The organism is Streptomyces poonensis (genome assembly GCF_014650915.1).
Lineage (GTDB): Bacteria > Actinomycetota > Actinomycetes > Streptomycetales > Streptomycetaceae > Streptomyces > Streptomyces poonensis.
The window spans coordinates 342,753-400,423 of sequence record NZ_BMVW01000002.1; the positions used below are offsets into that span (position 1 = coordinate 342,753).

A 57,671-nucleotide genomic window follows, 5' to 3' on the forward strand; every position below is an offset into this window, starting at 1 on the left:
GAGGAAGGGCAGCAGGACGACGAAGACGAGCCAGGCCGCCTTGGCCCAGCCGCTCAGGGCGTCGTCGCGGAAGATGTCGGCGACGATCCGGAAGAGCAGGAAGAACCACAGGACCCACAGGACGAGCCAGAGCATCGTCCAGAAGGCGCCCAACAGCGGGTAGTCGTAGGCGAGGTACAGCTGTGCGTCCACGTCTCTCCTCCGTTCCCGGACGTCCGCCGTTCCCGGACGTCCACCGTTGCCGCGTCCGCTCCTGGGCACCGGCCGTTCCCGGGCGTCCGCCGCCGGCCGTCTCCCCTTCAGCGTGTCCGCCGGGGCCGCCGGGTACCTCACCCGAGGCGGGTGAGCGTGTGCCGGACGGGACCGGCCGGGCCCGCCGCGGGCTCAGGTCACGGCGGAGGGACCGGCGACCCGGCCCGTGACCGTCTTGCGGAGCGCGGCCCGCACGACGAACGCCAGGACCAGCTCCACCAGGCCGAGCAGGATCAGCCACAGGCCGAGCAGCCGGGTCAGGGCCACGGCCGACTCGGCCGGCAGGACGAGCACCACGATCCCGGCGACGATGCCGAGGAGGGCCGTGCCGAGGGCGAAGCCGCGGTGGGGCAGGTCCCCGAGGGTGAGCGCCGCGTAGGCGGTCAGCATGCCGGACACGAGCCAGACGACGCCCACGATCAGCGACAGCGCGGCCACGGTCTGCAGGGGGTGGCGCAGGCAGAGCACCCCGGCCAGGACGAACACCACCGCGAGGAGCAGCCGCGCGGCCCGCTCGCCGCGCGCTCCTCCGGCGAACGCCGCGACGAACCGGAACACCCCGATCAGCAGCAGGTACAGCCCGACGACCACCGCCAGGACGTGCAGCGTGCCGTGCGGCCACAGCAGGATCACGATGCCGGGCAGCAACGTCACGAGCGCGGAACCCAGCGTCCAGCCCCAGGAGTCGCCCAGGAGCGCGAGCAGCTCGGCGGGGTCGCCGGCCGTCCCGTCGGACGTGCCCTGCGGGCCGGATCGCGATGCCGGCCGACGCGGTGCGGTCATGGCGTCCTCCTCGCGTGCTCGGCGCGTCCGGCGGGACGGTGTGCGTGCACCACCGCACCCACCGTCCCGCGTACCGGCGGCCGCCCGGATCACCCCCGGCGGGTGATCCGGGCCGGGCACCGCGCCGGTGTGGTGAGCACGGGACACCTTCACCGTCCCGCGGGCGACCCGAGGGAGAGGAGCGACACGTGCGGAAGGACTTGAACGGCCGGGCAGCCGCGCGGGGCACGCACGTTCCGGCGGCATCCGGAACGGGATCGGGGGCGAGGGCTGAGCCGGGGCAGGGACCGGGGCCTGAACAGGGACCGAAGCCGGGACCGGGTCAAGGGCATCGCGGACGTCCGCCGCTGCCGGGCCAGGGCTCCGCCCCCGCCCCAGGAGATCCGGTGACGACCATGCCCGGCGCTTCCCCCGCCGCCCTGCCCCCGGCGGAGCGCGCGGCGTACGGCAGGCACGCGCGCACACGGGCGTCGCGCTCGTGTCACGGCTGGTTCGAGCCCGCCGCGGGCCGGCCCGACCCCGTCGACGTGCTCGAGCGCCAGTCCGCCGCCCGGCTGCCGGAGCTGGTGCCGATCCGCTACGGGCGCATGCTCGAGTCGTCGTTCCGCTTCTACCGCGGCGCCGCGGCGATCATGGCGACGGACCTGGGCTCCCTGCCGCACACGGGACTGACGGTCCAGCTCTGCGGGGACGCCCATCTGCTCAACTTCCGGCTGCTGGCCTCACCGGAACGGCGCCTGGTCTTCGACATCAACGACTTCGACGAGACGCATCCCGGGCCGTTCGAGTGGGACGTGAAGCGGCTCGCGGCCAGCATCGTCATCGCCGGGCGGGCGAACGGCTTCACGCCCAAGGAGCAGAACACCGCGGTCCGCGCCTGTGTGAAGGCCTACCGGCGGCGGATGCGGGACCTGGCCGGCATGCGCGCCCTGGACGTCTGGTACGCGCTGGACGACGCCGATCACATACGGGCGATCCTGTCCACGGGCACGCACAGGGAAGAGGCCGTGCGGCGCGCCGGCCAGGCGGCCGCGCGGGCCCGCACCCGCACGCACCTGCAGGCCTTCGACAAACTCACCCGGGTGACGGCCGAGGGCAGGCGGATCACCCCGGACCCGCCGCTGATCACTCCGCTCCGGGACCTCCTGACCGACGCGGACGCCGGGCTCCGGCAGGAGCGGCAGCTGCAGAGCCTGGTGGAGGCGTACGCCCGCAGCCTCTCCTCCGAACGCCGGCATCTGCTGCGCCGCTACCGGCTGGTGGACATGGCCCGCAAGGTGGTCGGGGTCGGCAGCGTCGGCACCCGCTGCTGGATCCTGCTCCTGCTGGGCCGGGACGAGGGGGACCCGCTGCTGCTCCAGGCCAAGGAGGCCCAGCCGTCCGTGCTCGCCCCGTACACCGACGGCGAGCAGTACGACAACCAGGGCCGCCGGGTCGTCGCCGGGCAGCGCCTCATGCAGACCGCCGGCGACATCTTCCTCGGCTGGACGCGCGTGGTGGGGCTCGACGGGCACGGCCGGGACTTCTACGTCCGCCAGCTGTGGGACTGGAAGGGCATCGCGCGCCCCGACTCCATGGGCCCGGACCTGATGGCCCTCTTCGGCCGGCTGTGCGGTGCCTCGCTGGCCCGCGCCCACGCCCGCTCCGGCGACCCCGTGGCCATCGCCGCCTACCTCGGCGGCAGCGACCACTTCGACCGTGCGCTCGCCGAGTTCGCGCAGTCCTACGCCGACCAGAACGAGCGGGACTTCGCGGCCCTGACGGCGGCCGGGCAGTCGGGCCGGATCACCGCGCAGCCGATGTGACGGCGGACTGGACCGGACCGGCCGGCGCACGGGCACGGGGGCCGGGCCGCCGCCGGTTCACTCCGGCAGCCGGCGCATCTCCACCACCAGCAGCCCCAGCGACTGGAAGCGTGCCAGCAGCCCGTACAGGTGCGCCTCGTCGACGATCTGCCCGAACAGGAGGGTCTGATCCGGCGTGACCACGTGGTCCAGCTCCGGGAAGGCGCCCGCCAGCGTCTCGGACAGATGCCCGTCGATGCGGATCTCATAGCGCATGAACTGCCCCCCGCGGGTTGCCTCTGCGCGGCGCACGGTGCCGTACCCAGCGATCGTCCGTCGTACGCCGTCCCCCGGCCTCACCCGGCCGAGGTGAGCCGCGGCGCGACCCTCGCGGACCGGACGCCGGTGCTCGGGCGATGTCAGTGCCTGAGCGATGACAGTGCCTGAGCGATGTCAGTGCTTGAGCACCGTCTTCAGGGCGATGATCAGCAACCCGAGCAGAAGGTTGACCCCGCTCGTCAGCGCGACCATGCGCCAGGAGGCCCGGGCGCGCAGCGCCGCGGCCGCCGACCAGCACACCTGCCCGGCCACCGCGACCCCGAGGGCCAGCCAGCCCGTGGCCCGCAGGTCCAGGCCGAGGAGGGGGCTGACGGCCACGGCCGCGGCGGGCGGGAGGGACGCCTCGACGATCGGCCACTCCTCGCGGCACGCCCGCAGCACGGCCGTACGGTCCAGGCGCCGCCGCTGTGCCATGCGGGCGCCGAACAGCTGGGCGTGCACGTGCGCGACCCAGAACACCACGCCGGTGGCGAGCAGGAGCAGCGTCAGTTCGGCCCGGGGGAAGGCGCCGAGGGTGCCGGCGCCGACCACCACGGAGGCGGCCAGCAGGGAACCGTAGACACCGCCCGAGTAGTCGGTGTGGTCCCTGGAGCCGGTGTGGTCCCCGCGGTCGCGGACCCGGTCGGCGGGAGGCGGCATCACAGGAGCCGGAGCTCGCGCGCCCGGCGTACCGCGTCGCTGCGCCGGTTCACCCCGAGCTTGCGGAAGACGCTCTTCAGGTGGGTCTTCACCGTGTTCACGGACACGTACAGATCCGCGGCGATCTCGTCCGTCGACATCATCTGGGCGAGCCGTTGCAGGACGTCGCGCTCGCGTTCGCTCAACTGCTCGACGACGAGCGCCTGGTGCCGTACCGCCGTCCGGTTCCCGGGGGTCGGCGGCCCGGGCGGGCGGACGGCCAGCAGGTCCCAGGCCGGGGGCAGGCCCGCCCCGGTGCCGAGGACGCGGCGCAGCCACGGTCCGGCCTCCAGGAACGGCCGTCGCAGGCGTTCGCGCCGGGCGTCGAGCAGTGCCTGGGTGGCCAGCCGCCGCGCGGTGGTGAGGTCCCCGGCCTGGTCGGCGGCCTGCGCGCGCACCAGTGTGGCCCGTACGGTCAGCGCGGGACCGCCCCGGTCGGCGCCGGTCAGCGCGTCGAGGATGCCGAGCGCCTCGCCGCCGGCCCCGGCCGCGAGCCGGGCGTGCGCGGCGGCCACGGCACGGGCGGGCCGGCGGGCCGGTGTGTGCCCCAGGACCTCGACGGCCGCCTCGGGACGGCCCTCCGCGAGATGCCCGGCGGAGGCGACCAGGGCCGCGTGCTCCTCCACCCACGGCGAGACCACTTCCGCGGGGACGGATGTCCGCACCGTCCGCAGGGCGTCCCGTACCTGGCCCCGGGCGAGCAGCAGCCGCGAGGTCGCGACGATCCGCCCGGCCGCCTCGACCGGGTCCGGGGCGCCGCCGTGCGGGGCGGTCTCCTCCAGGAGGGCCTGCGCCTCGTCGAGTTCGTCGCGGTCGACGGCCACGGCGGCCAGCACCAGCCGGCCGATGCCGGTACGCAGGGGCGGGGGCAGGCCGAGCCGTTGCGCCTCGCCCATCGCCGTCAGGACCTTCTTCTCCGCCTGGCCGGGCCAGCCGTTCAGATAGTCGATCAGCGCGAGGTGGCCGAGGGCGTCCTGCCGGGGCAGCGTCGTCGAGGGGCTCCCGGAGCACCTGACCGCCCGGGACAGCGCGGACCGTGCCTCGTCGAAACGCCCGGCCCACACCAGGGCCGAGCCCAGGTGGGTGAGCAGGAGGGCGGTGAGTTCGGGGTGCCGGTCGAGCCGTTCGGCGGGGATCAGCCCCTGGAGCTCCCCGGCGGTCTTGGCCGCCTGCTCGGCCCGGAGCGGGGAGCCGGCCAGCCGGGCGGCGAGGACCTCCAGCAGGGCGCAGCTCAGCCGGGCCGGGGCGAGGCCGGGGTCGTCGGTGGTGTCGGCGTCCAGCTGCCGCTGGGCGTGCTGGAGGTGGGTGAGGCCGCGGCGCAGGTCCCGCCGGCACAGTTCGCGGGCGGCGAGGACGATGCTCGCGGCGGGGCCCGCGGTCTCGGGTGCCAGCCGGGCGAACGGCCGGCCCAGCGCCTCGGTGCGCAGCCCGCTGAGCAGCTGGCCGATCGCCAGGTCGTCGACGAGGGTACGGGCGGTGAACTCCCAGTCCCCCGCGGCCGCGCCGTGCGCGAGCGTCTCGGGCAGCGAGCCGCAGCGGCTCAGCCAGCGGGCCGCCCGGCGGTGGAGTTCGCGCTCCAGGCCGGGACGGCGCTCCCGCAGATGGGTGCGGAGTATCTCGGCGAACAGCGGGTGCAGCCGGTACCAGGAGCGCCCCAGGTGCTCCACGAACGCGTTCTCGCGGTGCAGCCGGGAGATGATCGGTTCGCCGTCGGTCCGGCCGGTGAGCGCGTCCGCCAGTCCGGGCCGGAACCGCTCCACGACGCTGACGCGCAGCAGCAGGTCCTGGGCCTGGGCCGGCTGCCGCTTCAGCACCTCGGCCAGCAGGAAGTCGGCGACGGTGGACTGCCCCGCCTCGAACTCCTTCAGATAGGTCTCCGGGTCGCTGCTCTGCTGCGCGGCCAGGGCGCACAGCCGCAGCCCCGCCGCCCATCCCCGGGTGCGTTCCACGAGGGCGCGCGCGGCGTCGCCGGTCAGGGACAGGCCGTGGGAGTCCAGCAGCGTCGCCGCCTCCCCGGGGGTGAAGGCCAGCTCCGCGCCGCGGATCTCGGCGATGCTGCCGGCCGCGCGGTAGCGGTGCAGCGGGAGCAGGGGTTCGGTGCGGGTGACGAGCACCAGACGCATGCCGCGGGCGGCGTGGTGCAGGACGAACTGCAGCTGCTCCGCGATCTCCGCGGACGGTACGCGTTCGAACTCGTCGACGACGAGGACGGCGGGCCGGGCCCGCCCGCCGAGATCGGCGGCGAGCCGGGCCAGCAGCGCGTGGTCCACGCTGCCGGGGTGCGCCGGGCGGCCGACGTCCTCCGACACGCGGATCCCGGCGGTCCGCAGGGCCTCCAGCACATACGCCCAGAACACCCCGGGGGCCTCGTCGGTGCCGTCCGCGGTGAGCCAGGCCACCGGCTGTCGCAGCCCGGCGGCCCAGTCGGCGGCGAGCAGGGTCTTGCCCGCGCCGGCCGACCCGTTGATCAGGGTCAGGGGCACCGAGAGCCCGCGGTCGAGATGCGCGACGAGGCGGTCGCGGCGCAGAAACGTGTCAGGTCGTGCGGGCAGCGAGAAACGAGTGCTCAGGAACGGGTCTCCCCGGGGGTCGGCGCTGGGGATCGACGCCTCGGGGCCGAACGATCGAGGATCGGCCATCGCGCTCACCACCGTCCGAAAGGCTCCGAAAGGCCTGGGGCAGCGCTCCCGGGGAAAGTATGCCAGTGGCAGCGGACACGAGCGCTCCCCTGGTACGACCCCTTTCCGCACGCCCATGCGCCCCACCGCGATCCTTGCTCTGGCGTGATCGCCGTACGTCCGGCACGCCCCCGGGACGCCTCCCACGGCACGCCGGGCGGCGCCGGCGGGAGGAGGGCTCTCCGCGTCAGCGGGCCCGGATCGGCGGACGGCGTCAAGCGGGCGGGCGGGAGAAGCGCGGCGGCGAGCAGGACCGGAGGGGCGAGCACCGCGGAAGGCCGCCCGACGGCCCGCCCGTGGGCCCGGCGTCCGCCGTACCGCACCCGCGCGGCCGGCTCGGCGGGTGAGCGCGCCGAAGACGTAGGGGCCTCCCCCCGCCGTCCGGGCCGGGCGGGCGCATCGGCGTAGCGGAAGCGTCACGGGGAAGCGTCCCGCCGCGCCGAGCGGGACGGCCTCCGGCGGGCGGCGAGCCGGCGGTGTCGGCCGACGGGACACGGGTCGTCGTCCGGTGCGTGTTCGCGTCGACGGGTACGGGGGAACGTCGTGCGGGTCGGCGGGCACGAGGGGCAGGGGGTCGCCTCGGCCGACGGGTACGGGAACACAGGGAACGGACACGGAGAGGCGGGCGCCGTACCGGGCGGGCGTACGCCCCCGGTCCACCGTGGAGGACGGACGGTACGCGCCCCCGCCCGGCGACCCACGAGCCGTACGGGACGGGGCGACCGGCCGGTGCCCGCACCGGCCGGTCGCCCCGCGCACCGCGTCGCGGACTCCGCTACAGCCCGGCGGCCAGCCGCCCCGCCAGGAGGCGGGTGAAGCGGGCGGGGTCGGCCAGTTCGCCGCCCTCGGCGAGCAGTGCCATGCCGTGCAGGAGCTCGGCGGTCTCGGTCACCGCCGGGTCGTCGGCGTTCCGCCCGTGGGCCTCGCGCAGCGCCGTGACCAGCGGGTGGGTGGGGTTGAGCTCCAGGATGCGCTTGATGCGCGGGATCTCCTGGCCCATCGCCCGGTACATCTTCTCCAGCGTCGGTGTCACATCGTGCTCGTCGCCGACGATGCACGCGGGGGACGTGGTGAGGCGGGTGGACAGCCGTGCCTCCTTGACGTCCTCCGACAGCGTGCCGGCCAGCCACGTCAGCAGCGGGCCGTAGTCCTTCTCCTGCTGCTCGCGTTCGGCGTCGCCCTCCTTGCCGTCCTCCTCGCCGTCCAGGTCGACCTGGCCCTTGGCGATGGACTGCAGCGGAGTGCCGTCGAACTCGCGTACGGACTCCACCCACACCTCGTCGACCGGGTCGGTGAGCAGCAGCACCTCCAGGCCCTTGGCGCGGAAGGCCTCCATGTGCGGGGAGTTCTCCAGGCGGGCGCGGGACTCCCCGGTGAGGTAGTAGATGTGCTCCTGGCCCTCCTTCATCCGGGACTTGTAGTCACGCAGGCTCGTGAGCTGCTCGTCGTCGTGCGTCGAGGCGAAGGAGCAGATGTCGAGGATCGTCTCGCGGTTCTCGAAGTCGCTGAGCAGCCCCTCCTTCACCGCCCGGCCGAACTGCTCCCAGAAGGTGCCGTAGCGCTCGGCGTCCTTGGTCCGCATCGACTTCACGGTGGACAGGATCTTCTTCACCAGCCGCCGGTGCATCAGCTGGATCTGCCGGTCCTGCTGGAGCGTCTCGCGCGAGACGTTCAGCGACAGGTCCTGCGCGTCGACCACGCCCTTGACGAAGCGCAGGTAGTCGGGCAGCAGCGACTCGCACTCGTCCATGATGAAGACGCGCTTGACGTACAGGTTGACGCCGCGTCGGGCGCCCTGCTGGAACAGGTCGAACGGCGCCCGGGACGGGATGAACAGCAGCGCCTGGTACTCGAAGGTGCCCTCCGCCCTGGTGTGGATGGTCTCCAGGGGGTCGTTCCAGTCGTGGCTGACGTGCTTGTAGAACTCCTTGTACTCGTCCTCGGTGATGTCGTCCTGCGGGCGGGCCCACAGCGCCTTCATCGAGTTGATCGTCTCGGTGGTCCGCTCGGTGCCGGACCCGTCCTCCCCGGTGCCGCCCTCCTTGGCGAGGCGCACGGGCCACGGGATGAAGTCCGAGTGCTGGCGGACGATGTCGCGGATCCGGTGCTCGGCCGTGTAGTCCCAGAGCCGGTCCTCGGTGTCCTCGGGCTTGAGGTGCAGGGTCACGGACGTGCCCTGCGGTGCGTCCGCCACCGTCTGGAGCGTGTAGGTGCCCTTGCCGTCGGACTCCCAGCGGGTGCCCTCGGTCTCGCCCGCCCTGCGGGTCACCAGGGTCACCTTGTCGGCGACCATGAAGCTGGAGTAGAAGCCGACGCCGAAGTTGCCGATCAGCGCGGCGGACCCCTCGGCGTCCTGGGCCTGCCTGGCCTCCTTCAGCTTGCGCGCGAACTCGGCGGTGCCGGACTTGGCGATGGTGCCGATCAGCTTGACGACCTCGTCGCGGGACATGCCGATGCCGTTGTCCCGCACGGTCAGGGTGCGCTGTTCAGGATCGGGCTCCAGCGCGATGTGGAGGTCGGTGGTGTCCGCTTCGAGCGCACTGTCGCGCAGCGACTCGAGGCGGAGCTTGTCCAGGGCGTCGGACGCGTTGGAGATCAGCTCCCGCAGGAAGATGTCCTTGTTGGAGTAGATCGAGTGCACCACCAGCTGCAGCAGCTGACGGGACTCCGCCTGGAACTCGTACGTCTCGGCCTGACTGGTCACAGCGTTTCTCCCCCGGAGAAGAACTCGGTGTTGTCCGTCGGTTGCGCGGGAGCCGCCCCGCCGGCCGCGCCCGCGTGAATGATCTTGCCTTGTGACAGGTCGTGATCGCCAACCGGGTGCACGCCGCGGTCACCCGGAATCGTGAACACGACGAGTCTCCCCGATGATCGGCGGCCCTGACGTGTGCGACATGATGTACGGGGCACTTGGTGCCCGTGCGGCTGCTTCAGGTCCTGTCCCAGCACGACGAGGCAGCCCGGCCGGCTTCGGGGCGCGCGGTCACGGCGACCGTGCGCCCCGGAACCGCCGGCCCGCGCTTCACCGACTCCTCCCGCCGGAACGCCCGCTGACGCGCAGTCCGCCGGATGCCTGTCCCCGATGGCGGCCCGGGGCCGCGCCGACGAGGCTGGTACGGCACCGCCGACAGCCCCGGAAAGAAGGAGTCCCCATGCGCAGACCGGCTTGTGTCCTGATCGCGGCCGTGGCCGCGTCCCTGCTGTCCGCCCTGCCCGCGCGGGCCGGGTCCGCACCGCCCGACGTCACCGTGCAGCAGTGCCACGAGGGCGGCGGCCTCGCCGTCGTCTCGATGCGCGGCAAAGGGGCGAACGCGACGTTCGCCAGATACTGCACGGGCGGAACCCACGACGGGCAGAACATCGTCTGAGCCGTCCACGGCTGCCGTGCCGCTGACGGGGTAGTCGTCGCCCCATGAGCGATGTCGTGGACTCCGACGAACTGCTGCGCCGTATCCAGCGGGCCCGGGACTGGGCCGAACGGGAGGAACGGCACTGGAAGGCGCGGTCCGGCACCTCTGCGCACGAGGACGACGACGGGGCACGTGGTGCGGAGGTGCTCTCCTTCGCCTACGAGGCGGTCCGCAAGGCCCTGGAGGAGATCGTCCGGCCGGGCACCCACGACGACGATCCGGCGGCGCCGCCCCCGCGCCAGGGCGCCTGACCAGGCCGGGGCGGCGGCTTGCCCGACGCCCCGGCTTCCGCCTACCCGGACACCGTCCTGCCGAGGTCCAGCCGTCCGACGTGCGCCAGGTTCTCCCGGTCCTCGGCGTCCTGGCCGGCCTCGGCGGCGAACCAGGCGTCGAGGATCTCCTGGAGCAGCGGCTGAGAGGTCAGCCGCAGACTGAGCGCCAGCACGTTGGCGTCGTTCCAGCGGCGCGCGCCGTCGGCCGTGTACGCGTCGGTGCACAGCGCCGCCCGTACGCCCGGCACCTTGTTCGCGGCGATCGACGCGCCCGTGCCGGTCCAGCAGCACACGACCGCCTGGTCCGCCGTCCCGTCGGCGACGTCGCGCGCCGCCGCCTCCGAGCACGGCGCCCACCGGCTGTCGTCCCCGGGGCGCAGCGCCCCGTGTGTCACCACCTCGTGGCCCCGGCTGCGCAACTGCTCCACCAGGAAGCGGGCCACGGGTTCGTCCATGTCCGAGGAGACGGAGATCCGCATGTCACGGAGACTACCCGAGGACGTCACCCCCTCACCCCCCATGGGAACTGGCAGCATCTTCCACTGAGACAGCCTGAGCGACAGAGAACATATTCCATGCCGGAATGCGCGACCGCCACTCTCGATCGTCGACCACTTTTACAATCCGGTCAGGAATGCGCCATTCCAAATCAGGTATTTCCTACTTCGCCTTCCCATTCCCCTCCGCCATGCTGAACTGGACAGTATTCCGCGGACCGGGGGCCGCCCGGGACTGCCGTCACTGTCCGGAAGAACGGGGGATCCGACGTGCCGCACGAAGAGATCGAGCAGCGGATTCTGGATGTCTTCAGCGCAGCCACAGCCCTCGCCCTCGAGCTCCGCTCAGCGGCCGCCGTCGATCAATTGGATAAAGCCGAGCGGGCGCTGCGCGACCGGTCCTTCACGCTCGTCGTGATGGGCGAGTTCAGTCGGGGAAAATCCTCGCTGCTCAACGCCTACCTGAAGGAGCCGGGGATCTTCCCCGTGCACTCCTACATCGCCACCCGGCTCGTCACGACCGCCCGCCACGCCCCCACCGAGTCCGTCGTCGTGAGCCTGGCGGAGCGGCCCGGACGTCCCGCGGAGGAGCGGCGGATCACGCGCGCCGAGATTCCCTCGTACGCCTGCGAGACCAGCCTGGCGGACGGCACGGCTTCCGCGGACGCGGACCGGGCCACCACCCTGTCCGTGGCGCTGCCCAACGAACGTCTGGCGCAGGGCCTCGTCGTGGTCGACACCCCAGGGATCGGAGGCGTCCACCGCGGCCACACTGCTGCCGCCGTCGGCGTCCTGTCCTCGGCGGATGTCGTGCTGTACGTCACGGACGCCCAGCTGCCCCTGTACGCCGCCGAAACGGCGTTCATCGAGGACGTGGCCCGGGCTCTGGACGCCCGCGCCTGCCCCGAGCGGCTCGTCTTCGCGGTGACCAAGGCCGACCGAGTGGCGGATCCGGCCGCTGCGGCCGAGCAGGTCCGCGACCGCCTCCGCGCGGTTCCCGGCCTCGATGTCGAGCGCACCGCGGTGGTGCCGGTCTCCGCCCGCCATCGTCTGCTGCACCTGGCGGAGGGCGACCCCGAGCGTGAGACGTTGTCGGGCTTCAGCGAGCTGGAGCGATGCCTGGAAGCGGCGGTCACCGGATCACGGGCCCGGCTGAAGTTCGGCGCCGCGCTCGCCCGGCTGGACCAGGTGGCCCGTGACCTGCTGGCCCCGGTGGAGGAGGCCCTCGCCGTCCTGGAGGCCGACGACGAGACGGAACGCAGCCGTCTCCGCGAAGCCGCTGAGCAGCGGCGTACGGAGGCGGCTCGTCAGGTGGAGGCCCGAGCCACCTGGGTCGAGGCGCTCCACACCGACCTGGGCCACCTGTCGGAGGAGCTCCAGCGGCAGGCGGCGGCCGACCTGGCCGCTGTCTGGCGGGAGGTTCGTGCGTCGTACCGGAAGGACGGAGAGTTGCTCGAAGATCCGCAGATGCTGCTGGACCAGCTGGCTCGCCGCCTCGCCATGCTCATCGCCGACCTGGGTGAGCGGGCCCGTACCGGAACGGCGGAGGCCGGGGCCCAGCTGGCCGAGCGGACCGGAGTCGACTGGAGGGCTCCCGCCGTCACAGCGGTGCCCCTGCCGCCACTGCCCGAGCCGGATGCCCTGCGCACATCGGTCGGCGTCGACGCGGCCGGCATCCTCGCCCAGGCGCTGAGTGCCGCCCTCGAAGGTGCACGGATGGGCGCGGCGGTCGGCGGGAAACTGGGGGAGATCGCGTGGAGCCAGAAGCTGAACCGCACTCTCCCACCGGGGAGGGAGGTGGTGACGACAGGGGGGCAACGGCTCCCGGACGTCGGTCCGGTCGCCGGAGGGCCGACGGCCGCCGGGCGGTCACTGGCCGTCCTGATCGGGGAGAGGATCGGTGCGGCGGTCGGCGCGACGGTCGCATTCGCCGGGCGCCTCGGCCTCGACCGCCGGCAGCAGACGGCGGACCGGATCACCGCACTGGACCAGCTGCTCGCCCCTTGGGAACAAGAACAGCTGGCCTTTCTGACGGAGACAGTGCGGGACGTCCTCGCGGTCTGCGGGAAGCGGGCCGCGGACGATCTGACCGCTCTGCTCGACCGCCGCCGCAGCGCGTGCGAGCGAGCCGCCGTCGACATCGAGTCCGCTCTGCACACGGTCGGTGACGAGTCGTCCGACCGGCGTCGGGAACTCATCGAACGCCGTACGGCCCTGCATGCCCTGCGCGCCTCGGTCACCGAGGCCGCCGAGGCGGTGGCCGCCCTCACCCGGTGAGCCGGACCGGACGGGAGGCGACCATGCCCGTGCGCCCTGTGGCCGAGGCGGTGGACCATGCGCTGCGGTCGCTGCCCGGTGGGCCGGCGGCCCAGCCGGTGCGGGACGGTCTGCTCCAGGCCCGCGAGGCACTCGGGGCCCCGTTGTGCGTCGCTGTGGTCGGTCAGCTGAGCTCCGGGAAGTCGACGCTGGTCAACGCGCTCATCGGCAAGAATCTGCTGGCCACGGGGACCACATCGGTGACTCCGGCCGTGTGGGTGCTGCGCCCGGCGGACACTCCGTCCGTCACGGTGCACTTCACCGACGGAAGGCCCCCGCTGGCGTGTGCTCCCGCGGAACTCCGCCGGTTCACCGCGCGTGGCGTCGACGGCTCGGTGAAGAGCACCGCCGTGGACCATGTGGAGATCCGCGGGCCGTATCCGTACCTCAGGACCTTCGACGTGATGGACACACCGGGGATCGGCTCGGGCCACGACGCGGATGCCGCTCGGCATATCCGGCGCGCGGACGCTGTGATCGCCGTGCTCAACACGGCCGTGGCGCAGCGGGACGCCGAGCTCCTGATCCGGTTCCGCGGGCGTCAGAAGGAATCGGTGTCCCTCACCCCGCTGACGGCGATCGGCGTACTGACCAAGGTCGAGCTGCTCTGGCCCGGCGAGATCGGCGCGGAGTGCGACGACGCCTTGGCCCTGGGGCGTGATCACGCCCGGCGGATCCTGGCGGATCCCGTGACCAAGTGGCTGTTCCACGACGTCGTCCCCGTGTGCAGCAAAGTGGCGGCCGGCACAGTCGCGTTGACCGACGCGGCCTTCGCGGATCTGAGGGCACTGTCCGCCGTTCCGGAGTCCCGGCTGCGAGTGCACCTGGACGACCTGCGGACCTTCGCCACCCAGCCCTGTGACGGCCTTCCGCTGCCACCGGCGCGACGGGCGGTCCTCGTGGCTCTCCTCAGCCCGTACGGCCTGTTCAGGTCCGCGCGTTTCATCCGCGAAGGCGTCGGCACGGTGGAGGAGCTGCGCCGGGTACTCGACGAGGCCCACGGCATGGCGACGTTACGGCACACGCTGTCGGAGCACTTCGGCCGGCGGAGCGACCTGATCAAGACCAGCCGTATCGTGGACTGGGCGCACGGTTGCGGGCACCGGCTCACCGGGGCCGACCCGCGCGTCCGTACCCGCGTCACGGACGCACTGCGGCCGATCACCGCGCTCGGCGAGTACGACCCCGCCTTCGCGGAACTCCGACTGCTGCGCCAGTGGTACGAGCGCGAGCTCGACATCTCCGACGAAGACGGCGCGGAGCTGGCTCGCGCGGCCGGCGAGCGGGGCACTTCCGCGGCCCGTCGGCTGGGGGCGGATGACACTGCCACGCTGCGGTGTCTCGAGGAAGCGGCGCTGGACCGGGTGGCCCACTGGCGCCGCCTGCAGGCGGTGGGCGGGCCGGATCGGCGCCACGTGGCTCTTGTGCTGGAACGCCGGTACACGCGACTCCACGACCAGGTCCGGCGGGCGCGCATTCTTCTGGGGGAAACGGACGGGTGAACGGCGACAGGGAACCGGACGGTGGCCGGCGCGAGGCCGTGCTGGTGGTCGACCTGGGTACCACCACGACCTCGGCGATGGTCCTCGCCCCGGACGGCAGCTGTCACCTGTTGCGGCACGAGAACGGCTGGGACGCGCAGACGTGGATGCCGACGGCGGTCTTCCTCGCGGAGGACGACTCCGGCTCAGCGGACGGCTTCCTCGTGGGCTGGCCGGCGTTCGAACGGCGCGCCGACGATCCGGCCCGCTACCGGGCCGAGTTCAAGCCGGACATCGGCAACGACGTTCCGGTGCCCTTCGGCCCGAAATCCTTCCCCGTGCGCGTGCTGGTGGCGTCCGTCCTGCGCCACCTGCGCGAGGCCGCCGACGTCTGCAAGCCGACGCCCCGACGGCTGCTGGTCACCGTGCCCGCGGTACCGGGTCCCGCCCGGCGCGAGACAATGATCGCGGCCGGCCTCGAGGCCGGATTCGAGGACGTCGAGCTGCTCGCGGAACCCCTTGCCGCCGCCCACGCCCCGGTCGTCGGCGGTCCCTGGCCCGTGGGCACGATCGTGCTCGTGTACGACTTCGGCGGCGGGTCCTTCGACACCGCTCTGGTCCGCATCGGCGAGGACGAGCACCAGCTCCTGGACCAGGACGGTCTTCCGACGCGCCACGGAGGACGGGACGTGGACGCCGCCCTGCGCCAGGACCTGACCCCCGCCGCCGACCGGTACCTGGCCGCCGATCCGGCCCGCGGCGGCCTGCGTGACCGCCTCGAGCGACGCGTCTCGGACGCGACGACGCGGCTGAAGCACCGGCTGAGCGCCCGGGAACACGCGAGCGTCGACATCACCCTCGGCATCGATCCCCAGCGGTCCTCCCGCCGGCGCCTCCGCGAGATCTCGGACCCGATCGTCGCCGGAACCGTCGACTGCTGCCGCGCACTCGTCGAGCGCCGGGGCATCGCACCGGCCGAGCTGGGCGGAGTACTCCTCACCGGGGGCAGCACCCGGCTGCCGGGAGTCGCGGCACATCTCCGGGAGGCCTTCGGCGTGGAGCCGCGGACGACCGAGGACCCCGTGCTGGCCGTGGTGCGGGGCGCCGCCCGCTGGGCCCTGCGCATTCCCGCACACGCCACGACCGGCGTCGCCCCCTCGGTGGTCGACGTGCCCCTCAAGTGGTCCTTTCCGCAGGAAGAGGCCGTACTGGTGCGCTGGCTGGTGGCACCCCGCGACGCGTTCCCCGCCGGTGCCGTCCTCGCACGGGTCCGGTTGGCGGACGGCTCTCTGCACGATCTGCGCGCCCCGGACGCAGGCCGGATCGTCCGGTTGCACGCCATCGACGGCGAGCGCGTCTACGGCGACGACTGGCTGGTCACGGTCACGAAGACGGTACTGCCGGGAGAGGAAGCCTCGTACAACATCGTGCCCTGGGCGACCCGGGCGGCGCCCGTCGCACGCGACCGCGGAGCGGGCCCGGCCGGCTCCGAGCATCTGCATGCACCACGTGAGGGAGGGAGCCGACCCGTATGAACACGACGGAACCCAGTACGGAACACCTCGTGGCGGACTGCCTCATGTTCGCCAGGTCCCTCGTCGAACGGCATGTCCAGGCAGCCGGGGAACGCGGCGGCCTGCTGACCCTGCTGGACGCCACAGCGCGCCGTATCGACGATCCCCGGCTCTGTGTCGCGGTGCTGGGTGAGTTCTCCAGCGGCAAGAGCACACTCCTCAACGCCCTGCTGCGCGCGGACCTGTTTCCGACGGGCGTGCGACCCGACACCGCCACGGCCGTACGCATCGAAAGGGCGCAGCACAGAACCGGTTACTCGTTCCGGCTGGGCGACTCGCCGCGCTACAGCGTCGCGTGGGACGAGCCCTCTCTCCCCGCCGCGGTGGTGTCGGCGCTTCAGGCGAGGGCACCGGGGGGCGAACCGCCCGGCACCAGTGCGGACCTGCTGCGCGCCCTGACCGGGCAGCCACCCTGGTGCGACCTGGTCGACGGTCTGCGGGTGCAGTGGCGGGCGCCGGTCCTGGACGAGGGCGTGGTCGTGATCGACACCCCCGGAAGCAACGTGGACATCACGGCCCACGTCGACGTGGCGACCCGGGTGGCGGCCGACGAGGCGGACGGCACGATCGTGCTGGTGTCGTCGCAGATCCAGCTCACCGACTCGCTGGCCCGGTTCCTGAGGAAGGCCGTGCCGCCGCCCGTGCTCCAGCGGTGCCTCTTCGTGGTGACCCGGATGGACAACCTGGACGTCTGGGAAGAGGACGGGGTGCTCGAGGAGGTACGCCGCCGTGCCGCCCATGTCCTCGGCATCAGGCACCCGCTCGTGCTGGGAGCGGCTCCCGCCACCGTGCTGAAGGAGCTGGCGGGCAAGCGGTTGCCGGTCTCGTCGGCCAGGTGGTGCCGCCGCTTCCCCGACCTGGAACGCGCCCTCGTCCGCTTCCTCGCCGAGGAACGCCCCGTCGCCGCGGTACTGCGCACCCTGCGCCTGCTGGACGCCGCCCTGACCGCTGTGGGCGGAAGACTCGCCGACCGCCGGCAAGAGCTCGAAGAGGCCGGGAGAGAACTCAGGGCCCAGCAGGTGAAGGGCCTCGACGTCTTCGTGGGGGAACAGCACGCGGCCGTCCGTGCGGTGGTGCGGCGGGCGGAGCGCGAGATGAGCCTTTCGGTACGGGTGGCGAGCCTCACCTCGTACGTGATGTGCCAGGCCGCGGTGCAGGAGCTGATCACCGGTTGCGCCACACGCACCGAGCTGAGCAATGCGCTGCGGAGTGGCGTCGCAGCGCATGTCCGGGATGCCCTCGACCGGTTGATCCGAAATGTCAGGCGCCGGGTGGCGGAGCAGGTCGACCGAGCGCAGGACGAGGTGACCGGCCTGCTGGAGAAAGCGTTCACCAGGCAGTACGCGCAGCTGACGAAGAAGACGGGACTGTCCGCCGGGGCGCGGCCATCGGCGTCACGGCGCCGGTTCCCCGTCCGGTCGGCGGCTGCGACGGAGTCCGCCCGGTTCGGTGCCACGGCTGAGACGCTCGGCAAGCGCATCACTCGAGTGGGCCCGGTCGGCTCCGCGGCGGCGGGCGCCGTCCTGGGCAATGCCGTCCTTCCGGGAGTCGGCACCGCCGTCGGGGCGGCGATGGGCGCACTCATCGGTCATGTCCGCCGACCGGGGCTGGCGGAGGCACGCCGAACGGCCGGTACCGACCTGAGGATCCGGTTGCGCGAGGTCTACGACGAGGTGGACGCGGCGGCGCGCATCTGGGTGGACACCACGGTCACCGCGCTGGAGGAGTACGGGACCGCCTGTCTCGCGGCCTGGCGTGAGAACTACGCGGAAGAGGTGGGTCGGCTCCTGACGGTCCAGGCCGCCCAGCAGGATCACCTGCACGCCGAACTCGCAGCGGTGGCCGAGGATCTGGCGACCGTGTACATGCGTCAGGCCACGATCGCCGGCGACCTGACGCGTTTCAGCCACAGCCCTCGCCTGACCGCGGGGCTCGACATCCCGTCGGCGGGCGCCGCACGGCCGGCCGACGACGTCTGACACACCCCTGGGGGTACCGATGACCGAACCGACGACACCACCGCACGACGGGCCTCGCGCGCCGCATGCGGAGGACACCGGCGCCGCTCTGGATGCCCTGGCCCGGCAGGTGGCCGACCTGCGCACGGCAACAGGGCCGGCGAACGTCGCTGCCGCCGGCGCCACCAATGCCGCGAAGTCCCCCGTCGACCGGACCGTGGCCGTCGTCGGCGAGGCACGGCGCGGACGCACCACCGTGGCCGGGTACCTGGCGTCGCTCGCGGCGAACGGCACGACCAAGCCTGGCGGCCCCCCGGGTGTGCGGGTTCTGGACGCGCCCCCGTGGGACGCCCCGGACGCCGTCCCGGATGCCGACCTGGTGGTCGTCACTGTCTCCGCCGCCTCACCGGTCGGGTCGCAGGAGCGGCGTCTGCTCGAAGCGGTCCCCGTCCGCACCGGGGGAGCCACCGTGATCGTCGCCGTCACCCGGCTGGACACCGTGGACGACGCGGAACGGCCGGAGGTGATGCGGTACATCGAGCAGCGGGTGCACACGTGTCTGCCCGGTGTCCGCGTCGTGGCGGTGGGACAGCGGCCCGAGGAGGCGGCGGCCCTGTGCGCACTGGTGGCCTCCTCGCTGCGGGGCACGACCGAGGCGGCCCGATCCCGGCGCCGGCTGCGGGTCCGGCTCGCCGCGGACCTGACCGCGCTCGGTGAGCGAGCCGCGCGGGAAGCCGGGACCCAGGCCGAGGAACGTGCGCTGCGCGCCGCCCGCGACGCGGCCCTGCGGAAGGACCTGACCGACGGTGAGGAGGCATGGGTCCGCCTGACGGAGGATCTCAACCGCCTGACCGACGAACAGACGGCGACAACGCGGAAGTACGCCAGGGGACGCCAGCAGGATCTGCATCGCGAACTGCTCCGCCTGCACCGGGAGAAAGCCCCCGAGACGGGGTTCGGGCAAGTCCTCGCGGAACTCTGGCAACAGGCGGCGGAACGGGTGGACCGCGAGGCGGCGGGTGACCGGGCGGAACTCGAACGGCGGATACGTCACCGGTTCGGGGACACCGTGGAGAAACCGGATCCGGTCCCCGGCCCCGCCCCGCCCGGCACCGGTCCCCTGGCTGCCGGCCGTGGCCCGCGCCTGGATCCTTCCACGCTCGTGGTGGCGATCGGGGCCGGCGTGATCACCGCGAAGAAGGCGCAGGAGGCGAAGTGGAACCAGGCCGCCGTCACCGCGTGCATCGCGCTGGCAGTCTTCGCGCAGGAGTGCCGGACGCAGACCAGGAACGCCGCCGAGCAGGTCCGCGAGCGGTCCGAGGAACTCGCGGCGGCCCTGGAGGAGACCACAGCCGAGTACACCCGCGGCGTCTACCGTTCCCTGAACGTCGCGGTGACGGCAGCGCATCACCGCTGGCGGCACCGGCAGCCCTCCCCGCGGTCCTCCGCCGAGCCGGAGGAGAAGCCGGACTGGGCCGCCGTCCGGGACCGGGTCACCGTGCTGCAGGGCCGGTTGCGAGAACTCGTGGCACAGGAATACGAAGCACATGACCACGAGGGGAGGCACTGACACCATGTTCAGCGACAGGGGACCCCAGGACCTGGGCGACCTCGCTCGGGAACGGGACAGGCTCATCGAGCTGCTCGGCCGGCTGTCCGCCGCTGTCGGCAGTCTGGAGGACGATGCCGTCGCCGTTCTGGACGCCATTTCCGCCCTGGAACGACGCGTGCGCGACCAGCGGTTCATCGTGATGGTCGTCGGCGACTTCAATCGCGGCAAGAGCACGTTGGTCAACGCCCTCCTCGGAGCCCGCGTCCTGCCGACGCTTCCTGTCCCCACCACCGCGGTCATCACGGAGGTGCACTACTCCGAACAGCCCTACGCGGAGCTGCACCCCCTGCCGGCCGACGGCCGCGCCGCGGAGCCGTTCCGGGTCGACGTCACCGATCTCAGGACCCACTTGACCGTCCGTCCCGATGCCCCCGACACGGCGAGTCCGTACAAGCGCGCCGTGGTGGGCTACCCCGTGGAGCTGTGCCGCAACGGCGTGGTCCTGGTCGACAGCCCCGGGCTGAACAACATCGAGGTGCACGACGACATCACGCTGACGTACCTGGAGAACGCGGATGCCGTGGTCATGGTGATGGACAGCACCGCGGCCCTCGGACAGAACGAACGTGAGCATCTGGAACACCGCATCCGCGAGACCAGCCGTCAGCACGCCCTGTACGTGTTCTTCGTGTTCACCAAGAGCGACATCATGGACGAGGACGAGCTGAGCATTGCGATCCCGGACATCAGGCGACGCATGGAGCCGCTGCTCCAGCCCCGTGAGGCCCTTTTCTTCGTCCGTGCGAAGCATGCGGTCGACGCCCGGAGCGCACACGACGACACCGCGTTGGCCACCTCGGGGATTCTGGAGTTCGAACAGTCCCTGTCGGTGTTCCTGGCGCACGAGCGGGGCCGCCGCGCGGCGTGGGCGGCGTCGCTGGAACTGGCCGGCCTGGTGGAGCTCGGCCGGACCACCGCCACCGGCAGCATGAAGCTCATGCTCATGGGCCAGGCGAAGCTGGAACGTCACCACGCCGAACTGGTGCCGAGGCTCCAAGCCCTGGAAGCACGGCGCGAGCGCCTGCTCGGACTCGCCAATGCCCAGATCGACCAGGTGCGTACGGACATCGAGGCACGGGCTCGTGAAATGCTGCGCCGCATCGGCGACCAATGCGTGGACTGGGCTGTCGAGGCCGAGATCGAGGCGAAGGTCGGGGCGAGCCTGCGCATCAGGACCAAGATGGAGGCGATGCTGGAGGAACTGGGTGCCGCGATCGCCGCCCGCGCCGAAGCCGAGGTGGAGGAGTGGCGTCAGGACACCCTGGTGCCGCTGCTGGAACAGCAGAGCACACTGCTGTCCGAGCTGATCGACCATGAGGTCGCGCAGTTCGAGGTCGACCTGACGGAGTTGCGTTCCGCCCTTTTCGACGATGACGACGCCGGTACCGATCCGGTGCCCGCACCGCGCGTCGGCGAACGCGTCGCCGCCGGACTGCTCGGTACGGTCGGCGGAGGCGTCGCCCTGGGCTATGCGGGATTCAGGTACGGCATGAAGGGGATGCTCCGACAGGCCGCGCCCATCATGAGCGGCCTGGCCTTGGCCACACTCTTCGGCGTCAGCACCGGGGGTCTCGCGCTGATTGCCGTGGGTATCTCGACAGCCCTCAACGCGCGCGCACTCTCCCGCCTGGACAAAAGTATCCGCACCCAGATCGGCAAGGAGATTCAGCAGAAGATCGCTGACGAGCGCAACGACAGCGCGGCCAGGACAGCCGCGGAGGCGGTCAAGGGACTGCGTGCCGCCACGAGCGCGTGCGTATCGGTCCTCCGCACCGAGATCGAGTCCATCGACAGCCAGGTGAAGGTCGCGTTGGAAGCCAGGACGGAGGGGGCTGAAAGGGTGGCGAAGCAGTTCGCGCTGTTGGACGGCGTCAGCAAGGACCTGGGCGACATCGGCGAGGAGGTGGGACGGCTCGTCGCAGAGCTCGAGCCCTCGGAAGAGGAGGCGTCGCGCCCCCCTTCCTGGTCGTGAGGTGTCCGATGTGCGGGGCGGGCATCTGACGGCGCGGGCCGCCGAACCGGCCGCCCCTGAGCCATGAGCAGGCACGGCGGCATGGCACAGACAGGGCTGCGCGCCGGGACGGGCCGTCCACCGGAGGACGAGCACGACGGCAGGCGTCCGACGCAGGGCAGAGGAGACGGAGATGTCCGACAGTCTTTCCCCCAGGCACCCCCGGGGGCTGGCCTATGCCCTGGCCCTGGCCAGGCAACAGATGGAAGGGCGCAGTGACGGCGTCGGGGAGCCGAGGGTGGAGCTGCTGATCGAGTCGGGGGCGGCCAATGTGCGGATCGGGGGACCTGACAACGTGTCCGTCAGGCACCGGCTGGCCGCCTTGACGGACTGGCTGCGGCATATCGATCGTTGGACCGCACCGAACGCGACCTTCTGCGACACCACGCTCCTGGTCACGGCACACGCTCTGACCCTCGGGACGGAATCCCACCACTATGTCAGCGCCCCCACACTGCTCGACCTGGCCGCGTTCGCTCGAGCAGTGGTGCTCTACGAGCATGTGATCACTATGCCCGGAGCGCTCCATGTCGCCCGGGAACTGAACGCCGCCCTGGAGGAAGACGTCATTCTTCCCCTGCCCGTCCCCCTGCAGGTGACGCCGGACGACCGGTTGGAGGGTGTCAGCGCCGTCGTGGCGAACGTCTTCGAATCGGCAATGGACGAACTGCACCTGGTCGCGTGGGCGGACCGAGGCGATCGTCGACGGGAGGACTTGGCGGCGATCGCCAAGGGGTGGAGCCTTCTGCTCGGCCACCGGGTGCCGACGCGGATGGTGCTGAACAGGTGGGAGGAACAGCACTGGGACAGCAACGGGGCCGGCCTGCTCCGCTCCCTGACCAATGCGCAGTCCCAGACCGCCAGCTATCAGGTCGGACTGGTTGAGGCCATCTCACGGCGGCTGTCCGAGAGCAACTCGGACTTCATCAGCGAATGTAATCACAGGAGTTACTTCAACCTGCGCCTCGCTCATTTACTGCAACTGCCCTACACCGGGAGCATCACTCGTATTCCCTTCAGGTCTCAGCTGTACCGGCATGCCGCCTTCGCGCATCAGCAGTTGCTGCTCCAGCAGGAGATCGAAGCGTCTCTCTACAGGGTGACGAAACGGCCGGATGTGGCACTGCCGGCCTACGCGACCATCGCATTGCACCGTGCTGCGGACACCCGAGATGTGATCACTCAGATAGCCGAGCTGCGTTCCCGCGCGAAGTCTCTGCGCCGTCGTCGCTCGGCCTACGACAGGGCCCTGCGGGAGCGAGACACACGGACGGTGACTCGATTACGCACGGCCATCGAGTCCGAGTCGGCATCGCATGTCGGCGACATAGTCGGCCCTGTTTCGATGTCCGCTTCGTCGGCCCTGGCCGCTGCCGCTTCGAACACCACGGAACTCATGGTCGGTCTCATAGCGGCCCTGGCGCTGATCGGATCGGCGGCAACGGTGAGTCCGGAGCGGCGTGCGGCGCTGTCCCGGCGTCTGTTGCGGCCCGCTGAGTGGTTCCTCACCAGCACGTCCGACGAGGCCCGGAACATCGCTTCGGTCCACCACGACATCGGTCAACTGTGGTCCATGAGCGACGACGACGTCCGTCATCTCACCCGACGGCTCAAGGCCCTGTCCGCCCTGGGGCCGGCCTGATCGCAGGGAGGACGGGACCATCGCCCCCGTTGATGCGGATGCCGACGTACTGCCCGCCCGTCGTACGGCCCCGGTCGCGGCCGTCACCGCACGGCCGCCGGCAGGTGTTTCTCCACGGCCTGTTCCACCTGGGGCAGGAACCGGTGGCCGAGCACGGCGAACACGATCGCCGCGGCGACGCCGGCCCAGGCGAGCGGGCCGAGCGGTGTGCAGCCGAAGAGCTGGCTGAGGCCGGGGGTCTCGACCAGGGCGACGAGTGCCGCGGCGGAGCCGAGCGACGTCACCTGGACCAGCCGGCTGTGCCGCCGGTCGGCCAGCGTCTGGGCCAGTTGGGTGCCGACGACCGCGCACAGGGCCATCGTCGTGGAGCGGCGCGTCGTGCCCGGGGTGAAGCGCCCGATCAGCCAGGCCACCGTGGCGCCCAGGGTGGTGGTCAGGGCGCGGTGGCGGATCTGGCCGATGAGGGGCGCGCCGAGCAGCTCGTTGCCGAGCGGCGCGCTGCCCGGGTCGGAGGCCGGTTCCCCGCCGGACGGGCCGTCCCCGTTCTCCGGCGGGGCCGGTGCCTCCTGCTGGGTCACCGCCACCGCGATCGCCGGGAACAGGTCCGTGAACAGGTTCACCAGCAGCATCTGACGGGTGGACAGCGGGGCGGCGCCCGACAGGAGCGTGCCGACGATGCCGAAGCAGACCTCGCCGGCGTTGCCGCCGATGAGGATCGCGATGGCGTCGGCGACGCTGCGCCACAGGGCACGGCCCTCGGCGACCGCCTCGATCAGGACGGACAGGTCGTCGCCGGTGACAACGAGGTCCGCGGCGTTGCGGGCGGCCGCCGAGCCGCGGGCGCTGATGCCGACGCCGATGTCGGCGGCGCGGATGGCGGCGGCGTCGTTGGCGCCGTCGCCGACCATGCCCACCACCCGGCCCGCGTCCCGCAGCGCCTCGACTACCTGGAGTTTCTGCTCCGGCGCGACCCGGGCCACGACCCCGGCGTCGCGCAGCATGCGGGCCCGCCGCTGCCGGTCCGCCGCGGCGAGCTCGTCTCCGGTGACCACGGTGGTGTCCTTGGGCCAGCCCAGTTCGCCGGCGATGGCGCGGGCGGTCTGCGGATGGTCGCCGGTCAGCATGACGGGCCGTACGCCCGCCTTCTGAAGCCCGGTGACCAGGTGCGTGGACGTCTCACGCGCCACGTCCGCGAGGCCGAGAAGCCCGCTGCACCGCAGGTCCTTCAGGGGGTCCTCCAGTACCTCGGAGGGCTTCTCGTCCTCGCCGAGGGGGCGCTCGGCGACCGCCAGGACCCGCAGTCCGTCGACGGCCAGCGCGTGCGCCGCGTCGGAGGCGACGGATTCATGGCCGCCGCATCCCGGCAGAACGATCTCCGGGGCGCCCTTGACCACCAGCACGGGCCGGCCGTCCCCGGCCCGCCCGACGGCGGCGGCGTAACCGCGGGCGGCCTCGAACGGGCGGCCCTCGATCTGCGTCCAGTCCTCACCGGGGCCGGCCGCGTCGAGAACCGCCTCGTCGGTGGCGTGCACCGGCCGGTCGCCGTGGTCGCCGTTGAGCCGGGGGCAGGCGCGGGCGGCGGTACGGAGCGTGGGTTCCACGGACGGCTCGCCGGGCTTCGACGGCATGCCGTCGGGTCCGGTCACCCGGACCAGGCGCAGCTTGTTCTCGGTGAGGGTGCCGGTCTTGTCGAAGCAGATGGTGTCCATCCGGCCCAGCGCCTCCAGCGTGCGCGGGGTGCGCACCAGCAGGCCGCGGCGGCCCAGGCGCCGGGCGGCGGCGAGCTGGGCCACCGTCGCCACCAGCGGCAGGCCCTCGGGCACGGCGGCCACGGCGACCGCTACGCCGCCGCTCACCGCCTGGCGGATCTTGGTGCCGCGCAGGAGCGCCAGGCCCGTGACCGCGGCTCCGCCCGCCAGGGTCAGGGGCAGCGCCTTGCGGGTGAGTTCCTGGAGCCGGGCCTGGACGCCGGCGGACGGCGGGGTACGGGCGGCGAGGGCGACGGCGCGGGCCGCCTCGGTGCGGTCGCCGGTGTCCACGACCACGGCCCGGGCGGTTCCGGCGACCACGGTCGTGCCCTCGAAGACCATGGAGCGGCGGTCGGGCACCGGGGCGCCCGGGGTCGGGTCCGTCCGCTTGTCCACCGGCAGGGATTCCCCGGTCAGCGCCGACTCGTCGACCTCCAGGCCGTCCTCCTCCAGCAGGCGGGCGTCGGCGGGGACCACGTCGTCCCCCTTGAGCTCGATCACGTCGCCCGGCCTGAGCTTGCCGGCGTCCGTGATGCGCGAGCCGGGCGTCCGGCCGTGGCCCGTGACACGGGCCTTCCGCTTCTGTTCCGCCAGCAGACCGGACAGCGCCCGTTCGGCCCGCAGCCGCTGGAACCCGCCGACCAGGGCGTTGAGGTCGAGCGCGCCGACGACCAGCAGGGCGTCCACGGCGGATCCGAGGATCGCCTCCGCGGCCGATCCGACCGCGAGGACGGGCGTGAGGGGATCGTCGAGTTCGTCGCGCACGGCCCGGGCGAGCTGCACCGACCAGCGCAGCGGGGACAGGGCCGGCGTACGGCTCAGGCGGCCGGCGGTACGGCGCACCCGGTCGGCCGCCCGCTCGGCGGCCCCCCTGGTGTCCTCCGGCTCGTCGGCCTCCAGCCGGGACAGCACGTCGTCCGGCGACATCGCGTGCCAGGCGACCCGCGGCCGGGGGTGCGGGGAGGGCCGCGCCGCCACGCCGCGCCCGGCCCACACCCCGGACAGCAGGGACGCCGCCGCGGCGGCGTCGACCGGCGCGTGCCGCAGACCGGGCAGCAGCGGCGAGGGGGTGGGGCGCCGCTCACCGATCGCCACCAGCAGCCCGGACAGCGCGGCACCGGACCGGGCCAGTATCTGCGACCGGCGGCCTATGGCGCGGGCGGCCGGGACGGCGGTCAGCAGCCGCCACACGTCGGCCAGTCCGTGCAGGGCCACCACGTCCGCGCCCCACACGACGGCCCCGTCGTGGTCGGCGAGCGCGAGCGCCACGTCGCCGCCGAGCAGCCCGGTCAGTACGTCGTCGTCGGGCGACGCCGGCCGGGCGACCGTGACGACCGCCTTGCCCTCGTCGCGCAGGGTGCGGACCACCTCCTCGAACGGCCGGTCGGCGGGTGCGACCTGGTCGGCGAGGATCGTGAAGTCGCGCAGCGCGGGATCGTCCACGACGACGACCCGCAGTCCGGCGTTGCGGGCCGCGTCCAGCACCGTCTCGGTCCAGGCGTCGGCGCCGTCGCCCGGCAGGCGCAGCGCGCTCGGGTGCAGGACGACCGTGCCGGCCATCTCCAGCTGGCGCAGCCGCTCCGTGTCGCGGACCAGCACCCCCGTCCACGCCAGCGCGGCGCCCAGGACGGCGTTGAAGGCGGCCGGCCCGTACCGCGCGGCCTTGGGGGACCCCGCGAGGACCGCTTCCGCCGCCTCCGCGCCGTCGTGCTTGACCAGCAGGGTCACCGCCGCGCCGGCCAGGCTGCCGGTGGAGGCGTGGGCCGCGTAATTCTGCGCCGGGGACGGACGGAGCGGCGGGCGCGGCACCCGGTCGGCGGGCACGCCGATCCGGCCGGGCCGGCACACCTCGTCGTACACGGCGTCGAACGCGGCCGTGCGGATCACCGTCTCGGCCAGCTGGCAGGAGCGCAGGGCGCCGTCCAGGACGAGCGAGGTCGGCGTCTGGCCCGCGCCGTGCACGGCGGCGTTCACCGTGGCCAGCAGCAGGTCCATACGGGAACGGCCGAGCCGGGCACGCAGCCACCCGCGGACGTGCGGGTTCTCGCGCAGCAGGGTGGCCACCGCGGTGACCGCCCGGGGCGAGGCCGGCCACCGCAGCGCGTTCCCGGTCAGGGCCAGCGCGATGCCCCCCGCGTCGGCCGCCAGGGCCTGCGCGGCGGCCCGGATCCCGGCCGGGTCGCCGGGGTGCGGAAACTCCTCGACCGCCTCGTAGGTCTGTTCCAGGCCGTGCCGTGCGGCGAGGTCCGTCGCCCGTTGCACCACCCGGTCGGCGGCCGAGTCCTCGGCCGCGGTCACCACGAGCCGGGCGAGCCCGCCGTCCCAGTAGGCGAAGGCGACGTCCGGGTGCTCCTCCAGCGCGGCGGCCACCCGCCGCGCCGCGTGCTCCAGGCCGCCGTGCCGCCGTAGCTGTTCCGGGTCGGCGGGCGTGAGTTCGAGGTGTGCCCGCCGGCCGGAGCGCCAGGGGCGCGGTCCTCCCGGCGCCAGCGCGCTGCGGGCCGCGCGGCCCAGTCGCGCCATCCGTTCCGCACCGCGCGCGCCGGCCCGCAGCGTGTGGGCCACCGCGCCGGCGGCCGCGCCCGTGACGGGCGCGGCCGTACGCGCGACCAGCCGGGGTCCGGCCGGCACCAGACCGGCGACAGCGACCACCGGACGTGTCAGCAAACCGAGCACCATCTCGTTCCCTCTGGTCGCCCTCTGGTTGTCTAGTTGTCCGCGCCGAGCCGCGCGGTCGAACGGGCCCGGCTCGTGGACGCCGCCGCGGCCTTCGTCCCGCCCGACGCCTTCCGGCCGGCGGACGCCGCCTTACCCGCCGACGTGGCGCGGCCGCCGGACGTCTTCTTCCTCGCTGTCCCGCCGGTGGCGTTCTTCTTCGCTGTCCCGCCGGCCGTTTTCTTCCCCGTTGTCCCGCCGCCCGCCTTCGTCCTCGTCGCGGCGGACGTCTTCGCCGCGACGGGCGCCTTCTCCGCGGCGGACGTCTTCGCCTTGCCCGGCTTCTTGCGCGCGGCGGTCTTCTTCGCCTCGCCCGACGCTTTCCCGTCCGACGCCTTCTCGTCCGGCGCCTCCAGCTCACCGAGGGGAGCCGCGTCGCCGACGGCTTTCCCGGTGTTGTCTCCCCCGTCCTGCTCCCGCCGGCCGCCGGACCGGGACTGGGTCAGCCAGGCCACCGCGGCGCCGGTCAGCGCCACGGGCCACTCCACGAGGCCGGCGACACCGAGCACGCCCGCGCCCGCGTACACCGCGAGCCGCCGGCCGCGCGGCGACACCACCCCGATCCTGTCCAGCGCGCCATCGGCCGCCCTGCCCACCAGTCCCGCTCCGGGGACCTTGCGCAGCACCGAGGTCGCCGACCTCAGCGGCTCCGGGAGGGAGGACGACGCTTCCTGCTGAGCCATGACGCTCCCGTCTCTCGGGGGAATCACCTCGGACCTGCCAAGTGCCCACAACGCGGCCACCCACCCATCCGGAAGCGGGCACGGCTGGTTCCCCTGTCCTTGTACGGTCTCCCGCCGGGCCGCCACGCGCACTCCGGACGGCCCGCGGTACCGCTTCGCGGGGGGGGCTGACCGCCGCGAGCGGGGTGGCGGGTGTCGAGGGTGCCCGGTCGGAGGCGGCGTTCCAAGGGGCCGAAGTGGACGCCGGGCCGAGATGCCGTCGCGTACGGGACGGCCGTACGGCCGTGCTGACCCTGTGACCCGGTGGTCCCGCTGCCGGCGGACGTCGCGGGGGCATCCGCCGGTGCCGGGGAGCCGGGGCCTTCGCAGGATTAGTCGGGGCGGATGACTGGTACCCGGCTCCCGCAGTCGTCGTACCGGCGGCAGCCGCCGCGCCCTCTCTCCGTCCACTCCCGGCTTCTCCGGGCCGGGCGGGCCGGGGCCCCGGCCGGTGCGCGAGGGCACGAGCGAGAGGAGCGCCGTATGTCCGTGCCGCTGACCGCCGACGCCCGCGAGCACGGCCTGACCGGTGACGGCAGCACGAACGACCAGCCCGCGCTCGCGCGGCTGGTCGACACGCTCGGTGCGGCGTACGCCGCGGACGGCCTCCCGCGGACCATCCACGTCCCCGCCGGCCGTTACGTCGTCCAGGACCGGGCCACCGTCTGGCGCAGCGGCGTGTCCCTGATCGGCGCCGGGCGCGGCACCACCTGCTTCGTCCTGCGCAACCCCGGCAACCCCTCGCAGCCGGTGCCGCTGGCCTGGTTCACCGCCGCGCAGCACGGGGCCGGACCGGACAACCATCTGGCGGACATCGCCTTCGCGCACTTCGAGATCGACGGTTCGGGCGTGCGGACGGAGGAGTACGACCCGCTGGCCAAGGGACTCGGTCTGCAGTACGTGGTGCGGGGCCGCTTCAGCGACCTGTACGTGCACGACACCGCCGCGACCGGATTCGGCTGCGACTTCCTCCAGGACACGGTCGTCGAGGCGGTGCTGGCGGCGGGGTGCGGGCGGCAGGACCCCGGGGAGAAGATGGGCGGCGCGGGGATCGGGATCGGCATCGGCGGCTGGGGAGCGGTCGAGCGGCTGACGGTGACGGCCTGCACCGCGATCGGCAACGGCACCAACGGCATCTTCGTGGAACTGCAGGAAGAGAACTGGCCGCCGCCCCGCGGCATCCGGATCACCGCCTGCCACGCCGAGGACAACCGGTTCGGCATCTCCGACTGGGGCGCCGACGGGCTGCTCGTCACCTCGTCGACGATGATCGGCAACCATCGGGCCGGCTTCGACGTGTCGTCGCAGGGCACCTCGGGCGTCGGCGGGCGGGGCGGCATCGTCACCGGCTGCGTCATCGACGGCAATGTGCGCGACGGCGTCGGGATCGGCAACACCCCCGGCCCGTACGCCCTGCGCGGCAACCGCATCAGCGGCAACGGGCGGTACGGCTACTGGCAGCACAACCTGGCGGGCGGCGACCAGGAACCGGCCGCGGACATCGTGCTGGAGTCCAACGACATCCGGGACAACGCGCTCGACGGCGTCCGCATCGACGCCCCGGTGCGGGACTCGGCGATCGTGGGCAACCGCATCCGCAACAACGGCCGGCGCCACGCGTCCGCGGCCTCGGGCGGCGGCCCGGGAGTGCGCTACGGCAGCCTGTCCCTGACCGACGAGCACGCCCACTGGCCACCGGACGGGCACCGGGGCAAGCGGGTGACGGTGGGCGAGCAGAGTGCCATGGTCACGTACAACACCGCGACCGAGCTCGGCCTGGCCCCCGTGCACCCCGGCGCGGACACCGCCTGGCGCGACGGCGTGCCCGCGCCGGGCACCGCGTACCGGCTGCCGGACGGCGGCGGCCGGCGGGCCGGACTCACCGCCGCGGCCGCGGTGACGCGGACCCAGCTGCACGGCAACCGCGTCTGGGACGACCAGCCGTCCAGGACCCAGGCCCACGGCATCTGGATCACCCGGAACGGCAGCTGGACGGGTGGCCGCGCTTCCGACAACGACCTCAGCGGCAACGCCTCGACGGCCACCCGCTTCGACACACGGCCCACCGGGGGCCGTTGGCGCGACAACGACGGATAGCACGACGTCCGGTCGGACAGGAACGCTCGTGCGGATACGGGTCAGTCGCTCTTGCCCCGTCCCGTCAAGGCGTCGCGCAGGCGGTCCACCATGCCCGCGCCCGGCCCGAGGAGCTTGTTGCCGGGCGGGGTGTCGGGGGCCGAGGGGTGCGGGCGGGTCGGTGCCATCTTCTTCGCCGTGCGCACCTTGTCGCCCAGCCGCTGGAGATCCTCCGCGCTGCAGGTCTGCCGCATCATCGGGAAGAGGTTGCCCTCCTCGTCGGCGACGTGGTCGCGGATCTCGCTCATCAGCTCGGTCATCAGCCGGTCGAACTGCGGGTCGTCGGCCTGGCAGCGCTCCAGGTCCTTCATGGTGCGCTCGGCCTTCGCGTGGTCCTCGAGCTCCTTGTCGGCGATGCTGTCGCCGTTCGGCAGGTGCTCCCGCACCGTCGGGTACAGGTACATCTCCTCGGCGACGGAATGGCGCACCAGCTCGATGGTGACCTTGTCCGCGAGCTCCTTGCGCCGGCTGTCTCCGGACGGCAGGGCCTCGATCTGCGCGAACATGTCCTCGACCTCGCGGTGGTCGGTGGTCAGCTCGTGAATGACGTCTCCGCCGTGTCCCACGGGGTGCTCCTTACTGCCGCAGTGATGGGGATGCTCGGTGGCGCCTCCTAGGTAACGGGCCCGCCCGCGGTAAATGGCGGATTGGGCCGCCGGGCGGCGCGTCGGACCGGCCGTCGCGCAGCGGCCGCCGGGCGGGACGGGCGCCACGGTGTGAGACTGCTGTACGAGGCGCCGGACGCGAAGAGAGAAACCGGACACATGGAGCGGACGCCGACGAGAGGAGACGGCGGTGATCCCGGACATCGACGGCGGGCTCCTTGAGGAGTTCCTGGCCGACCCGGGCAACCTGGCACTGGACCTGTCCACCGCCGTGGCGCGCTGTTCCAGGGCCCTGGGCCTGCAGCACTCCGTGGTCTACCTCGTCGACCTCCAGCAGCGTCAGCTGATCCCGCTCACCGACGTGGCCTCACCCCTCCCCGTCGACGACTCGCTGGCCGGCTGGACGTACCGCACCCAGTCCCTGCGCGTGGAGGAGTCGGAGACGGGCGGCATCACGGCCTGGCTCCCCCTGGTGGACAACGCGGAACGCCTCGGCGTCCTCGCGGTGCACGCGCCGTCGCTGACCCCCGTCTCACTGCGCCGCGGCCGGGCCCTCGCCGCGCTGCTGGCCATGATGATCACATCGAAGCGGGCGTACAAGGACTCCTTCGTACGCCTCACGCGCACCGAACGCATGCAGCTGCCCGCCGAGATGCTGCGTGCCTTCCTGCCGCCCCGCACGATCGGCACCGCCCACGTGGTGTCGACGGCCGTGCTCGAACCCGCCTACGAGATCGGCGGGGACGCCTTCGACCACTCCCTCACCGAGACGACCCTGTGCGCGACCGTGCTCGACGCCATGGGGCACGACCTGGCGTCGGGGCTGACCAGCGCGGTGGCCCTGGCCGCCTGCCGCAACGCCCGGCGCAGCGGCGCCGAACTGCCGGAGCTGGTGCGGTGCGTGGACGAGGCGCTGGCGCAGTGGCTCCCGGACCGGTTCTGCACCGGGGTCTTCACCCAGCTGGACCTGGCCACCGGAGTGCTGCGCTGGAGCAACTGCGGCCACCCCACTCCCCTGCTGATCCGCGACGAGCAGCTGATGGTCGACGCCATGGTGCGGGACGCGGATCCGCCGATGGGCCTGCCGTCCCGGCTCGCCTCCCGGCCGCGGCAGACCCATGAGATCGTCCTGGAGCCCGGTGACCGGGTCCTGATGTACACCGACGGGGTCACCGAGGCCCGCAGACGGGACGGCGGCGAGTTCGGTTTGGAGCTGTTCGCCGACTATGTCATCCGGGCGATGGCCGGCGGCGAGCTCCCGTCGGAGAGCCTGCGGCGCCTCATCCACTCGATCATCGACAACAAGAGCAACCGGCTCCAGGACGACGCGACCATCCTGATGCTCCAGTGGTGGCCGCCGACCGCCTGAGCCACGCTCACTTCCCGCCCCCTGGCCCGGACACGGACACGGACACGGAGAACGGCTCGAACCCGACCCGGGTCACCGTGCCGTCCGCCCACCGCACCGTGATGCCGCGGGCGTCCGCCGACTCCACGCCCGCCACCTGCTCGAGCGGTGGCGCGTCCCCCTCCTCACCCGTCAGCACGGCCAGGCACGCGTACACACCGGTGCCCTCGGCCGGTGCGGTCAGGCGCGGGACGCGGGCCCACGGGGTGTACGCGGTGCCCTGCGGCGCCCGCGCCTCGTCCCTCCCGGTCCAGCCGTGCAGTCCGTGCAGCAGACTGCGCGGGGTCCCGTCGCCGGGGCCGGTCGCCCAGCCCGTCTGGACCACGCGCGCCCCGGGCGGCGCGCCGGCCACGCGGTGCACCCGCAGCTCGTATCTGCCCCGGGCCACGACCACGCTCTCCACCCGCAGCCCCGGCACCATCGGCGGACCGGAGACGAAGACCGGCCGGTGCCAGGACGCCGCCCAGCCGTCACCGGCGCCCAGCGGGTGGATGCGGCGGCGCACGCTGGTCACCCCGTCCATCTCGACGGCGAGGTGGTTGTCGGGGACGTTCCCGGGCGCGGTCGGCCCCGTGTGCGTGGAGTACGCCTGCCGGCCGTAGTGCGCGTCGTCCTGCGCGGCCGACTCGCCCTCGTGCGGGCGGACGTGGTCGCTGCCGTGGTTGTGCAGCCGTACGATCCCGTCCGCGCGCGTGGACTGCACCAGCAGGCCGGGGGCGGGGAGGGCCGGCACGCGGTCGGCCTCCTCGACGGGGGCCGGTTCCTCGGGCGCCGTCCACAGCGGGTGGCCGGCCGGGGCGAGCAGGCAGACGAACGCCTTGGACGCCCAGTACGGGGAGGCGGGGCCCGAGTAGCGCTGCAGGCTCGCCTCGTGCGGGCCGTGCCAGCCGAGGCTCAGCAGCCCGTCCTCCCCCACCGCGCCCCGGTCGAGGAAGTACCGCAGCGCTCCGCTCGCCAGGCGGCGGGAGGCGCCGGGCGTGAGCGGGGTGTGCCCGGTGACGGCGCCCAGGCCCACCGCGGCCGAGGCGGCGAAGCGATACGTCAGGGAGCGGCCGAAGTGGATCGGTGCCCCGTCGCCGCCGAACAGAAGGGAGAAGCACTCCAGGTGTTCGCGCAGCCGGGGGCCGTAGCGGTCCGCGAGCACGGTGTCGCCGGCGAGGTGGGCCTCCAGCACCGGGTACAGGTGCAGGGCCCAGCCGTTGTAGTGGTCGAAGGCGCGGCCGTCGCCGTCGGCGTACCAGCCGTCGCCCCGGTACCAGCCGTCCAGCAGCGTAAGGGCCCGCTCCCGCGCCCGCCGTGTCTCCTCGTCGCCACGTCCGACGGACTCCAGGAACGCGGCCACGGTGTAGGGGAACAGGTACCAGTTGTTGGGCGCGGGCACATGGCGCAGGGCGCCGCGCAGCCACTCCTCCGCCCGGTCCTGGACGGCGGCGTCCAGCCCGTCCCACAGCCAGGGCCGGGTCAGGCGCAGGCCGAGCGCGACGGACGCGGACTCGACCATGGGCTGGCCCTGCACATGGTGGTCCAGGATCAGCGGCCAGGACTCGGTGTCGTCGCGGCCGGGGGTGCGGGTGCCCGCGGCGAGGCCCTGCGCGTAGCGGTCGAGCCAGCCGTGCGGGTCCTTGCCGTCGGCTCCGGCGACACGGAAGGCCGCGGCGAGGAACGTACGGGCGTAGCCCTCCAGACCGTCCGAGCGCACTCCGGATACGGACGGTTTCCCGGGCAGGTCGAGGAGGGCACGGCCCGGGGTGGACCATCGCCAGGCCGCGTCGAGCAGCCCGTCGGCCACGGCCTCCCAGTGGTCGCGGGTGTATCCGGTGTACGGGCTGAGGGCGCGGTCGTCGGCGGGCGGGTTCCAGGGATGCGTCGGGGGAACGGTCGTCATGCGAGATACGCCAGCCTTTCGCGTCGTACGGGATGGGCGAAGCCGTCGCCCGCGGCCCAGCGGCGCGCCTCGTCGACGGCGAGTTCGGCGAGGCGGCGCCATTCGTTGCCCTGGGAGCCGGCGAGGTGGGGGGTGATCAGGGCGTTGCCGCAGTCCCACAACGGGTGTCCGGGCGGCAGGACTTCGGGGTCGGTGACGTCGAGGATCGCGCGGATGCGGCCCTCGGTGACCGCGTCCGTCAGGGCGTCCTGGTCGACGACCGCCCCGCGCGCGGTGTTGATCAGGACGGCGTCCGGGCGCATGGCGGCGAGGAGTTCGCGGGAGACGAGCCCGCGGGTGGCGGGCAGCAGCGGGGTGTGGACGCTGACGACGTCGGCGCGCGCGAAGAGGTCCGCCAGGGAGACGGGGGTGACGCCCAGTTCGGCGGCCTCCGCGTCGCTGACGTACGGGTCGTGCAGCAGGACCGGCAGGTCGTACGGCCGCAGCAGCTCGATCACCCGGCGGCCGATCAGTGAGGCGGACAGGATGCCCACCGTGCGGCGGTAGTTGCCGGTGTCGCGGGGCGTGCTCAGCCAGTCCCCGCGCGCGCGTGCGGCGCGGTAGTCGCGGGCGCTCTCCAGGACGCGTTTGCCGGAGAGCAGGATCATCGCCACGGTGTACTCGGCGACGGGCAGCGCGTTGGCCGCGGCGGCCGAGGACACCTCGATGCCGCGTTCCCAGCAGGCTTCGGTGACGTGGTGCCGTACGGAGCCCGCGGTGTGCACGATCGCGCGCAGCCTCGGGGCGTCCGCGAGGACCTGTGCCGTGAGGGGCGGGCAGCCCCAGCCGGTGACGAGGAGTTCGGTGCCGGCGAGGATCCCGCGGGCCCGGTCGGTGGTGAGGTCGTCGAGGACGGGCGGGGGCGCCAGGTCGCAGACCTCGGCGAGGGCGGCGAGCGCCGGCGGTTCGAGGACGGCCTCGGCGGCCTCGCGCGAGAGGGCGAGGGCCGCTCGGGGCCGGTGGTGCGGGGGCATCTTCCTCCTGGTGCTGGACGGCGTGCTGGACGGGTCCCGGTTACTTGACGGACCCCGCCGTGAGTCCCGACCGCCAGAACCGCTGCAGCAGCACGAAGGCGAGGATCAGCGGCAGGACGGCGAGCAGCGAGCCCATGATCACGACGGGGTAGTACTCGGGGGAGGTGGTGGCGGCGCTGTTCCAGGCGTACAGGCCGAGGCTGACGGGGTACAGGTCCTGGTCGGACAGCATCACCATCGGCAGGAAGAAGTTGTTCCAGATGGCGGTGAGCTGGAACAGGAAGACGGTGACGACGCCGGGTGCCAGCATGCGCAGCGCGACCCGGACGTATGTGGTCAGCTCCCCCGCGCCGTCCATGCGCGCGGCCTCCAGCACCTCTCCGGGGACGTAGCCCTGGCTGAAGATCCGCCCGAGGTAGACGCCGAAGGGGTTGAACAGCACGGGGACGAACACCGCCCAGAAGGTGTTCACCACGCCCGTCTCTGAGGCGATGAGGTACAGCGGCAGGGCGAGCACGGTCTGCGGCACCATCACGGCGGCGAGGACGAGCCCGAAGAGCTTCTCCTTGTGCCGGAAGCGGTACTTGTCGAAGGCGTACCCGCAGGCCACGCTGATCAGCGCGCCGAGCGCGGCGCCGAGGACCGCGTACAGCAGGCTGTTGGCGTACCAGCGGCCGTACAGTCCGCCGTCCATCGCGAACAGGTCGCGGACGTTCTGGACGGGGGAGAAGTCGCGCAGGGCGAACAGGTCGCTGCCGAAGAGCGCGTCGCGGTTCTTGGCGGCGGCCAGCACCAGCCACAGCACGGGGAGGAGGGTGTAGAGGACGGAGACGCCGACGACGAGCCGGACGGTGGCGCGGCCCAGCAGGCCCGGGCGCGCGGCGGTGGGGCCGGCGGTGGTACGGCTGCTCATCGGGCCGCCTCCTCACGGGCTCCGGAGCGGCTGGTCCAGCGGGTGACGCCGTACGACAGGGCGATCGTGCAGAGCAGCAGGACCACGGAGGCGGCGGCCGCGAGGCCGTAGTTGTTGCGGGTGAAGGCCGCGTCGTAGATGTACATGCTGGGGGAGAAACGGGAGTTGATCATCGGGGTGGACTGGCTGAGCAGCATCGGCTCGGTGAACAGCTGGAGCGCCCAGATGAGGGTGAACATCGCGACCATGACGATCGACGCGCGCACCAGCGGCGTCTTCACCTGGAGTGCGGTACGGACCGGCCCCGCGCCGTCGACGACCGCGGCCTCGATCACCTCGCGCGGTACGGCCTGGAGGGCGGCGTAGAAGACGACCATGTTGTAGCCGAGGTTGCTCCACAGGGCGATGTTGACGATCGACGGCAGGACGGTGTGGACGCCGAGGAAGTTCACGGTGATGTCCGCCTCGCCGAGCAGGTCGATCACCGGGCTGAGGCCGGGCGTGTACAGGTACAGCCAGATCAGGGCGGCGATGATGCCGGGCACCGCGTGCGGCAGGAACAGTCCCAGCTGGGCCCAGGCGCGCAGCCGCACCACGCCCGCGTCGAGGAGGAGCGCCAGGGCGAGCGCGCCCACGACCATGAGCGGGATGTAGATCAGGCAGTACAGGGCGACGACGCCGAGGCCGCCGAGGAAGGTGGGGTCGGTGAGGACGGCGGCGTAGCTGCGCAGCCCGACGAAGACGGTCCGCTCGGGGCCGAAGCCGAGGCCGGGCTGGTCGTCCTGGAAGAAGCTCAGCCACACGGCGGTGCCGACGGGGATCAGGAAGACCAGCGTGAGGAGGAGGAAGAAGGGCGTCATCAGCACGGCGCACGCGCCGAGTTCGCGGCGGCGCGCGACCTTGCGGACGCGGTCGCGGGGTGCGGGCCGGGCTCCGGTGCCGGGCGCGCTCGTCGGGGCACCGGAGGGTGCCGTGGTGGTCATGGGGAGGGTCACCTGCCTCTCTGCAGGGCCGGGCGAGCAGGTCGGGATCAGGTGCTGTTCCTGGTGGTGGTGAGGCCGAGGGCCTTGAGGTCGGGCATGGTGCCGTCCTCGGCTGCGCGCACGGCGTCGATGATCGAACCCTGGCCGCCGCTCGCTCGGGCGAAGCCGTCCTGCATGACCTCCTGGGTGGCGGTCATGCGCGGTCCCCAGGTCCAGCCGTCGCGGATCTTCCCGGCCTCCTGCTCGAAGAGGCGGTAGATGTCCTGGCCGCCGTAGTACGAGCGGTCGAAGGCCTCGCGGCCGACCTCGACGAGGCCGGGCGCGGCGGGGTACTGGCTGCTGGTGCCGCTGGACAGCCGGGCGCGCAGGGCGTCGGGGTGGGAGACCTGCCAGGCGATGAACTCCATGGCGGCCTCGGGGTTCCGGCTGTCCTTGGTGACGGCGAAGGTGGAGCCGCCGTGGGTGCCGACGGCGGGGCGCTGCCCGTCGTCCCACTGGGGCAGGGGGGCGATCCGCCACTGCCCCTTCTGTCCGGGGCGGGCGTTCATCTGGGCGCCCGCGTCCCACGCGCCGCTGAGGCGGGTGAGGACCTGGCCCTGGCCGATCTGGGCGTCGTGCTGCCGGCCCTCCGACGGGTTCATGAAGACGAGGTCCTGGTCGGCGAGGCGCTGCCAGTACGCGGCCACCTCGCGGGTGGGCGCGTCGGCGAGGGAGACGTTCCAGGCGCCGCGGGAGGTGTCGAACCACTGGGCGCCCGCCTGCCAGGCGTACGCGGCGAACTGGGTGCCGCCGTCGGTGGGGAAGATGACGAGCCGCCGGTCCGGTGCCCTGCGGCGCACCACGCGGGCGGTCTCCTCGTACTCGGCCCAGGTACGGGGGACTTCGAGGCCGTACTCGGCGAAGAGGTCCTGGCGGTAGTGCATGACCATCGGCTCGACGTCGAGGGGGACGCTGAAGACGCGGTTCTCGAAGGTGGTGAGGGAGAGGGCCTGCGGCAGCAGTTTCTCGCGCAGTCCGCCGGCCGTGCTGTCGATGAGATCGGTGAGGTCGCGGGCGACGCCGTCGATGGCGAAGCCGGGGACCTGCGGGTATTCGATGGTGGCGACGTCCGGGGCGTTGCTGGCGCGGGCGGCGTTGCTGAGCTTGGCGTAGCCGCCCTGGCCGCCGGCGGGGATCTGCTGGAAGTCGACCTGGATGCGGTCGTGGGTGCGGTTGAACGCGTCGACGACCTCCTGGCTGCCGCGCAGGGCGGACCAGAAGGTGATGCGTGTGGCTCTCCCCGTGCCGCGCGACCGCCGGCTCCCCTCGCTCCCGCTGCAGGCACCGAGGGCGCCGGTCAGGGGAAGCACTGCGATCGCGCCCAGCACGGAGCGGCGGCCTGGCAGGCCGGGCATGGGTACCTCCCGCGGCTCCTGTTCGGGACACGGGAATGGTTGATCGGTCCGCCGAGGCGGGTCAATCGTTCGATCGCAACAAGCCCGAACGGTCAAACGATCAGCGCGCGTCGCCGGGCGGGGTCTGCGCCGAGCCGCGCACCTCCAGCCGCGGGAGCAGTTCGACGCGCCGTACCGCCTCCGGCACGGTGGCCGTGCCGTGCTCGAACGCCAGGCGGCGCAGCAGCAGTTCGGCCGCCGCACGGCCCACCTCGGCCTTCGGCGGCGCCACGGCCGTCAGCGGCACGCTGCCCAGGGCGGCCACCACGTCGTCGTACGCCACCACCGAGCAGTCCTGCGGCACCCGCACCCCCGCGTCGGCGAGCTGCTGCACCAGCATCAGCGCGTCCACGTCCCCGTGCAGGAGGGCGCCGGTGGCGCGGCGCCGGCGCAGCAGCGCGGCGAGGTCGAGCGGGGCGGGGGCCGCCGCGCCGCGGCCGGACCGGGAGGCCGGGGCGCTGAGCACCACGCACCAGTCCTCGATCTCCGGCCGGGCCGCGGCGATCCCGGCGAAGGCGGCCCGCACCGCACGGGCGGTGGGGCTGTCGTCGCGGGCGGCCAGGACGATGCGCCGGTGTCCCAGCGCCACGAGGTGCTCCACCGCGAGGTGCACCCCGTACCAGTGGTCGGAGCAGACCGAGTCCACGGCGTGCAGCGGGCCGCCCCGGTCCGGCCGGCGCTCCATGAGCACCGTGGGCACGCCGGTCTCGGCCAGCCAGCGCGCGTCCGCGTCCTCCTCGTCCGCGCCGCGCCACCGGGGCGCTATGAGCAGCCCGCGCGCGCCGCCGGCCAGCGCGCTCTCCACGATGGGCCGTTCGGCGCCGTCGGCCTGGGGCGCGATGTGCAGCGCGATCCGGATCCCGGCCTCCTCCAGCACGCCGCGCGCGCCGTGCAGCGTCTCGTTGAGGTAGGCGTGACGTTCGGGGACCACGACGGCGACGGCGTCGCCGCGGTCGTACGGGGCGGCGGACCGGGCCGGCCGCGCCACCGGCACGACCGGGCGGACCACACCGTGGCCGCGCCGCAGCGCACCCCGGCGCGCGAGCTCCTCGACGTCCCGGCGGACGGTGACGACCGAGACCTCCAGCTCGGCCGCGAGGTCGCTCACCCGGGCCGAGCCACGGGACTGGACGACCGCCAGGATCCGCCGGCGTCGTACTTCGGCAGGTTCCCGCATGCCTGCCGGCCCCTTCCCCCTCACCGTGCCCCGCACGGAATGTTCGTTTGAACGGTTCGGCGGCAGCATAGCGAGCCGCGGCCGGCGGGACGCCGCCGGAATCCAGATGCCCAACTTCCCCTTGCGTACCGTGACATCCGGTATGCGCCAATGATCGGCAACCGCCATCGAACCGCCCCGGCCTCACCGGACTCGCGAACTCCTGGAGCTCCACCCGTCGCTACGGTGCACCGACGCCTCTCATGGCTCCACGAGAACAGTCCGTCACATGTCCCTCACGCAGTGCACACTTCCAGCCGACCGCGTTGCCACCGGGTCGTACGGGGCAGACGGTCCGCCCGTGGTTCTCATAGCCTCCCGGGCCATGCGACACAGACACATGCGCCGCTTCGGCCTCGCCTCCCTCCTCGCCCTCCCCCTCGCCCTGTTCGGCACGGCCCCATTGCGAGCGCGGCCGGCCCCGCCGACCTGACCTTCAGCACCGACACGGCCACATCCAGCCCGGTGGCACGGTCAACGTGTCGATGACGCTGACCAACAACCACACGTACGACGTCTGGTTCGCTCGCGCCGGCCCTCCGTGAGCCGGGCACCGTGACGCCGTGACGCCGTGACGACCCATGCCACGCACGGGACTCCGGACCACGACTCCCTTCCCGTGAGCTCCGGATCCCGTGCGTCGGGTGCCGGGTGCCGCGCGCGTGCAGGCGGCTCCGCCTCCTCCTCGTGAGCCCGCTCCCCGCGCACGGCACCCGGCACCACCCGGAGGCCGCCCCGCACCGGCACATCCCGTGCGGGGCGGCCGCCCCTTCGCCCGTCACCTCACCGGCCGCCCGTGACCAGAAACCGATCATGTGCCGCGAGCCCGAAGCGGTCTGTACCGGTGACACCCCGCCCCTCACCGACGCCCCATGGGCCGCACCCTCCACCAAGGGCCGGGCCTGCGCGAGTTCCGTTTCCGGCGGCTTCCGCGCGGAACCGACAGGCCGCTCCCGCAATCGTTGCGCACCCCTCTTCTCTCCATATGGACACCTGCACTTTTCCGTCACGTTTCGCAGCAGGCGCACAAAAGTTCCCCACGGACATCAGTATGTGAGCGGGACGGATGCGGACCGACCGGATGCCTGAGGGGGGCTACGGCGTCCGCACGGGGGTGCGTCTCGGTCCGCAGGGCTGTGCTCACCCCGTCCTTGGGGAGGGGACACCACCGCATGAAGCGGAGCATGCGCACGGCCTTGTGCACCGTGGGCGCAATGATCAGCACGCTCGGCCTGTCCGTGGGGGCGGCCCAGGCCGACGACACGACACCCCGGATCGACCTCCGGGTGCTCGTGGTGAGCGACGGCGGACCGGCCACCGACGCCATCGCCGCCGAGCTGAGGACGGCCGGCACGCCCTACACCGAGATCGATCTCGGGCAGTCCGGCCGGCCGGTGATCGACGAGGACTTCCTCGCGGACACGGTGGACGGCCGGCCGCGCGCGAAGTTCCAGGCCGTCGTCCTGCCCGACGACAACCCGTTCCCCACCGGGTCCGCCGAGATGGCCGCCCTCGTCGAGTACGAGCGGACGTACGCGATCCCGCAGGTGGACGCCTACACGTACGCCCGTCCCGAGGTGGGCCTCGGGTACGCCGTGCAGGCCGGTTACGCGGGCAGCCTCGACGGTGCGGAGGCCGAGGTCACGGCGGCCGGGCGGTCGGGGCCGTTCGGGTATCTCGACGGTGCCGTGCCGTTCGAGGACAACTCCCCCACCGTCGGCGAGAGTTACGCCTACCTGTCCACGCCCGCAGCCGGGGCCGACTTCACCCCGTACGTCGAGGCGCGGATCCCCGGGCGGACCACCCGCGGGTCGCTCGTCGGCGAGTACCGGCACGACGGGCGGCGCGAGCTCGTCGTCACCTTCGTCTACAACCAGTACCAGCAGCAGTTCCGGCTGCTGGCCCGGGGCATCGTCGAGTGGATGACCGAAGGCGTCCACCTCGGTGCCTCCCGCAACTACTTCGCCGTGCACGTGGACGACGTCCTCGCCGCGGACGACCGCTGGAACAGCGAGCACAACTGCACACCCGGTGACGTCGACTGCACGGACCCGACCATCGAGGCCGACCCGATCCGGATGACCGCGGCGGACGTCGACCACGCCACCGCCTGGCAGGACGAGCACGGCTTCACGCTCGACCTGGCGTACAACGCCGCCGGCAGCGTCGACCACCGCGAGGAGAACGGCGGCACCGACGCGCTCGCCGACCGGTTCCTCGCCGCCCGCGACGAGTTCCGCTGGATCAACCACACCTACTCGCACCCCTTCCTGGGCTGCAAACAGGACACCAGCGTGGTGCCGTGGCGCTGCGCCACCACCGCCGACGGCGCCGTCGACTGGGTGAGCCGCACGGAGATCTCCGACGAGATCGCCCTCAACCGGGTGTGGGGCGAGACCAACGGGCTGCCCCTGGAGAACGAGGAGCTGGTGACCGGCGAGCACTCCGGCCTCAAGGTCACCCCTCAGCAGCCCGAGGACAACCCCCACCTCGGCCCGGCCCTCGCCGACAACGGCATCACCTGGCTCGCCTCGGACAACTCCCGTGACCCGGGCCAGCGTCAGGTCGGTCCCGCGCTGACCGTGTCCCGCTACCCGATGAACGTCTTCTACAACGCCGGGCGCGCCGCCGAGCAGGTCGACGAGTACAACTGGATCTACACCAGCCGCGCCCAGGGCGGCAGCGGCATCTGCGAGGACAACCCCGCGACCTCCACCTGCCTGACGGAGCCGCTGGACACCGCCACGGGATACGCCGACCACATCGTCCCGCTGGAGACCCGCATCGCGTTCGGCCACGTCCTCGCCAACGACCCCAAGCCGCACTTCATCCACCAGTCGAACCTGGCCGAGGACCGCATCGCTTACCCGGTGCTCGACGGTGTGCTGGAGGGTTACGCCGCCCTCTTCGCCGACGACACGCCCGTGGTCAACCTGCGGCAGAAGGACATCGGCGCCGAACTGGAGCGGCGCGCCGCGTGGCGGGCCGCCGTCGACGCCGGTGAGGTGACCGCGTACCGCATCGGCACCGCGGTCACCGTCGAGGCGCCGGACGGGCTGGCCGTGCCGGCCACGATGCCCACGGGTACCACCGCGGGCGGCGCCGCCTACGGTGACGCGTACGCCGGGCTGGTGTCCGCCTGGACGCCCGCGGACACGGAGCCGCTCGCCCTCACCCTGTCGTCGGCCCCGGCCGCGCAGCCGACGGCGGACCCGGACTCCGGCGACGTGAGCGAGCCGTCGGCCAGCGCGCCGGACACCGAGGTGCCCGCCGGGGTGACCGAGCAGGTGCCGTACGCACCGCAGAGCTGAACGCTCCGCACCCACTTGAGGGTTCCGGCCGCCGACCGCGGCCGGGACCCGCACCACCCCTCACCGGACCACAACGGCGGAGCACAACCATGCACGTTCTCAGCGGCGCGCCGCGCTCCGGCGCAACACGCGTCACCCTCCTCACCGAAGGAACGTATCCCCACAGCCACGGCGGTGTGAGCGTCTGGTGCGACCAGCTCGTCACCGGCATGCCCGACATCGACTTCGACGTCATCGCCGTCACCGGCACCGGCCGCGAGCCGGTCGTCTGGGACGTCCCCGCGCACGTCACACGTGTCACCCCGGTTCCCATGTGGGGACCGGCCCCCGGCGGCCGGCCGCCCCGGGGACGCCGCGCGCGCCGGCTCGCGGACCTGTACGACCGGTTCCTCACCGCCCTGCTCGACCCGGCCGCGGAGGACGGCTTCGGCCCCGCCCTGTACGGGCTGGCGGACGCGGCCGCGGCCGGGGAACTGAGCCCGTTCCTCCGCGACGACCGGGCGCTCGGCGTCCTCACCTCGGTGTGGAACCGCCCGGACCTGGCGGTGCGCGAGGCACGGCCCACCCTGCACGACGCGGTCACCGCCACCGTGCTGCTGGAGCACGCCCTGCGCCCGCTGGCCGCGGACCCGCCGGCGGAAGGCGTGGCGCACGCGGTCAGCGGCGGCGTCGCCGTGCTGCCGGGCCTGACCGGCCTGCAACGGCACGGCGTCCCCCTGCTGTTGACAGAACACGGCGTCTACCTGCGGGAACGCTATCTGGGATATCGCACCGGCCCGTACCGGTGGCCCGTCAAGGCGGTCGTCCTCGGCTTCTTCCGGCTGCTGGCGGAGGAGACCTACCGGCGGGCCGCGCTGATCACCCCGGGCAACCGGTACAACCGGCTGTGGGAGGAGGAGGGCGGGGCCGACCCCCGGCTGATCCGTACCGTCTACAACGGCGTCGATCCCGCGGCGTTCCCCCCGGCCGGGCCCGAGCCCGAGGTGCCCACCCTGAGCTGGGCCGGCCGCGTCGACCCGATCAAGGACCTGGAGACGCTGATCCGCGCCTTCGCCGTCGTCCGGGAGAAGGTGCCCGAGGCGCGGCTGCGGCTGTTCGGCGGCACTCCGCGCGGCGGCGAGGCGTACCGGGAGCGCTGCGAGGCGCTGGCCGACGGGCTGGGCCACGGCGACGCGGTCACGTTCGAGGGCCGGGTCGACGACATCAAGGACGCGTACGCCGCCGGGAACGTCGTGATGCTCTCCAGCATCAGCGAGGGCTTCCCCTTCACCCTGATCGAGGCCATGTCCTGCGGGCGGGCCACCGTCTCCACCGATGTGGGCGGGGTCCGGGAGGCCGTCGGCGACACCGGACTCGTCGTACCGCCGCGCGACCCGGCCGCCATGGCCGCCGCGGCCCTGGAGCTGCTGGACGACGCGGAGCGCCGGCGGCGGATGGGCGAGGCGGCCCGGCTGCGGGTGATCGAGCAGTTCACGCTGCGGCAGACCGTCGACTCCTTCCGCTCCGTCTATCTGGAGCTGGCGGCCGGGGGCCGGACGCCGGACGACAGTACGTGGCCGGAGGCCGGCGCGGAGGAACTGGGGAGCGTGGCCGGATGAGCGGGCCGCTGGCCCTGGAGCCCGACGGCACCGGGAACGACACACTGTCCCTGCGGCTGGCGGAGGAACGCACCCTCGCCCTGCGGACGGTGGACGAACGCGCGCTCACCCGCCGCGCGGGCAAGGGCTCGGGCCATGGCGCGGGCAGGGGCGCAGGCCGTCAGGGGGACGATCACACCCTCGCCCTGCGCACGGTGCACGAGCACACCCTCGCGCTGCGGCTGCTGCCCGGCCGTGAGCAGCGCGAGGCGGTGGACCGGCTCGCCGCCGACCTGGCGGACAAGGCGGGTCCGGCCGTGCACCCGTACGAGATCGCCGCGCTGCTGGAGTCGGAGGGCCTGACCGGGGAGGCGATCCGCGACCAGTACGGCCACAAGGACCTGTTCTCGCTCGCCGCCGCCGTGTACGACCGGGTGCCCCGGAGCTTCCCCGAGCCCGCGGCGCCGCCCGACCCCTGGCGGCCGGACCATGTGCGCTGCCTGCTGCGCGGGGTGCTGTTCGCGCTGCCCGGGCTCGCCCATGTGCTCACCGCACGGCTGTGGCAGGCCGGGGACGGGGTGACCGCCCTGGTCGTGGCCGGGCTGGTGTCGTGGGCGTGGGGTCAGGCGCTGGGCCACCGGGCCTTCCTGCGGATGGCCGCGGGACGCCGGGAGGCGGGCCGCACACTGCTGGCGGGCGCGCCGCTGGGCGCCGTCCTCGCGACGGGGGCCGGTGTCGCGGTCGCCGGACCCGGTCCGGCGGCGCTGTTCGCGGCCGGACAGTCCGTGTACCTGGCGTGCGCCGGAGTACTGCTGGTCCTCGCCCGGGAGCGGCTGCTGCTGGCCGCGCTCGGCCCGCTCGCCGCGGGCGCGGTGGTGCTGCCGTGGTGGGAACCGGGGCCCGGCCTGCGGGTGGGGCTGCCGCTGCTGTCGCTGCTGGGCGTGGTCGCCGCGGCCGGCTGGGTGCTGCGCGGCACGCTCACCGCCGAGCCCGCCCCGCACGCCGTCCGGCCGGGGCCGCTGCTCTCCCTGCCGTACGGGCTGTTCGGCCTGGCGGCGGGCGTGCTGGTGCTGGTGCAGGGCCGCTGGGAGCCGTACGCCGTGATCGTGCTGACGGTGAGCATGGGGCCGGCCGAGTGGCTGCTGTACCGCTACCGCGGGCTGTCGGTGGCCGCCCTGCGCGCCACCTCGACGCTGCGCGGCTTCCGGCTCCGTTCCGCCGGTATCCTCGCGCTCTGTCTGCTCTGCTATCTGGCGCCTCTGCTGCCCGCCGCGCTGCTGACCGGTGCCGAGCCGCTGCCGCTGCTGCTGCTCGCGGCCACGCTGTGGACCGCGCTGCTTCTCCAGGCGTTCGGCACCGCCTGGCCGCCCGCCGCGGTGTGCCTCGCGGCCGCGTGCGCGGCGGGCGCGGTCGCCCTCTTCCGTCCCTCGCCGGACCCCGCCCTGCTGTCGCTGTGCTGCGCGGCGGCCGCGGTGGTCCTCACCGGCTGGGTCCTGTTCGCCCTGGGCCGGCCCTCGGCGCACGCCTGACCCCGCCGTCACATCCCGCTCGCCACCTCACCCATCACCTCGTCGCGTGCCGCCGTCCGGCGGTGCGCCATCGACCGGAAGGAAAGCCTCAGTTGAGTTCCGCACCGCTCGCCGCCGTCACCGGAGCCGAGGGCTTCATCGGCTCCCACCTCACCGAGGCGCTGGTCGCGTCCGGGTACCGGGTGAGGGCGATGGCGCAGTACAACTCCTTCTCCTCCTACGGCTGGCTGGAGACCCTGCCGAAGGACGTGCTCGACGAGGTCGAGATCGTGCTCGGCGACGTCCGCGACCCGGGCTCCGTCCGGGGCCTCGCCGAGGGCGCCGACTGCGTCTACCACCTGGCGGCCCTCATCGCGATCCCGTACTCGTACCGGGCGCCGCACAGTTACGTGGACACCAACGTCACCGGCACGCTCAACGTGCTGGAGGCGGTCCGCGCGCTGGGCACGCCCCGGCTCGTGCACACCTCGACGAGCGAGACGTACGGCACCGCGCAGACCGTGCCGATCACCGAGGACCACCCCATCAACACCCAGTCGCCGTACGCCGCGTCGAAGGCGGGCGGCGACCGGCTGGCCGACAGCTACTACGCCAGCTTCGGCACCCCGGTGGTGACGCTGCGGCCGTTCAACACCTTCGGTCCCCGGCAGTCCATGCGGGCGGTGATCCCGACCGTCATCGGGCAGCTCGCGGCCGGCGAGCGCACCATCACCCTCGGGGACCTGCGCCCCACCCGCGACTTCACCTTCGTCAAGGACACCGCGCAGGCGTTCCTCGCGGTGGGCACGGCCGACGCCGGGAAGGTGGTGGGCCGCACGTTCAACGCGGGCACCGGCGGCGAGATCTCGGTCGGTGACCTGGTGGCGCTGATCGGCAAGGTGATGGACACGGAGGTCGACGTCCGCGAGGACGCCCAGCGGGTGCGGCCCGCGAACTCCGAGGTGATGCGGCTCGTCGCGGACGCCGGCCGGCTCCGTACGGTCACCGGCTGGGAGCCCGCGCACAGCCTGGAGGAGGGCCTCGCGCAGACCGTGGAGTTCTTCCGCGACCCGGCCAACCTCGCCCGCTACAAGACCGACATCTACAACATCTGACACTCATTCCGCTTCACATCACTCACGTCACCTCACCTCACCTCCACACGTCCATGAAGGAGAGCCCATGCACGCAGTGATCCTGGCGGGGGGCAAGGGCGTCCGGCTGCGGCCCTACACGACCGCGCTGCCCAAGCCGCTGGTGCCCATCGGCGACCAGCACGCCATCCTGGAGATCGTGCTGCGCCAGCTCGCGACGGCCGGCTTCACCAGGTGCACCCTCGCGATCGGGCACCTGGGACAGATCATCCGAGCCTATGTGGGCGACGGCTCCCAGTGGGGCCTGCACGTCGACTACGTCACCGAGGACAGCCCGCTGGGCACCATGGGCCCGCTGCTCACGATGCGCGACCGGCTGCCGGAGTCGTTCCTCGTGATGAACGGCGACATCCTCACCGACCTCGACTACGCCGACGTGCTGCGGCAGCACCGCGCCTCGGGCGCCCCGCTGACCATCGCCACGTACGCCCGCACGGTGAAGATCGACTTCGGGGTGCTGACCACCGCCGACAGCAAGGTCGTCGGCTTCACCGAGAAGCCCGACCTGGACTATCGCGTGTCCATGGGCGTGTACGGGCTCAGCCGCGCCACGCTCGACCACTACACGGCCGGGCTGCCGCTCGGCTTCGACGAACTGGTCCTCGACCTGCTTCGGGCGGAAACCCCGCCGCACGCCTACGAGTTCGACGGATACTGGCTGGACATCGGTCGCCCGGACGACTACGACCGGGCGAACGCCGAGTTCACCAGCCGCAAGTCGCTGCTGCTCAAGGGAGCCTGACCACCGTCATGCGCGTACTCGTCCTGGGCTACACCGGATACCTCGGCGGTCATGTCGTCGAGCATCTGCGTCTGCTGCCGGAGATCGGCGTCCTCCGCGCCGGCCGGTCACCGGACGCGGTGTACGGCGTCGACCTGGCCACCGCCGGCCCCGACCGGCTGGCCGAGACCCTGGCGTCGGCGGCGCCGGACGCGGTGATCAACTGCGCCGGCGCCGTCGGCGGCGACCCCGTGAGACTCGCCGAGGTCAACACCCGGGGCACCGCGGTGCTGTGCGAGGCACTGCGGCAGGCCGCGCCCAAGGCCCGGCTGGTCCACTTCGGCTCGGCTGCCGAGTACGGCCTGGGCGGCAAGGGGATCAGGGTGACGGAGTCGGCGCCGACCCGTCCCCTGTCCCCGTACGGCGCGACCAAGCTCGCCGGCACCGTCACCGTGACCACGTCCGGGCTGGACGCGGTGGTGCTGCGGGTGGGCAACCCCGTCGGGCCGGGCGCGCCGCCGAGCGGGCTGCCCGGCCGGGTCGCGGGGCTGCTGCGCGAGGCGGGCGGGGACCGGGAGGCGGTGCTCCGGCTCGGCGACCTGTCCGCCTACCGCGACTTCGTGGACGCCCGCGACGTGGCGCGGGCGGCGGTCCTCGCGGCGACCGCGTCCGGGCCGCTGCCGCGCGTGCTGAACATCGGCGGCGGGCGGGCCGTCCGGGTCCGCGACCTGGTGCGCACGCTGGCCCGGCTCGCCGGGTACCAGGGCCGCATCGAGGAGGACGGCGGCGGCTCCGCGCGCTCCGGCGACGTGTCCTGGCAGTGCTCGGACATCACGGCCGCGCGGGAGGCCCTGCTGTGGCGGCCGTCGTACACGCTGGTGGCGTCGCTGGCCGCGCTGTGGTCGGCGACGCGGGCACCGGCCGCACACGCGGAGACGGTGACGGCCCCGGCGGACGGCGGCCGGGTGCGGTGAGCCTCCTCGTGCCGCTCTACGTCCATCCCGCCGAGGACCCCGACGCCTGGCAGCGCCTGCTGGCGGCCGTGGACCGTACGTACGCGGTGGTGGTCAACCCGGCGAGCGGCCCCGGCCGGGAGCCGGACGCCGCCTTCGTGGCCGCCGCCCGCGCCCTGCGCGCGGCCGGTGCCCGGCTGCTCGGCTATGTGGACACCGGCTACGGGGAGCGGCCCGCCGGCGAGGTCGCGGCGGACGTCGTACGGCATCGGGACTGGTACGGGACCGACGGCTGCTTCCTCGACCGTACGCCGGCCGGCGCGGACCGGCTGGCCGGCTGCCGAAGACTCGTCAGACGGGTGCGGCGCCTCGGTGCCGCACCCGTCGTACTGAACCCGGGCGTCCATCCGGCGCCCGGGTACACGCGCCTGGCCGATCTCGTCGTCACCTTCGAGGGGCACTGGTCCACGTACGTGGCGGCGTACCACCGGCCGGAATGGACCGAACGGCACACGCCGGAACGTTTCTGCCATTTGATCTACGGTGTACCCGAGGCGCTGGTCCCACTGGCCGTGCGCACCGCCACGGCACGTGGTGCCGCGGTCTGCGGGCCGGTGACCGGTGAACTACCCAATCCGTGGGCGGCGCTGACGCCCGCGTTGGCGGAGACGAAGGACTGATGGGCGGCAGGACGACGAGGGGCCCGGGGCGGCCGGGGCGGCGGACGTCACGGGTGGGCGCGGCGCTGGTGGCGGCCGTGACGGCGGCGGCCGTGGCCGGGTGCGCCGGGGACGGCGCCGACGACGAGGGGAAGGCGCGGCAGTCTCCGTCCGCCACGGTCTCCGCCTCCGCCTCCGCCTCCACGAAGGGATCGGCGGGGTCCGGCTCGTCGGAGGGAGCCGGCGACCTCTGGCGGCCACGGCCGGGAGTCGACTGGCAGTGGCAGCTCGACGGGAAGGTCGACCCGTCCGTGGACGTCCCCGTCTACGACATCGACGGCTTCGAGAACTCGGCCGCCGACGTGGCGGATCTCCACGCCGACGGCCGCAAGGTGATCTGCTACATCAACGTGGGCGCGTACGAGGACTGGCGGCCCGACGAGGACGACTTCCCGGAGTCCGTGCGGGGCGAGTCCAACGGCTGGGAGGGCGAGCGCTGGCTCGACATCCGCCAGGTGTCGGTGCTGCGGCCGATCATGGAGCGCCGTTTCGACATGTGCCGGGAGAAAGGCTTCGACGCGGTGGAGCCCGACCTGATGGAGGGATACGCCGACGACACCGGTTTCCCGCTCACCGCGGAGGACCAGCTGACGTACAACCGGATGATCGCGGACATCGCCCATGAACGGGGCCTGGCCGTCGGCCTCAAGAACGATCTGCCCCAGATCCCCGAGCTCGTCGACGACTTCGAGTTCGCGGTCAACGAGGAGTGTGCGGAGTTCGGCGAGTGCGAGGAGCTGACGCCGTTCATCGAGGCGGGCAAGGCGGTGTTCCACGTCGAGTACCGGGAGCCCACCGAGTCGTTCTGCGCGGAGTCGCGCGAGCTGAAGCTGTCGTCCATGCGGAAGAAGCTCGGGCTGGGGGTGTGGCGGGACCCCTGCTGAGCGGCGCGGGCCGCCCGGCCGGTCACCCGCTCCCCCACCGCGCCAGGTGCCGCAGGACGGCGCCCCGCCCCCGGTTCGGCACCGTCCACAACATCTGGCCACGGACGCCCCAGCGCTCCAGGAGGACGTTGGCGGCGAGGAAGCCGGTCGTCGCCGCGCGTTCCATCAGGGCGACCGGCAGATCCGTCCGCACCAGGTCACCGGCCACCATGAGCCCCGGGTCCGGGGTCCGTACGGTGGGCCGGCCGGCGTGGCCGCCCACGGGGAACAGCGGGCAGTCGGCGCGCCACTCGTGCCGCTCGTCGAGGACCCGGGCGGTACGGGTCTCCGGGTACACGCGGTGCAACTGCTCCAGCAGGCGCTTCTGCTCGACGTCGCGCGACGCGTCCTCCGGCAGCGCGTACGCGTGCAGTTCGACCACCGAGCCGCCGGTGCGGGCCGACCAGCGGGCCGCCTCGCCCTCCCAGCGCTCCAGGACGCTGACGTTGTCGAGGGTGCCGTAGCCGGCGGTGCCGAGGAAGCCGGGCCGGTGGCGGCCGACGGGCGTGTCCAGCCACAACCGGGACACCAGGAACGGCGGGGCGTTGCGCAGCCGGGCGATCCGGGCCCGCCAGGGGGCGTCGGCCAGCCGCGGGGAGCCTTCGACGAGCGCGCGCAGCCCGGCGGTGTCGAGGGCGAGGACCACGGTGTCGAAGCGGTGGGCCCCGCGTTCGGTGACGACGTCGAAGCCGCCGTCCGCGCGCGGGGACACGGTCTCGACGGGGTCGGCGGTGCGGAGGTCGGCGCCGTGCCCGCGCAGATATGTGGCGAGGGGGTCCCAGAGCGCCGCCGGGAACGGTTCGGCCGGCACGTCGAAGAGCAGCCCCTCGGCCGAGCCGAGGAAGTAGATGTGGAACATCAGCACCATCTCGGCGGCGGACAGCTCGCGCGGATCGGCGAAGAAACTGCGGGAGAACACCTCGAACGCCAGGTGCCGGGCGGCTTCGGGGAACCGGATCGCGTCCAGGAAGTCCTGCGCGCTGACGGCGTCCAGCCGCTCGTACACCTCGGGCACCCGGACGTCGAGCAGGGGCAGCGCGGCGACCGGGTTCATCCGCAGCAGGTCGCGGGCGCCGAAGGCGGGACTCGACGCCACGAAGCCGAGCGCGCTCCAGGGCGGGGTGCGCGGCACGCGGCGGAAGCCGTCGCACAGGCCGTCCGCGTGCCGGAGCGGATAGTCGGGAAGGCCCGTGAGGCGTTCCAGGCCCGGGTCCGTACGGCGCAGCAGGCCACGGAGGTTGTAGTACTGGCGGAAGAACGCGTGGAAGCCGCGGCTCATCGTCACGGTGCCGCCGTCGCCGAGAGTGGTGGGCCAACCGGCCAGACGTCCTCCGAGAACGGGTTCGCGCTCGTGCAGGGTCACGCGCACGCCACGCTCCGCCAGGACCGTCGCGGCGGCCAGCCCCGCGATGCCGCCGCCGACGACGGCGGTGGTGGGCGGGGCACCGGTGATCCGGGGCGCCCCGGGACGGGCCGGCACCACCACGGCCCGCCGGTCCCTGCCACGCCGCGCCGCCGCCCGCGGGTCGCGGGGGCCGGTCATCGGTCGCCCGCCGGGGCGGCTCGGCCGTCTGCCGGGGTCGTGTGGTCGCTCCCCGCCGACGCGGCTCGACCGTCCGTCGGAGCGGCTCGGCCGTCTGCCGGGGCCGTGTGGTCGCTTCCCGCCGGCGCGGGCGGGACGGTCCTCTCACTCGTCGTCCTGTTCCTTGTCCCGGCGCCCCGGCCGTTCCCCGGCGAGAGCCGGTCACCCACCCGCGCGAACCCCTTGTCCGCCGGCGCGAGCCAGACGCCTCCCGCAACGGCCGGGTCGGCCCTCGGAGCACCGTGGTTCACCTCCCGAGCCCCGTGGCTGCTCCTCAGCGTGGCCCGGTGGCTCCCCGGCGCGGCCCGGTCACTCGCCGGCGCGACCCGATGGCCCTCCGGCGCGACCCGGTGGCCCCCCGACGCGGCCCGGTCACTCGCCGGGCCGGTCCCACTGCCGGCCGGGCCGGTCCCACCGCCGGCCATGTCGGTCCCGCTGCCGACCAGGTCGCTCCGGCCGCCGGCCGGACCGCTGCGGACACCTGCCGGACGGTGCAAGGCGTCCGCCGACGCGGTCCGCCAACCCGCCGGGTCGGTCCGGTCGTTCTCCGACGCGGTCCCTCCTACGGCCCCGGCCGGGCCCGCCCCGTGCCCTGCCGGACCGGTCCGGCCACCTGCCGACGCCGACGGGCCGCCCACCGGCGGAGGCTCGTCACCCGCCACGACCGCCCGGCTGCTCCCGGCCCGACCGGCCGGGGACACGGGCCGGACGTCCGCCGGGCCCGCGTGCCCGCGGCGGGCCACGACGGTGTGGGTGATGCCGGTCTGCCAGCCCGGCAGGGGCAGGACCCGTACGCGGTCGAAGCCGGCGGCCCGGACACGGTCGGCGAAGCGGTCCGCGGTGTCGAAGTCGACGACGCTGCGCCACAGGTGGCGGTAGAGCCGTCCGTCGCCCAGGGCGGAGGCCACGGGCAGGACCAGACCCCGGCACACCGCCGTCCAGGTCGCGCGGTGCCGGGCGCGTCCGCTGAGGGTGTACTCGTGCGCCGCGAGCCGCCCCCGCGGCGCCAGCACCTCGCGCACCGCCCGCAGCACGGCGTCGGGGTCGGCGGTGTTGCGGAAGAGGTAGCCGGCGAAGACGGCGTCGAACGGACCGCGCACCCCGGCGTCCGCCAGGCCCTCCGCGGGCGCGTGGACGAAGGTCACGCGCCGTGGCCAGGGCTTGCCGGCGGCCCGGTCCAGTATGCCCACGGACGCGTCGACCGCGGTGATCGCGGCTCCGGGCAGTACGCCGGCGAGGGCGGCCGTCGAGGCGCCCGTCCCGCAGCCCAGGTCCAGCACGCGCAGCCCGTCCCCGCCGTGCGGCAGGCCCAGGCGGCGTACGGAGCGGCGCAGATGGGCGTGGTAGCCCGGGTTGGCGGCCACGAGCAGGTCGTAGCCGCGGGCGGCGTGGTCGAACGCGGCGGCCAGCTCGGCGTCGCGCAGTACGGTCATCGGTTCTCCGGGTGGTTCCGTCGGGCGGATCAGGGCGGATCAGGCGAAGGGGCGGCGGGGCAAGAAGGGCAGTTCGGCGGCGGAGCGGAGCATCGGCCGGACGGGGGTGCGCAGGCCGATGGCGATGTCCTCGTGCAGCCGGGTGCGGCCGTCGAGGAACCGCAGCAGGCGCCCGGCGGGCACCCGTTCGAAGAGACCCGAGAAGAACGCCGCGCCGTCGATCCGGCCGCTGTCCAGGGCCCGCAGCAGTACGGCGTCCATGGCCCGCGAACGCACCGCGTGCCCGGACGGCGGCACCGGACGCCGTCCGGCGCGCAGGGCGGCGGCGACGGCGCGCGTCTGGCGCTGGACGGCGGCGAACGTGTATCCGGTCGAGGGGCGGGTGGCGCCCGAGGCGGCGCCGATCCGGAACACGGAGGGGCCGGTCTGCCGGGCGAACGGCGCGTCCGTCATCGGGATCACACCGTGCTCCGCCGAGGTGATCCGCAGCTCCCGCAGCCCCAGCACCTGTTCCGTGTAGTGGCGCAGGGCCGCGTCGTAGGCGTCGGGCGCGAGGACCTCGCGGGAGAACTCCGTGTACTCCACGAGGGCCTGCCGGGTGGAGGTCGGCAGGATGTAGCCGAACGACAGCCCGTGCTCCGGCTGGGGCGTGCGGAAGTCCATCAGCTCCACCGCGCGGGGGTCGAAGACCGGCCGGTCGGCCCGGACGAACCAGCCCCGGAAGTGCTGGAGCAGCGTGGTGCGGGCGGCGGGCAGGCTGCCCAGCGGGCGGGAGTCGAACACCCAGCGGGCCCGTACCGCGACCGGGCGCCCACCGGTGTCGTGCGCCAGCACCTCCGCGCCGCCGTCGACGTGCTGGACCGTCTCGACGACCGCCTCGACGCGCCGGACCGCGCGGGTGCGGGCGAGGTCGTGCGCGACGAGTGCCTCGAAGTCGTCCGAGCGGATCATCTTGTAGCGCAGCGGGGCGATGTCGCCCACGAGGGGGCGGCCCGCCGGGCAGTGGACGCGGAGGGTCCGCCAGGAGGCGGTGACGGCGGCGTCGTACGGGCCGGCCTCCGGCTCCCAGAAGCACCAGGTCCGCCGGGGCGGTCGCAGTGCGCCCGGCGGGGCCTCCAGCAGGACCACGGACAGCCGCCGGGGCCGGGTTCCGGCGACTGTGGCGGCGGGGCGGGCGAGCCGGTGCGCCAGGGACAGACCCGCCGCTCCGGCGCCCACGATGGCGACATCCGCCTGCAGCACGATGGGTCCCTCCTCGAGCGCGCGGGCACGGTGGGTGCCTCCTCGCCAGCATCCCGGCTGCCGTGCCCGCCGGGACGCGGACACGCTCGGCACGGTGCGTACGACCGGCCGCGCGGTCGCCGGACCGCACGCGTGGCTCCTCGCGGCGGCACGCCGTGCGCCCGGGCTCCCGGTGCCGGCGCGGTCCCGCGGGGACCCCCGGTGACGGAACCGGTCCGTCGGCGGCCTCACGGTTCCTTTCCGGTCTCCCGGTCGGGCCGTCGGCAAACCCGGGCGGGCGCATGTTGCGTCGTTTGCGGTCCCGCGGGGTCACGCGTACGTGCGGTACGGCGTCACACGCACCTTCCGGAAATGAACGTTTACTCCCCGTGCTGCGAGGCTACCCAGGGCCCGGGACTTCGTCCCCCATGGTCAACTCGTACCCATTCGCGCCGTTTCTTCGGGGGCACCGTGACACACGTACGCGACGAGGCCCGCCTTCCGTCGCCCGGAGGAGGCCGGCCGCCGGCCACGACGAAAGGAACCGGGATGCGTTCCACCGAGGTCACCGGAGAGCGCGCGCAGGTACGGTTCCCCTCGGACGGCGACGGCCTGCCGGTCATCGGCGGTCCGCCGGTCGCCGACGCGGACCTGCCGCTGCCCGCGGACCTCCGCGGGGACCCGCCGTTCCCCGTCGACGTCCACGACCTGCCCGCCGTCGACGCCGATGTGCCGGGCGCCGTGGGCCGCGTCCTGGCCCGGGTGCTCGCCGGGCGCGTCGGCCGGGCCCGGGCGACGGACGCGGTGTTCGCCCGGGACATCGCCGAGCGCGTCGCGCGGTTCACGCTCGACGGCGGCAAGCGCACCCGGTCCTGTTTCGTGTGGTGGGGACTGCGCGCCTGCGGGGGCGCGGACGCCGCGTCCGCCGAGGCGGCGCTGCGGATCGGCGCCGCCCTCGAACTCGTCCAGACGTGCGCTTTGGTGCAGGACGACGTGATGGACGGGGCCCGGCTGCGCCGCGGCCGGCCGGCCCTGCACACGGACATCGCCGCCCAGTACGCGCCGGTCGCCCCGGGGGCGGGCGGCGAGCGGTTCGGCGAGGCCGCCGCGATCCTCGCCGGGGACCTCGCACTCGCCTGGGCGGAGGACCTGGTCGCCGACACCGTCCTCGCCCTCGCCCCGGACGCCGCCCGCCGGGTGCACGGCGTCTGGAGCGCCATGCGCACCGAGATGGTGGCCGGGCAGTACCTGGACGTCCAGGGCGGGGCGACCTCGGCGCACCGCGGCGGGACACCCCCCGCCCACCGCACGGCCCGGGCGCTGCGGGCCGCCTGCTTGAAGAGCGCGCTGTACTCCGTGGAGCGGCCACTGGCGCTGGGCGCGGCCCTCGCCGGTGCCGACGGCGCCACGACCCGGGCCCTCACCACGGCCGGGCGGTACGCCGGGCTGGCCTTCCAGCTCCGCGACGACCTCCAGGACGTGTTCGCGGATCCGCGCCGTACGGGCAAACCGTCGGGCGGCGACATCCGCAGCGGCAAACCCACCTACCTCGTGGCCCTCGCCCGGGCCCGCGCCGAGGCGTCCGGCGACCGCCGTGCCCTGGCCGTGCTGCGGCGCTCGCTCGGCCGGGCCGACCTGTCCGGCGCCCAGCTGGCGCGCGTCCGGGAGGTGCTCGTCGGCACCGGCGCCCGGGACGTCGTCGAGGCCCGTATCGAGCGCCTGGCCGCGCAGGCCCTGCGGCACCTGTCCACGGCCGTGCTCGACCCCGTGGCGGAGCCGCACCTGCGGCGGCTGCTGTGTGCCGCGGCCGGTGTCCCCGCCGGGCGGGGCGGCACCCGCGCGGAGCCCGGACCCGGCCGGGCCGGGCCGGCGCCGCTCACCGTTCCGGCCCCGGGGGCGGGACGGTGACCCGTACCGTGCGCGGGCGCACCGACCACGTCGTGGTGGTCGGCGCCGGACTGTCCGGTCTGTCGGCCGCCCTGCATCTGCTCGGCGCGGGCCGCCGGGTCACCGTCGTCGAGCGCGACCCGCTGCCGGGCGGCCGGGCCGGCCTGCTGGAACGCGGCGGGTACCGCATCGACACCGGCCCCACCGTGCTGACCATGCCTCATCTCGCGGACGAGGCCTTCGCCGCGGTCGGCGACAGCCTGTACGACCGGGTCGAGCTGATCGAGCTGCACCCCGCCTACCGGGCGCACTTCGCCGACGGCAGCACCCTCGACGTGCACACGGACGGCGAGGCGATGGCCGCGGAGGTCGAACGCTTCGCCGGGCCGGGCGAGGCGGCCGGATACCGCCGGCTGCGCTCCTGGCTGGAGCGGCTGCACCGGGCCCAGATGCGCCGTTTCGTCGACAGCAACTTCGACTCCCCCCTGGACCTGCTCCATCCGGACCTCGCCCGGCTCGCCGCGCTCGGCGGCTTCGGCCGGTGGGAGGCACGCGTCGGCCGCCATCTGCGCGACGAGCGGCTGCGGCGCGTCTTCTCCTTCCAGGCGCTGTACGCGGGCG

The 57,671-nt window shown here is 73.6% G+C and carries 41 protein-coding genes and 2 pseudogenes (2 of these 43 cut by a window edge); 23 read left to right on the forward strand and 20 right to left on the reverse strand.

Annotated elements, in window-relative coordinates; all coding sequences use genetic code 11:
• Together IE242_RS08450 and IE242_RS08455 are read right to left on the reverse strand one after the other, a co-directional pair.
• A protein-coding gene (locus tag IE242_RS08450) for an SHOCT domain-containing protein (RefSeq protein WP_189856950.1) crosses the window boundary here: on the reverse strand, nt 1-192 show its start. 231 nt of this gene lie to the left of the window's left edge; 192 of the gene's 423 nt are visible here — the first part of the coding sequence; its start codon is at nt 190-192; the stop codon falls past the left edge of the window.
• Nucleotides 193-384: 192 nt separating this feature from the next.
• Nucleotides 385-1,035 carry an HdeD family acid-resistance protein gene (locus tag IE242_RS08455; protein WP_189856952.1) on the reverse strand — a complete coding sequence of 217 codons (651 nt, stop codon included), beginning with the start codon at nt 1,033-1,035 and terminating at the stop codon, nt 385-387.
• A 395-nt stretch (nt 1,036-1,430) separates the two neighbouring features.
• On the opposite strand from IE242_RS08455, the gene IE242_RS08460 reads away from it, so the two are divergent.
• Nucleotides 1,431-2,840 (forward strand): DUF2252 domain-containing protein, encoded by a 1,410-nt coding sequence (locus tag IE242_RS08460; protein ID WP_189857563.1) that lies wholly within the window; start codon nt 1,431-1,433, stop codon nt 2,838-2,840.
• Between the two features lie 57 nt (nt 2,841-2,897).
• Here IE242_RS08460 and IE242_RS08465 read toward each other — a convergent pair whose 3' ends face one another.
• The 5 genes from IE242_RS08465 to IE242_RS08485 all read right to left on the reverse strand — a co-directional run bounded on the left by IE242_RS08465 (nt 2,898) and on the right by IE242_RS08485 (nt 9,367).
• Nucleotides 2,898-3,095 (reverse strand): DUF8691 family protein, encoded by a 198-nt coding sequence (locus IE242_RS08465; RefSeq protein WP_189856954.1) that lies wholly within the window; start codon nt 3,093-3,095, stop codon nt 2,898-2,900.
• A 177-nt stretch (nt 3,096-3,272) separates the two neighbouring features.
• Entirely contained in the window at nt 3,273-3,797 is a 525-nt protein-coding gene (locus IE242_RS08470) for a hypothetical protein (protein WP_189856956.1), read from the reverse strand.
• The gene (locus IE242_RS08475) at nt 3,797-6,475 is read right to left on the reverse strand and encodes a winged helix-turn-helix domain-containing protein (RefSeq protein ID WP_189856958.1); all 2,679 of its coding nucleotides are present in this window, start codon (nt 6,473-6,475) and stop codon (nt 3,797-3,799) included. Before IE242_RS08475 ends, IE242_RS08470 begins: the two co-directional genes overlap by 1 nt.
• A gap of 814 nt (nt 6,476-7,289) precedes the next feature.
• Nucleotides 7,290-9,218 (reverse strand): molecular chaperone HtpG, encoded by a 1,929-nt coding sequence (htpG, locus tag IE242_RS08480; RefSeq protein ID WP_189856960.1) that lies wholly within the window; start codon nt 9,216-9,218, stop codon nt 7,290-7,292.
• Nucleotides 9,215-9,367 carry a hypothetical protein gene (locus IE242_RS08485; RefSeq protein ID WP_189856962.1) on the reverse strand — a complete coding sequence of 51 codons (153 nt, stop codon included), beginning with the start codon at nt 9,365-9,367 and terminating at the stop codon, nt 9,215-9,217. Before IE242_RS08485 ends, htpG begins: the two co-directional genes overlap by 4 nt.
• A gap of 299 nt (nt 9,368-9,666) precedes the next feature.
• Between IE242_RS08485 and IE242_RS08490 the strand changes: the two genes are divergently transcribed.
• Both IE242_RS08490 and IE242_RS08495 read left to right on the forward strand, forming a co-directional pair.
• Complete coding sequence (locus IE242_RS08490; RefSeq protein WP_189856964.1) at nt 9,667-9,882, forward strand: hypothetical protein; 216 nt, start codon at nt 9,667-9,669, stop codon at nt 9,880-9,882.
• Nucleotides 9,883-9,926: 44 nt separating this feature from the next.
• Complete coding sequence (locus IE242_RS08495) at nt 9,927-10,175, forward strand: hypothetical protein (RefSeq protein ID WP_189856967.1); 249 nt, start codon at nt 9,927-9,929, stop codon at nt 10,173-10,175.
• Nucleotides 10,176-10,216: 41 nt separating this feature from the next.
• On the opposite strand, the gene IE242_RS08500 is transcribed toward IE242_RS08495, so the two are convergent.
• Nucleotides 10,217-10,675 (reverse strand): RpiB/LacA/LacB family sugar-phosphate isomerase, encoded by a 459-nt coding sequence (locus tag IE242_RS08500; protein ID WP_189856968.1) that lies wholly within the window; start codon nt 10,673-10,675, stop codon nt 10,217-10,219.
• 288 nt (nt 10,676-10,963) lie between these two features.
• On the opposite strand from IE242_RS08500, the gene IE242_RS08505 reads away from it, so the two are divergent.
• The 7 genes from IE242_RS08505 to IE242_RS08535 all read left to right on the forward strand — a co-directional run bounded on the left by IE242_RS08505 (nt 10,964) and on the right by IE242_RS08535 (nt 23,287).
• On the forward strand, nt 10,964-12,970 hold the full coding sequence (locus IE242_RS08505) for a dynamin family protein (RefSeq protein ID WP_189856970.1): 2,007 nt from the start codon (nt 10,964-10,966) through the stop codon (nt 12,968-12,970).
• A 23-nt stretch (nt 12,971-12,993) separates the two neighbouring features.
• The gene (locus IE242_RS08510; RefSeq protein ID WP_189856972.1) at nt 12,994-14,511 is read left to right on the forward strand and encodes a dynamin family protein; all 1,518 of its coding nucleotides are present in this window, start codon (nt 12,994-12,996) and stop codon (nt 14,509-14,511) included.
• Nucleotides 14,508-16,025 carry an Hsp70 family protein gene (locus tag IE242_RS08515; protein WP_189856974.1) on the forward strand — a complete coding sequence of 506 codons (1,518 nt, stop codon included), beginning with the start codon at nt 14,508-14,510 and terminating at the stop codon, nt 16,023-16,025. The genes IE242_RS08510 and IE242_RS08515 overlap by 4 nt, the downstream gene beginning before the upstream one ends.
• Nucleotides 16,022-18,043, forward strand: coding sequence for a dynamin family protein (locus IE242_RS08520; protein WP_189856976.1), 2,022 nt, complete (start codon nt 16,022-16,024; stop codon nt 18,041-18,043). The genes IE242_RS08515 and IE242_RS08520 overlap by 4 nt, the downstream gene beginning before the upstream one ends.
• A 19-nt stretch (nt 18,044-18,062) precedes the next feature.
• Nucleotides 18,063-19,592, forward strand: coding sequence for a P-loop NTPase family protein (locus IE242_RS08525; RefSeq protein ID WP_189856978.1), 1,530 nt, complete (start codon nt 18,063-18,065; stop codon nt 19,590-19,592).
• Nucleotides 19,593-19,596: 4 nt separating this feature from the next.
• Nucleotides 19,597-21,606, forward strand: a complete 2,010-nt coding sequence (locus IE242_RS08530) for a dynamin family protein (RefSeq protein ID WP_189856980.1) — start codon at nt 19,597-19,599, stop codon at nt 21,604-21,606.
• A gap of 172 nt (nt 21,607-21,778) precedes the next feature.
• A complete protein-coding gene (locus IE242_RS08535; RefSeq protein WP_189856981.1) occupies nt 21,779-23,287 on the forward strand; it encodes a hypothetical protein in 1,509 nt (502 codons plus the stop codon).
• A gap of 83 nt (nt 23,288-23,370) precedes the next feature.
• Here the strand turns inward: IE242_RS08535 and IE242_RS08540 are convergent, their stop codons facing one another.
• Together IE242_RS08540 and IE242_RS37465 are read right to left on the reverse strand one after the other, a co-directional pair.
• Nucleotides 23,371-27,711: a cation-translocating P-type ATPase gene (locus IE242_RS08540; RefSeq protein WP_189856984.1), complete on the reverse strand. Its 4,341-nt coding sequence runs from the start codon at nt 27,709-27,711 to the stop codon at nt 23,371-23,373.
• Nucleotides 27,712-27,740: 29 nt separating this feature from the next.
• Complete coding sequence (locus IE242_RS37465; RefSeq protein WP_229858503.1) at nt 27,741-28,430, reverse strand: hypothetical protein; 690 nt, start codon at nt 28,428-28,430, stop codon at nt 27,741-27,743.
• Between the two features lie 522 nt (nt 28,431-28,952).
• Between IE242_RS37465 and IE242_RS08550 the strand changes: the two genes are divergently transcribed.
• The gene (locus IE242_RS08550) at nt 28,953-30,566 is read left to right on the forward strand and encodes a right-handed parallel beta-helix repeat-containing protein (RefSeq protein WP_189856987.1); all 1,614 of its coding nucleotides are present in this window, start codon (nt 28,953-28,955) and stop codon (nt 30,564-30,566) included.
• A 41-nt stretch (nt 30,567-30,607) separates the two neighbouring features.
• Here the strand turns inward: IE242_RS08550 and IE242_RS08555 are convergent, their stop codons facing one another.
• Nucleotides 30,608-31,171, reverse strand: a complete 564-nt coding sequence (locus IE242_RS08555) for a hemerythrin domain-containing protein (protein WP_189856989.1) — start codon at nt 31,169-31,171, stop codon at nt 30,608-30,610.
• Nucleotides 31,172-31,403: 232 nt separating this feature from the next.
• Between IE242_RS08555 and IE242_RS08560 the strand changes: the two genes are divergently transcribed.
• On the forward strand, nt 31,404-32,579 hold the full coding sequence (locus IE242_RS08560) for a PP2C family protein-serine/threonine phosphatase (RefSeq protein ID WP_373299496.1): 1,176 nt from the start codon (nt 31,404-31,406) through the stop codon (nt 32,577-32,579).
• 7 nt (nt 32,580-32,586) lie between these two features.
• On the opposite strand, the gene IE242_RS08565 is transcribed toward IE242_RS08560, so the two are convergent.
• The 6 genes from IE242_RS08565 to IE242_RS08590 form a co-directional block, all read right to left on the reverse strand.
• Nucleotides 32,587-34,503: a DUF2264 domain-containing protein gene (locus tag IE242_RS08565; RefSeq protein WP_189856993.1), complete on the reverse strand. Its 1,917-nt coding sequence runs from the start codon at nt 34,501-34,503 to the stop codon at nt 32,587-32,589.
• A complete protein-coding gene (locus IE242_RS08570; RefSeq protein ID WP_189856995.1) occupies nt 34,500-35,516 on the reverse strand; it encodes a hydroxyacid dehydrogenase in 1,017 nt (338 codons plus the stop codon). The genes IE242_RS08565 and IE242_RS08570 overlap by 4 nt, the downstream gene beginning before the upstream one ends.
• 40 nt (nt 35,517-35,556) lie before the next feature.
• Nucleotides 35,557-36,429 (reverse strand): carbohydrate ABC transporter permease, encoded by an 873-nt coding sequence (locus IE242_RS08575; RefSeq protein WP_189856997.1) that lies wholly within the window; start codon nt 36,427-36,429, stop codon nt 35,557-35,559.
• Nucleotides 36,426-37,412, reverse strand: a complete 987-nt coding sequence (locus tag IE242_RS08580; protein WP_189856999.1) for a carbohydrate ABC transporter permease — start codon at nt 37,410-37,412, stop codon at nt 36,426-36,428. Before IE242_RS08580 ends, IE242_RS08575 begins: the two co-directional genes overlap by 4 nt.
• A gap of 47 nt (nt 37,413-37,459) precedes the next feature.
• On the reverse strand, nt 37,460-38,806 hold the full coding sequence (locus IE242_RS08585; protein WP_189857002.1) for an ABC transporter substrate-binding protein: 1,347 nt from the start codon (nt 38,804-38,806) through the stop codon (nt 37,460-37,462).
• Between the two features lie 100 nt (nt 38,807-38,906).
• The gene (locus IE242_RS08590; RefSeq protein ID WP_189857004.1) at nt 38,907-40,022 is read right to left on the reverse strand and encodes a substrate-binding domain-containing protein; all 1,116 of its coding nucleotides are present in this window, start codon (nt 40,020-40,022) and stop codon (nt 38,907-38,909) included.
• A 364-nt stretch (nt 40,023-40,386) separates the two neighbouring features.
• Here IE242_RS08590 and IE242_RS08595 point away from each other — a divergent pair.
• The 9 genes and pseudogenes from IE242_RS08595 to IE242_RS08635 all read left to right on the forward strand — a co-directional run.
• Nucleotides 40,387-40,585, forward strand: a pseudogene (locus IE242_RS08595) (hypothetical protein); the annotation flags it as partial.
• 648 nt (nt 40,586-41,233) lie between these two features.
• Entirely contained in the window at nt 41,234-43,372 is a 2,139-nt protein-coding gene (locus IE242_RS08600; RefSeq protein ID WP_189857006.1) for a hypothetical protein, read from the forward strand.
• An 89-nt stretch (nt 43,373-43,461) separates the two neighbouring features.
• The gene (gene pelF / locus IE242_RS08605) at nt 43,462-44,970 is read left to right on the forward strand and encodes a GT4 family glycosyltransferase PelF (protein WP_189857008.1); all 1,509 of its coding nucleotides are present in this window, start codon (nt 43,462-43,464) and stop codon (nt 44,968-44,970) included.
• Nucleotides 44,967-46,478, forward strand: a complete 1,512-nt coding sequence (locus IE242_RS08610; protein ID WP_189857010.1) for a hypothetical protein — start codon at nt 44,967-44,969, stop codon at nt 46,476-46,478. Before pelF ends, IE242_RS08610 begins: the two co-directional genes overlap by 4 nt.
• Nucleotides 46,479-46,570: 92 nt before the next feature.
• Nucleotides 46,571-47,572, forward strand: a complete 1,002-nt coding sequence (locus IE242_RS08615; protein ID WP_189857012.1) for a GDP-mannose 4,6-dehydratase — start codon at nt 46,571-46,573, stop codon at nt 47,570-47,572.
• 67 nt (nt 47,573-47,639) lie between these two features.
• On the forward strand, nt 47,640-48,353 hold the full coding sequence (locus tag IE242_RS08620) for a nucleotidyltransferase family protein (RefSeq protein WP_189857014.1): 714 nt from the start codon (nt 47,640-47,642) through the stop codon (nt 48,351-48,353).
• A gap of 8 nt (nt 48,354-48,361) precedes the next feature.
• Nucleotides 48,362-49,306: an NAD-dependent epimerase/dehydratase family protein gene (locus IE242_RS08625; RefSeq protein ID WP_189857016.1), complete on the forward strand. Its 945-nt coding sequence runs from the start codon at nt 48,362-48,364 to the stop codon at nt 49,304-49,306.
• Nucleotides 49,303-49,965, forward strand: a complete 663-nt coding sequence (locus IE242_RS08630; protein ID WP_189857018.1) for a spherulation-specific family 4 protein — start codon at nt 49,303-49,305, stop codon at nt 49,963-49,965. The genes IE242_RS08625 and IE242_RS08630 overlap by 4 nt, the downstream gene beginning before the upstream one ends.
• Entirely contained in the window at nt 49,965-50,888 is a 924-nt protein-coding gene (locus IE242_RS08635) for an endo alpha-1,4 polygalactosaminidase (protein ID WP_189857020.1), read from the forward strand. The genes IE242_RS08630 and IE242_RS08635 overlap by 1 nt, the downstream gene beginning before the upstream one ends.
• Before the next feature lie 22 nt (nt 50,889-50,910).
• On the opposite strand, the gene IE242_RS08640 is transcribed toward IE242_RS08635, so the two are convergent.
• The 3 genes and pseudogenes from IE242_RS08640 to IE242_RS08650 all read right to left on the reverse strand — a co-directional run bounded on the left by IE242_RS08640 (nt 50,911) and on the right by IE242_RS08650 (nt 55,184).
• Nucleotides 50,911-52,470 (reverse strand): FAD-dependent oxidoreductase, encoded by a 1,560-nt coding sequence (locus IE242_RS08640; protein ID WP_189857022.1) that lies wholly within the window; start codon nt 52,468-52,470, stop codon nt 50,911-50,913.
• Between the two features lie 758 nt (nt 52,471-53,228).
• Nucleotides 53,229-53,942: pseudogene (locus IE242_RS08645) on the reverse strand (class I SAM-dependent methyltransferase); the annotation flags it as partial.
• Between the two features lie 39 nt (nt 53,943-53,981).
• Nucleotides 53,982-55,184, reverse strand: a complete 1,203-nt coding sequence (locus IE242_RS08650) for a lycopene cyclase family protein (protein WP_189857024.1) — start codon at nt 55,182-55,184, stop codon at nt 53,982-53,984.
• Nucleotides 55,185-55,712: 528 nt separating this feature from the next.
• On the opposite strand from IE242_RS08650, the gene IE242_RS08655 reads away from it, so the two are divergent.
• Nucleotides 55,713-57,071: a polyprenyl synthetase family protein gene (locus IE242_RS08655; protein ID WP_189857026.1), complete on the forward strand. Its 1,359-nt coding sequence runs from the start codon at nt 55,713-55,715 to the stop codon at nt 57,069-57,071.
• On the forward strand, nt 57,068-57,671 hold the 5' end (the start) of the coding sequence (locus tag IE242_RS08660; protein WP_189857028.1) for a phytoene desaturase. The gene runs 947 nt beyond the window's last position; 604 of the gene's 1,551 nt are visible here — the first part of the coding sequence; it begins with the start codon at nt 57,068-57,070; its stop codon lies beyond the right edge, outside the window. Before IE242_RS08655 ends, IE242_RS08660 begins: the two co-directional genes overlap by 4 nt.

Bases quoted from the DNA above. Each gene is read 5' to 3' on its own strand.
- IE242_RS08475 (WP_189856958.1), bottom strand. From the start codon at position 6,475: ATGGCCGATCCTCGATCGTTCGGCCCCGAGGCGTCGATCCCCAGCGCC.
- pelF (WP_189857008.1), top strand. From the start codon at position 43,462: ATGCACGTTCTCAGCGGCGCGCCGCGCTCCGGCGCAACACGCGTCACC.
- IE242_RS08655 (WP_189857026.1), top strand. From the start codon at position 55,713: ATGCGTTCCACCGAGGTCACCGGAGAGCGCGCGCAGGTACGGTTCCCC.
- IE242_RS08470 (WP_189856956.1), bottom strand. From the start codon at position 3,797: ATGCCGCCTCCCGCCGACCGGGTCCGCGACCGCGGGGACCACACCGGC.
- IE242_RS08540 (WP_189856984.1), bottom strand. From the start codon at position 27,711: ATGGTGCTCGGTTTGCTGACACGTCCGGTGGTCGCTGTCGCCGGTCTG.
- IE242_RS08530 (WP_189856980.1), top strand. From the start codon at position 19,597: ATGTTCAGCGACAGGGGACCCCAGGACCTGGGCGACCTCGCTCGGGAA.
- IE242_RS08535 (WP_189856981.1), top strand. From the start codon at position 21,779: ATGTCCGACAGTCTTTCCCCCAGGCACCCCCGGGGGCTGGCCTATGCC.
- IE242_RS08635 (WP_189857020.1), top strand. From the start codon at position 49,965: ATGGGCGGCAGGACGACGAGGGGCCCGGGGCGGCCGGGGCGGCGGACG.
- IE242_RS08455 (WP_189856952.1), bottom strand. From the start codon at position 1,035: ATGACCGCACCGCGTCGGCCGGCATCGCGATCCGGCCCGCAGGGCACG.
- IE242_RS08490 (WP_189856964.1), top strand. From the start codon at position 9,667: ATGCGCAGACCGGCTTGTGTCCTGATCGCGGCCGTGGCCGCGTCCCTG.
- IE242_RS08580 (WP_189856999.1), bottom strand. From the start codon at position 37,412: ATGACCACCACGGCACCCTCCGGTGCCCCGACGAGCGCGCCCGGCACC.
- IE242_RS08570 (WP_189856995.1), bottom strand. From the start codon at position 35,516: ATGCCCCCGCACCACCGGCCCCGAGCGGCCCTCGCCCTCTCGCGCGAG.
- IE242_RS08460 (WP_189857563.1), top strand. From the start codon at position 1,431: ATGCCCGGCGCTTCCCCCGCCGCCCTGCCCCCGGCGGAGCGCGCGGCG.
- IE242_RS08520 (WP_189856976.1), top strand. From the start codon at position 16,022: ATGAACACGACGGAACCCAGTACGGAACACCTCGTGGCGGACTGCCTC.
- IE242_RS08525 (WP_189856978.1), top strand. From the start codon at position 18,063: ATGACCGAACCGACGACACCACCGCACGACGGGCCTCGCGCGCCGCAT.
- IE242_RS08640 (WP_189857022.1), bottom strand. From the start codon at position 52,470: ATGACCGGCCCCCGCGACCCGCGGGCGGCGGCGCGGCGTGGCAGGGAC.
- IE242_RS08575 (WP_189856997.1), bottom strand. From the start codon at position 36,429: ATGAGCAGCCGTACCACCGCCGGCCCCACCGCCGCGCGCCCGGGCCTG.
- IE242_RS08500 (WP_189856968.1), bottom strand. From the start codon at position 10,675: ATGCGGATCTCCGTCTCCTCGGACATGGACGAACCCGTGGCCCGCTTC.
- IE242_RS37465 (WP_229858503.1), bottom strand. From the start codon at position 28,430: ATGGCTCAGCAGGAAGCGTCGTCCTCCCTCCCGGAGCCGCTGAGGTCG.
- IE242_RS08495 (WP_189856967.1), top strand. From the start codon at position 9,927: ATGAGCGATGTCGTGGACTCCGACGAACTGCTGCGCCGTATCCAGCGG.
- IE242_RS08610 (WP_189857010.1), top strand. From the start codon at position 44,967: ATGAGCGGGCCGCTGGCCCTGGAGCCCGACGGCACCGGGAACGACACA.
- IE242_RS08565 (WP_189856993.1), bottom strand. From the start codon at position 34,503: ATGACGACCGTTCCCCCGACGCATCCCTGGAACCCGCCCGCCGACGAC.
- IE242_RS08465 (WP_189856954.1), bottom strand. From the start codon at position 3,095: ATGCGCTATGAGATCCGCATCGACGGGCATCTGTCCGAGACGCTGGCG.
- IE242_RS08585 (WP_189857002.1), bottom strand. From the start codon at position 38,806: ATGCCCGGCCTGCCAGGCCGCCGCTCCGTGCTGGGCGCGATCGCAGTG.
- IE242_RS08625 (WP_189857016.1), top strand. From the start codon at position 48,362: ATGCGCGTACTCGTCCTGGGCTACACCGGATACCTCGGCGGTCATGTC.
- IE242_RS08600 (WP_189857006.1), top strand. From the start codon at position 41,234: ATGAAGCGGAGCATGCGCACGGCCTTGTGCACCGTGGGCGCAATGATC.
- IE242_RS08590 (WP_189857004.1), bottom strand. From the start codon at position 40,022: ATGCGGGAACCTGCCGAAGTACGACGCCGGCGGATCCTGGCGGTCGTC.
- IE242_RS08510 (WP_189856972.1), top strand. From the start codon at position 12,994: ATGCCCGTGCGCCCTGTGGCCGAGGCGGTGGACCATGCGCTGCGGTCG.
- IE242_RS08620 (WP_189857014.1), top strand. From the start codon at position 47,640: ATGCACGCAGTGATCCTGGCGGGGGGCAAGGGCGTCCGGCTGCGGCCC.
- IE242_RS08550 (WP_189856987.1), top strand. From the start codon at position 28,953: ATGTCCGTGCCGCTGACCGCCGACGCCCGCGAGCACGGCCTGACCGGT.